Source organism: Janthinobacterium sp. GW823-FHT06H09, from assembly GCF_058794735.1.
Map to the genome: position 1 here is coordinate 56,307 of NZ_JBXAHC010000002.1, position 56,413 is coordinate 112,719.

Annotated in this window: 52 protein-coding genes and 3 tRNA genes (1 of these 55 running past the window's edge); 24 read left to right on the plus strand and 31 right to left on the minus strand. The window is 62.5% G+C overall.

What is annotated here, in order from left to right; genetic code table 11:
- Positions 1 to 185: 185 nt before the first annotated feature.
- The 7 genes from AC1Q6X_RS02835 to tig form a co-directional block, all read right to left on the minus strand.
- Positions 186 to 262, minus strand: a tRNA-Asp gene (locus AC1Q6X_RS02835).
- Positions 263 to 279: 17 nt separating this feature from the next.
- Positions 280 to 356, minus strand: a tRNA-Asp gene (locus tag AC1Q6X_RS02840).
- 125 nt (positions 357 to 481) lie between these two features.
- Entirely contained in the window at positions 482 to 754 is a 273-nt protein-coding gene (locus AC1Q6X_RS02845; protein ID WP_010398442.1) for an HU family DNA-binding protein, read from the minus strand.
- Between the two features lie 204 nt (positions 755 to 958).
- The gene (lon, locus tag AC1Q6X_RS02850; RefSeq protein ID WP_034751007.1) at positions 959 to 3,370 is read right to left on the minus strand and encodes an endopeptidase La; all 2,412 of its coding nucleotides are present in this window, start codon (positions 3,368 to 3,370) and stop codon (positions 959 to 961) included.
- A 276-nt stretch (positions 3,371 to 3,646) separates the two neighbouring features.
- Entirely contained in the window at positions 3,647 to 4,915 is a 1,269-nt protein-coding gene (gene clpX, locus AC1Q6X_RS02855; protein WP_010398446.1) for an ATP-dependent Clp protease ATP-binding subunit ClpX, read from the minus strand.
- Positions 4,916 to 5,114: 199 nt separating this feature from the next.
- Positions 5,115 to 5,732, minus strand: a complete 618-nt coding sequence (gene clpP / locus AC1Q6X_RS02860) for an ATP-dependent Clp endopeptidase proteolytic subunit ClpP (RefSeq protein ID WP_369811567.1) — start codon at positions 5,730 to 5,732, stop codon at positions 5,115 to 5,117.
- 85 nt (positions 5,733 to 5,817) lie between these two features.
- The gene (gene tig, locus AC1Q6X_RS02865; protein WP_046685568.1) at positions 5,818 to 7,158 is read right to left on the minus strand and encodes a trigger factor; all 1,341 of its coding nucleotides are present in this window, start codon (positions 7,156 to 7,158) and stop codon (positions 5,818 to 5,820) included.
- A 599-nt stretch (positions 7,159 to 7,757) separates the two neighbouring features.
- Between tig and AC1Q6X_RS02870 the strand changes: the two genes are divergently transcribed.
- Positions 7,758 to 7,940, plus strand: coding sequence for a hypothetical protein (locus AC1Q6X_RS02870; RefSeq protein WP_070288232.1), 183 nt, complete (start codon positions 7,758 to 7,760; stop codon positions 7,938 to 7,940).
- A complete protein-coding gene (locus tag AC1Q6X_RS02875; RefSeq protein ID WP_492494971.1) occupies positions 7,903 to 9,474 on the plus strand; it encodes a hypothetical protein in 1,572 nt (523 codons plus the stop codon). The genes AC1Q6X_RS02870 and AC1Q6X_RS02875 overlap by 38 nt, the downstream gene beginning before the upstream one ends.
- Positions 9,475 to 9,534: 60 nt before the next feature.
- Here the strand turns inward: AC1Q6X_RS02875 and AC1Q6X_RS02880 are convergent.
- The 3 genes from AC1Q6X_RS02880 to AC1Q6X_RS02890 form a co-directional block, all read right to left on the minus strand.
- Positions 9,535 to 9,617: transfer RNA gene (locus tag AC1Q6X_RS02880), tRNA-Leu, on the minus strand.
- A gap of 297 nt (positions 9,618 to 9,914) precedes the next feature.
- The gene (locus AC1Q6X_RS02885; protein WP_492494973.1) at positions 9,915 to 13,025 is read right to left on the minus strand and encodes an efflux RND transporter permease subunit; all 3,111 of its coding nucleotides are present in this window, start codon (positions 13,023 to 13,025) and stop codon (positions 9,915 to 9,917) included.
- A complete protein-coding gene (locus AC1Q6X_RS02890) occupies positions 13,022 to 14,185 on the minus strand; it encodes an efflux RND transporter periplasmic adaptor subunit (protein ID WP_083287531.1) in 1,164 nt (387 codons plus the stop codon). Before AC1Q6X_RS02890 ends, AC1Q6X_RS02885 begins: the two co-directional genes overlap by 4 nt.
- Positions 14,186 to 14,476: 291 nt before the next feature.
- Here AC1Q6X_RS02890 and hpnC point away from each other — a divergent pair, with 291 nt between their 5' ends.
- The 6 genes from hpnC to AC1Q6X_RS02920 all read left to right on the plus strand — a co-directional run bounded on the left by hpnC (position 14,477) and on the right by AC1Q6X_RS02920 (position 19,527).
- Complete coding sequence (hpnC, locus tag AC1Q6X_RS02895; RefSeq protein WP_492494975.1) at positions 14,477 to 15,358, plus strand: squalene synthase HpnC; 882 nt, start codon at positions 14,477 to 14,479, stop codon at positions 15,356 to 15,358.
- A 46-nt stretch (positions 15,359 to 15,404) separates the two neighbouring features.
- On the plus strand, positions 15,405 to 16,238 hold the full coding sequence (gene hpnD / locus AC1Q6X_RS02900) for a presqualene diphosphate synthase HpnD (RefSeq protein ID WP_070288226.1): 834 nt from the start codon (positions 15,405 to 15,407) through the stop codon (positions 16,236 to 16,238).
- 7 nt (positions 16,239 to 16,245) lie between these two features.
- Positions 16,246 to 17,616 (plus strand): hydroxysqualene dehydroxylase HpnE, encoded by a 1,371-nt coding sequence (hpnE, locus tag AC1Q6X_RS02905; protein WP_492494977.1) that lies wholly within the window; start codon positions 16,246 to 16,248, stop codon positions 17,614 to 17,616.
- 124 nt (positions 17,617 to 17,740) lie between these two features.
- Positions 17,741 to 17,896, plus strand: a complete 156-nt coding sequence (locus AC1Q6X_RS02910; RefSeq protein ID WP_175445145.1) for a hypothetical protein — start codon at positions 17,741 to 17,743, stop codon at positions 17,894 to 17,896.
- A 28-nt stretch (positions 17,897 to 17,924) separates the two neighbouring features.
- Complete coding sequence (locus tag AC1Q6X_RS02915; RefSeq protein WP_492494979.1) at positions 17,925 to 18,710, plus strand: DUF1700 domain-containing protein; 786 nt, start codon at positions 17,925 to 17,927, stop codon at positions 18,708 to 18,710.
- 10 nt (positions 18,711 to 18,720) lie between these two features.
- Positions 18,721 to 19,527: a head GIN domain-containing protein gene (locus AC1Q6X_RS02920; RefSeq protein WP_070218664.1), complete on the plus strand. Its 807-nt coding sequence runs from the start codon at positions 18,721 to 18,723 to the stop codon at positions 19,525 to 19,527.
- A gap of 160 nt (positions 19,528 to 19,687) precedes the next feature.
- Here AC1Q6X_RS02920 and AC1Q6X_RS02925 read toward each other — a convergent pair whose 3' ends face one another.
- A complete protein-coding gene (locus AC1Q6X_RS02925; protein ID WP_492494981.1) occupies positions 19,688 to 20,929 on the minus strand; it encodes a TIGR03862 family flavoprotein in 1,242 nt (413 codons plus the stop codon).
- 154 nt (positions 20,930 to 21,083) lie between these two features.
- On the opposite strand from AC1Q6X_RS02925, the gene AC1Q6X_RS02930 reads away from it, so the two are divergent.
- A complete protein-coding gene (locus AC1Q6X_RS02930) occupies positions 21,084 to 21,317 on the plus strand; it encodes a hypothetical protein (RefSeq protein WP_070218662.1) in 234 nt (77 codons plus the stop codon).
- Positions 21,318 to 21,364: 47 nt separating this feature from the next.
- On the opposite strand, the gene AC1Q6X_RS02935 is transcribed toward AC1Q6X_RS02930, so the two are convergent.
- Genes AC1Q6X_RS02935 through thrC form a run of 3 tightly spaced genes read right to left on the minus strand, consistent with a single transcriptional unit; the run spans position 21,365 to position 24,337 of the window.
- Positions 21,365 to 21,619 carry a MoaD/ThiS family protein gene (locus AC1Q6X_RS02935; protein ID WP_230505981.1) on the minus strand — a complete coding sequence of 85 codons (255 nt, stop codon included), beginning with the start codon at positions 21,617 to 21,619 and terminating at the stop codon, positions 21,365 to 21,367.
- Positions 21,620 to 21,629: 10 nt separating this feature from the next.
- The gene (locus AC1Q6X_RS02940; protein ID WP_492494984.1) at positions 21,630 to 22,856 is read right to left on the minus strand and encodes a molybdopterin molybdotransferase MoeA; all 1,227 of its coding nucleotides are present in this window, start codon (positions 22,854 to 22,856) and stop codon (positions 21,630 to 21,632) included.
- Positions 22,856 to 24,337, minus strand: coding sequence for a threonine synthase (thrC, locus tag AC1Q6X_RS02945; RefSeq protein WP_492416932.1), 1,482 nt, complete (start codon positions 24,335 to 24,337; stop codon positions 22,856 to 22,858). The genes AC1Q6X_RS02940 and thrC overlap by 1 nt, the downstream gene beginning before the upstream one ends.
- Positions 24,338 to 24,606: 269 nt before the next feature.
- Between thrC and AC1Q6X_RS02950 the strand changes: the two genes are divergently transcribed.
- Positions 24,607 to 25,347 carry an AAA family ATPase gene (locus AC1Q6X_RS02950; RefSeq protein WP_492416934.1) on the plus strand — a complete coding sequence of 247 codons (741 nt, stop codon included), beginning with the start codon at positions 24,607 to 24,609 and terminating at the stop codon, positions 25,345 to 25,347.
- Positions 25,348 to 25,514: 167 nt separating this feature from the next.
- Here the strand turns inward: AC1Q6X_RS02950 and AC1Q6X_RS02955 are convergent, their stop codons facing one another.
- Genes AC1Q6X_RS02955 through kbl form a run of 3 tightly spaced genes read right to left on the minus strand, consistent with a single transcriptional unit; the run spans position 25,515 to position 29,176 of the window.
- The gene (locus tag AC1Q6X_RS02955; RefSeq protein WP_409026421.1) at positions 25,515 to 26,915 is read right to left on the minus strand and encodes an L-serine ammonia-lyase; all 1,401 of its coding nucleotides are present in this window, start codon (positions 26,913 to 26,915) and stop codon (positions 25,515 to 25,517) included.
- 48 nt (positions 26,916 to 26,963) lie between these two features.
- Complete coding sequence (locus AC1Q6X_RS02960) at positions 26,964 to 27,929, minus strand: NAD-dependent epimerase/dehydratase family protein (protein WP_326456187.1); 966 nt, start codon at positions 27,927 to 27,929, stop codon at positions 26,964 to 26,966.
- 20 nt (positions 27,930 to 27,949) lie between these two features.
- Positions 27,950 to 29,176: a glycine C-acetyltransferase gene (gene kbl, locus AC1Q6X_RS02965; RefSeq protein WP_230505985.1), complete on the minus strand. Its 1,227-nt coding sequence runs from the start codon at positions 29,174 to 29,176 to the stop codon at positions 27,950 to 27,952.
- A gap of 221 nt (positions 29,177 to 29,397) precedes the next feature.
- Here kbl and AC1Q6X_RS02970 point away from each other — a divergent pair, with 221 nt between their 5' ends.
- The 6 genes from AC1Q6X_RS02970 (at position 29,398) to AC1Q6X_RS02995 (ending at position 35,278) form a co-directional block, all read left to right on the plus strand.
- The gene (locus AC1Q6X_RS02970; RefSeq protein ID WP_070218654.1) at positions 29,398 to 29,973 is read left to right on the plus strand and encodes a helix-turn-helix domain-containing protein; all 576 of its coding nucleotides are present in this window, start codon (positions 29,398 to 29,400) and stop codon (positions 29,971 to 29,973) included.
- Positions 29,974 to 30,142: 169 nt separating this feature from the next.
- The gene (locus AC1Q6X_RS02975; protein ID WP_492494988.1) at positions 30,143 to 31,069 is read left to right on the plus strand and encodes an STM4015 family protein; all 927 of its coding nucleotides are present in this window, start codon (positions 30,143 to 30,145) and stop codon (positions 31,067 to 31,069) included.
- A 19-nt stretch (positions 31,070 to 31,088) separates the two neighbouring features.
- Complete coding sequence (locus AC1Q6X_RS02980; protein WP_492494990.1) at positions 31,089 to 32,171, plus strand: STM4014 family protein; 1,083 nt, start codon at positions 31,089 to 31,091, stop codon at positions 32,169 to 32,171.
- On the plus strand, positions 32,164 to 33,021 hold the full coding sequence (locus AC1Q6X_RS02985) for an STM4013/SEN3800 family hydrolase (protein ID WP_492494991.1): 858 nt from the start codon (positions 32,164 to 32,166) through the stop codon (positions 33,019 to 33,021). The genes AC1Q6X_RS02980 and AC1Q6X_RS02985 overlap by 8 nt, the downstream gene beginning before the upstream one ends.
- Complete coding sequence (locus AC1Q6X_RS02990; protein WP_492494993.1) at positions 33,018 to 34,397, plus strand: STM4012 family radical SAM protein; 1,380 nt, start codon at positions 33,018 to 33,020, stop codon at positions 34,395 to 34,397. Before AC1Q6X_RS02985 ends, AC1Q6X_RS02990 begins: the two co-directional genes overlap by 4 nt.
- A complete protein-coding gene (locus AC1Q6X_RS02995; protein ID WP_492494995.1) occupies positions 34,391 to 35,278 on the plus strand; it encodes an STM4011 family radical SAM protein in 888 nt (295 codons plus the stop codon). The genes AC1Q6X_RS02990 and AC1Q6X_RS02995 overlap by 7 nt, the downstream gene beginning before the upstream one ends.
- 93 nt (positions 35,279 to 35,371) lie before the next feature.
- Here the strand turns inward: AC1Q6X_RS02995 and AC1Q6X_RS03000 are convergent, their stop codons facing one another.
- The gene (locus AC1Q6X_RS03000) at positions 35,372 to 37,567 is read right to left on the minus strand and encodes a prolyl oligopeptidase family serine peptidase (RefSeq protein WP_492494997.1); all 2,196 of its coding nucleotides are present in this window, start codon (positions 37,565 to 37,567) and stop codon (positions 35,372 to 35,374) included.
- Between the two features lie 410 nt (positions 37,568 to 37,977).
- Between AC1Q6X_RS03000 and AC1Q6X_RS03005 the strand changes: the two genes are divergently transcribed.
- The gene (locus AC1Q6X_RS03005; protein ID WP_121669317.1) at positions 37,978 to 39,765 is read left to right on the plus strand and encodes a GGDEF domain-containing protein; all 1,788 of its coding nucleotides are present in this window, start codon (positions 37,978 to 37,980) and stop codon (positions 39,763 to 39,765) included.
- An 18-nt stretch (positions 39,766 to 39,783) separates the two neighbouring features.
- Here the strand turns inward: AC1Q6X_RS03005 and AC1Q6X_RS03010 are convergent, their stop codons facing one another.
- From AC1Q6X_RS03010 to AC1Q6X_RS03030, 5 genes are all read right to left on the minus strand, one after another.
- Complete coding sequence (locus AC1Q6X_RS03010; protein ID WP_492494999.1) at positions 39,784 to 40,227, minus strand: DUF6386 family protein; 444 nt, start codon at positions 40,225 to 40,227, stop codon at positions 39,784 to 39,786.
- Complete coding sequence (locus tag AC1Q6X_RS03015) at positions 40,224 to 40,700, minus strand: DUF4262 domain-containing protein (protein WP_492495001.1); 477 nt, start codon at positions 40,698 to 40,700, stop codon at positions 40,224 to 40,226. The genes AC1Q6X_RS03010 and AC1Q6X_RS03015 overlap by 4 nt, the downstream gene beginning before the upstream one ends.
- A gap of 101 nt (positions 40,701 to 40,801) precedes the next feature.
- Positions 40,802 to 42,190 (minus strand): tetratricopeptide repeat protein, encoded by a 1,389-nt coding sequence (locus AC1Q6X_RS03020; protein ID WP_492495003.1) that lies wholly within the window; start codon positions 42,188 to 42,190, stop codon positions 40,802 to 40,804.
- 176 nt (positions 42,191 to 42,366) lie between these two features.
- On the minus strand, positions 42,367 to 42,996 hold the full coding sequence (locus AC1Q6X_RS03025; protein WP_492495005.1) for a 3'-5' exonuclease: 630 nt from the start codon (positions 42,994 to 42,996) through the stop codon (positions 42,367 to 42,369).
- Positions 42,997 to 43,115: 119 nt separating this feature from the next.
- Positions 43,116 to 44,366: an Hsp70 family protein gene (locus AC1Q6X_RS03030; protein ID WP_070218648.1), complete on the minus strand. Its 1,251-nt coding sequence runs from the start codon at positions 44,364 to 44,366 to the stop codon at positions 43,116 to 43,118.
- Between the two features lie 445 nt (positions 44,367 to 44,811).
- On the opposite strand from AC1Q6X_RS03030, the gene AC1Q6X_RS03035 reads away from it, so the two are divergent.
- Positions 44,812 to 45,837 (plus strand): LacI family DNA-binding transcriptional regulator, encoded by a 1,026-nt coding sequence (locus AC1Q6X_RS03035; protein ID WP_230505994.1) that lies wholly within the window; start codon positions 44,812 to 44,814, stop codon positions 45,835 to 45,837.
- Positions 45,838 to 46,002: 165 nt separating this feature from the next.
- On the opposite strand, the gene AC1Q6X_RS03040 is transcribed toward AC1Q6X_RS03035, so the two are convergent.
- On the minus strand, positions 46,003 to 46,467 hold the full coding sequence (locus tag AC1Q6X_RS03040; protein ID WP_306798511.1) for a YidB family protein: 465 nt from the start codon (positions 46,465 to 46,467) through the stop codon (positions 46,003 to 46,005).
- Positions 46,468 to 46,684: 217 nt separating this feature from the next.
- Here AC1Q6X_RS03040 and AC1Q6X_RS03045 point away from each other — a divergent pair, with 217 nt between their 5' ends.
- The 3 genes from AC1Q6X_RS03045 to AC1Q6X_RS03055 all read left to right on the plus strand — a co-directional run bounded on the left by AC1Q6X_RS03045 (position 46,685) and on the right by AC1Q6X_RS03055 (position 48,255).
- Complete coding sequence (locus AC1Q6X_RS03045; RefSeq protein WP_034751103.1) at positions 46,685 to 46,897, plus strand: hypothetical protein; 213 nt, start codon at positions 46,685 to 46,687, stop codon at positions 46,895 to 46,897.
- Positions 46,898 to 47,000: 103 nt separating this feature from the next.
- On the plus strand, positions 47,001 to 47,708 hold the full coding sequence (locus tag AC1Q6X_RS03050; protein ID WP_492495008.1) for a hypothetical protein: 708 nt from the start codon (positions 47,001 to 47,003) through the stop codon (positions 47,706 to 47,708).
- A 73-nt stretch (positions 47,709 to 47,781) separates the two neighbouring features.
- The gene (locus AC1Q6X_RS03055; protein WP_492495010.1) at positions 47,782 to 48,255 is read left to right on the plus strand and encodes a DUF6328 family protein; all 474 of its coding nucleotides are present in this window, start codon (positions 47,782 to 47,784) and stop codon (positions 48,253 to 48,255) included.
- Positions 48,256 to 48,274: 19 nt separating this feature from the next.
- On the opposite strand, the gene AC1Q6X_RS03060 is transcribed toward AC1Q6X_RS03055, so the two are convergent.
- Together AC1Q6X_RS03060 and AC1Q6X_RS03065 are read right to left on the minus strand one after the other, a co-directional pair.
- Positions 48,275 to 48,733 carry a DUF421 domain-containing protein gene (locus AC1Q6X_RS03060; RefSeq protein WP_070218644.1) on the minus strand — a complete coding sequence of 153 codons (459 nt, stop codon included), beginning with the start codon at positions 48,731 to 48,733 and terminating at the stop codon, positions 48,275 to 48,277.
- Positions 48,734 to 48,763: 30 nt separating this feature from the next.
- Complete coding sequence (locus tag AC1Q6X_RS03065; RefSeq protein ID WP_070288207.1) at positions 48,764 to 49,687, minus strand: LysR family transcriptional regulator; 924 nt, start codon at positions 49,685 to 49,687, stop codon at positions 48,764 to 48,766.
- A gap of 103 nt (positions 49,688 to 49,790) precedes the next feature.
- Between AC1Q6X_RS03065 and AC1Q6X_RS03070 the strand changes: the two genes are divergently transcribed.
- The 3 genes from AC1Q6X_RS03070 to AC1Q6X_RS03080 all read left to right on the plus strand — a co-directional run bounded on the left by AC1Q6X_RS03070 (position 49,791) and on the right by AC1Q6X_RS03080 (position 52,755).
- Positions 49,791 to 50,807, plus strand: coding sequence for an aldo/keto reductase (locus tag AC1Q6X_RS03070; RefSeq protein WP_492495013.1), 1,017 nt, complete (start codon positions 49,791 to 49,793; stop codon positions 50,805 to 50,807).
- A 19-nt stretch (positions 50,808 to 50,826) separates the two neighbouring features.
- Entirely contained in the window at positions 50,827 to 51,243 is a 417-nt protein-coding gene (locus AC1Q6X_RS03075) for an SRPBCC family protein (RefSeq protein ID WP_492495015.1), read from the plus strand.
- A gap of 294 nt (positions 51,244 to 51,537) precedes the next feature.
- Positions 51,538 to 52,755: an MFS transporter gene (locus AC1Q6X_RS03080; RefSeq protein ID WP_492495017.1), complete on the plus strand. Its 1,218-nt coding sequence runs from the start codon at positions 51,538 to 51,540 to the stop codon at positions 52,753 to 52,755.
- 51 nt (positions 52,756 to 52,806) lie between these two features.
- Here the strand turns inward: AC1Q6X_RS03080 and AC1Q6X_RS03085 are convergent, their stop codons facing one another.
- From AC1Q6X_RS03085 to AC1Q6X_RS03105, 5 genes are all read right to left on the minus strand, one after another.
- The gene (locus tag AC1Q6X_RS03085; protein ID WP_492495019.1) at positions 52,807 to 53,505 is read right to left on the minus strand and encodes an aspartate/glutamate racemase family protein; all 699 of its coding nucleotides are present in this window, start codon (positions 53,503 to 53,505) and stop codon (positions 52,807 to 52,809) included.
- 199 nt (positions 53,506 to 53,704) lie between these two features.
- Positions 53,705 to 53,929, minus strand: coding sequence for a hypothetical protein (locus AC1Q6X_RS03090; RefSeq protein ID WP_409026433.1), 225 nt, complete (start codon positions 53,927 to 53,929; stop codon positions 53,705 to 53,707).
- 68 nt (positions 53,930 to 53,997) lie between these two features.
- Positions 53,998 to 54,519, minus strand: a complete 522-nt coding sequence (locus AC1Q6X_RS03095) for a hypothetical protein (protein WP_492495021.1) — start codon at positions 54,517 to 54,519, stop codon at positions 53,998 to 54,000.
- Between the two features lie 72 nt (positions 54,520 to 54,591).
- Positions 54,592 to 55,545 (minus strand): hypothetical protein, encoded by a 954-nt coding sequence (locus AC1Q6X_RS03100; RefSeq protein WP_492495023.1) that lies wholly within the window; start codon positions 55,543 to 55,545, stop codon positions 54,592 to 54,594.
- A gap of 7 nt (positions 55,546 to 55,552) precedes the next feature.
- Positions 55,553 to 56,413: the 3' portion of a hybrid sensor histidine kinase/response regulator gene (locus AC1Q6X_RS03105; RefSeq protein ID WP_492495025.1), read on the minus strand. It continues 675 nt past the right edge of the window; the window shows 861 of its 1,536 coding nt (coding positions 676-1,536); the start codon falls outside the window, past its right edge; it ends in the stop codon at positions 55,553 to 55,555.

Here is a 56,413-nt window from a genome sequence, read left to right on the forward strand (position 1 = left end):
CGCCGCCTGAACGGCAAGGCGCCAGGGCAGGCATTAAACCGGGCGCAGCTTAAAGCGGATTTAAATCGAGGTGCGTTTTATTCAAAACGGCAGGACGGGATTCTAAAAGACGGCGCACCGAGATAATCTGGCGCTGAAAAAGAAAAACCCGCGCTACTTATTCAGCAGCGCGGGCTTCTATATTCTGGCGGAGCGGACGGGACTCGAACCCGCGACCCCCGACGTGACAGGCCGGTATTCTAACCAACTGAACTACCACTCCTTAAGAGCGTATTTTTTTGGCGGAGCGGACGGGACTCGAACCCGCGACCTCCGACGTGACAGGCCGGCATTCTAACCAACTGAACTACCACTCCGAAAAATACACAGTACTGCTTGCATTTGCATTCAAGGCTGCAATTCGCAGAACGTCAACCTTGAAATCGCGGCACCCGAAGGCGCCGCCAAATGTTTCCGGTGATTGTCACCTCACCGAAGTCCGTTAGTTTACAGCATCCTTCAAAGCTTTACCAGCTTTAAATTTTGGAACTTTTGCTGCTTCGATCGTGATCGCTTCTTTGGTACGCGGATTGCGGCCGGTACGTTCAGCGCGTTCGCTGACCGAGAAAGTGCCAAAACCAACCAGCGTTACGCTGTCGTTGTTTTTCAAAGTTTCCGTCACGCCGCCGATAACAGCGTCGAGTGCGCGCGCAGCGGCGGCTTTGGAAATGTCAGCTTTTTCAGCAATGTGGTCGATCAATTCAGTCTTGTTCACTAGCATCCCCAATTACAAAGGTATAAAACGTTTACCGTATCGTTGCGGCACTTTTGGCACCACAGCTGTCCGGCGAAAAAAATGTGCAGGCGTATTAAACAAGCCACACTGTATATGTGTCAAGCGCTTTGGGGGCGCAATTCACGTTTCAATATAAAACAAGCGCTCTAAAAGCGCTTGTTTGGGGAAAACAGGGGTAAAACGTTAGTGTTTTACTACCTCGCCGGCCGCGTCAGGCTTGGCCGCGGCGGCCGTGACAGCCTCCACCGCAGCGACGTCCGCCAACGCTTCAGGCATGCGTTCGAGGGCGATTTCCAGCACTTTGTCGATCCAGCGCACCGGTACGATCTCCAGCTTGTTCTTGACGTTGTCCGGAATGTCGGCCAGGTCTTTCACGTTTTGCTCTGGAATCAGGACCGTCTTGATGCCGCCGCGATGCGCTGCCAGCAGCTTTTCTTTCAGGCCGCCGATCGGCAACACTTCGCCGCGCAAGGTGATCTCGCCCGTCATCGCCACGTCGGCGCGCACGGGGATGCCCGTGAAGACCGACACCATCGCCACCGTCATGGCCGCGCCAGCCGAAGGACCGTCCTTCGGTGTCGCGCCTTCCGGCACGTGGATGTGGATGTCGCTCTTCTCGAACACGTCCGCCTTGATGCCCAGGCGCTGTGCCCGGCTGCGCACCACCGTGCGGGCTGCCTCGATCGACTCTTTCATGACGTCGCCCAGGGTACCCGTGCGGATGATGCCGCCCTTGCCCGGCATCGACACGGCTTCGATGGTCAGCAGATCGCCGCCCACTTCCGTCCATGCCAGACCGACCACCTGGCCCACCTGGTTTTCTTTCTCTGCGACACCGAAATCGTAGCGGCGCACGCCGAGGAACTTGTCCAGGTTCTTCGAGTTGACGATGACTTTCTTGTCGGATTTCTTCAGCAGCAGCATCTTGACCACCTTGCGGCAGATCTTCGACACTTCACGCTCGAGCGAACGCACACCGGCTTCCCGCGTGTAGTAGCGGATGATGTCGCGCAAGGCCGACTCGGCCACCGAGATTTCCTCTTCCTTCAAGCCATTGTTCTTGATCTGCTTCGGCAGCAGGTAACGCTGCGCGATGCTGGTCTTTTCATCTTCCGTGTAACCGGACAGACGGATCACTTCCATGCGGTCAAGCAAGGCTGGCGGAATGTTGTACGAGTTCGACGTGGCCACGAACATCACGTCGGAGAGGTCGAAATCGACTTCGATGTAATGGTCGGAGAACGTGTGGTTCTGTTCCGGGTCCAACACTTCCAGCAGGGCCGACGAAGGATCGCCGCGGAAATCGGCGCCCATCTTGTCGACTTCATCGAGCAGGAACAAAGGATTGCGCACGCCGACTTTCGACAGCGATTGCAAGATCTTGCCCGGCATCGAGCCGATATAAGTGCGGCGGTGGCCGCGGATCTCGGCTTCGTCGCGCACGCCGCCCAGGGCCATGCGCACGAACTTGCGGTTCGTCGCGCGGGCGATGGACTGGCCCAGCGAGGTCTTGCCGACGCCCGGAGGACCGACGAAGCACAGGATAGGCGCTTTGAGCTTGTCGACGCGCTGTTGCACCGCGAGGTATTCCAGGATGCGTTCCTTGACCTTGTCGAGGCCGTAGTGGTCGCCTTCGAGCACTTTTTCCGCATTCGACAGGTCGTTATTGACCTTGGATTTCTTTTTCCAAGGCAAGTTGACGAGGGTGTCGATGTAGTTGCGCACAACGGTGGCTTCGGCCGACATCGGCGACATCAGCTTGAGTTTTTTCAACTCGTTGGTGGCCTTGTCGAGCGCTTCCTTCGGCATCTTGGCCGAAGCGACTTTTTTCTCCAGCTCGTCGAGGTCGGCACCATCTTCGCCCTCGCCCAGTTCTTTCTGGATCGCCTTGACTTGCTCGTTCAGGTAGTACTCGCGCTGCGACTTTTCCATCTGGCGCTTGACTCTGCCGCGGATGCGCTTTTCCACCTGCAGGATGTCGAGCTCGCCTTCGAGCTGGCCCAGCAGGTGCTCGAGGCGCTTGGCCACGCTGAAAATTTCCAGGATGACTTGTTTTTGCTCCAGTTTCAGGGGCAGATGCGCGGCCACCGTGTCGGCCAGGCGGCCGGCATCGTCGATGCCCGACAAGGATGCCAGGATTTCGGGCGGGATCTTTTTGTTCAGTTTGACGTACTGGTCGAACTGCTGCACGATCGCGCGGCGCATGGCTTCGACTTCCGACTCGTCGCCTGGCTCGGACTCGAGCGGCGTCAGGTCGGCGATAAAGTGCGTCGGCGCATCGCTGATGTGGTTGATACGGGCACGCTGCGCGCCTTCGACCAGCACCTTGACGGTGCCATCGGGCAGCTTCAGCATTTGCAGAATATTGGCAACGCAGCCAATTTCATAGATATCCGAAGGAGACGGCTCGTCCTTCGCGGCTGCTTTTTGAGCGGCAAGCATGATGCTCTTGCCCTGCTCCATCGCAGCTTCCAGCGCCTTGATCGACTTTGGACGGCCAACGAACAGCGGTATCACCATATGCGGGAAAACGACGACATCCCGCAACGGCAATAACGGCAGTTGAGTTTGCTCAGTTAATTTGGAAGTTGTCATGGCGTACCTTATAGAAAGCGTGTTTACGATGTTGGCGCTCGCTGCCAAAACACAAGACCGGCGAGAATAAATAATTCTGTGAAACAAACATTTTTCTGTCTATTTCGCAAAACACACCCGCATGACGGTAATAAATGCAGTTTTCACAGTAAAAAAGCCACGCGCAGCTAAGCGCCGCGAGTGGCTTTCCGATTGAAGCCTGCACTCATTGATTTAAATTGTACTGCCATGCATTAAGGAATCAAAATCCTTTTTATGCATTTGTCTCGGCAGTAATCAATTTTCTCCGGAGGCCTTGGCAGTCTCTTGATAAATCAACAAAGGTTTGGCGCCACTGGTGATGGTATTTTCGTCGATGACGACCTTCACCACATTTTGTTCGCTCGGCAGTTCGTACATGACGTCCAGCAAAGCATGCTCCAGGATGGAACGCAGGCCACGGGCGCCGGTCTTGCGCGCCAGCGCCTTCTTGGCGATCGCATGCAGGGCGGCCGGACGAATCTCCAGTTCCGCGCCTTCCATCTCGAGCAGCTTCGAATACTGCTTGATCAGCGCATTCTTCGGCTCGACGAGGATCTGGATCAGCGCCTCTTCCGTCAATTCCGCCAGGGTGGCGATGACGGGCAGACGGCCGACCAGTTCCGGGATCAGGCCGAACTTGACCAGATCTTCCGGCTCCGCTTGCAACATCAGTTCGCTGGCCGAGCTTTGCGACTTGCTGCGCACCGTCGCCGAGAAGCCGATGCCGCTCTTTTCGGAACGGTTGGCGATCACTTTCGACAGGCCGTCGAAGGCGCCGCCGCAGATGAACATGATGTTGGTCGTGTCGATCTGCACGAAATCCTGGTTCGGATGCTTGCGGCCGCCTTGTGGCGGCACGGAAGCCATCGTGCCTTCGATGAGTTTCAACAAGGCTTGCTGCACGCCCTCGCCCGACACGTCGCGCGTGATGGACGGATTGTCGGACTTGCGCGAAATCTTGTCGATTTCATCGATGTAGACGATGCCGCGCTGGGCTTTCTCGACGTCATAGTTGCAGCTTTGCAGCAGCTTCTGGATGATGTTTTCCACGTCCTCACCCACGTAACCGGCTTCGGTCAGGGTGGTGGCGTCGGCGATCACGAACGGCACGTTGAGCATGCGCGCCAGGGTCTGTGCCAGCAGGGTCTTGCCCGAGCCGGTAGGACCGACCAGCAAGATGTTGCTCTTGGCCAGTTCGATGTCGTCTTTCTTGCCCAGGTGCTTGAGGCGCTTGTAATGGTTGTACACCGCCACCGACAGGATGCGCTTGGCAGTCTGCTGGCCGATCACGTACTGATCGAGCAAGGCGGCAATTTCTTGCGGCGTCGGCAGGTCGGATTTGGTACCGGTCACCGTCTCGATGCTCGACGTTTCATCACGGATGATGTCGTTGCACAGGTCGATGCACTCGTCGCAAATGAACACGGACGGGCCGGCGATGAGTTTCTTCACCTCGTGCTGGCTTTTGCCGCAGAACGAGCAATACAGTAATTTTTCGCCGCTAGAGGATTTTTTGTCTGACATAAGGCATTTTGGTTGGAACTGCATTAACAATATTGCAAAATCGCAAGCCGGAGTGCGGTAGTTGCCGGAAAGGCAGCTACCCATGGCGCAAGTCAACAACGTGCACAAGCTCCATGCTACCCGAAATAAAAGCGAAACGCCCGAACGTTTGATCGCCCGGGCGTTTACTTACTTGCTTAGCAATACCGGTAGGGGCTCATCAAGCGCGGCTGGTCAACACTTTGTCGATCAAACCATACTCAACGGCCTCGTCGGCGGACATGAAACGGTCGCGGTCGGTGTCCTTGGCGATCTGTTCGATCGTCTGGCCCGTGCGCTCGGCCATGATGCCGTTCAAGCGGGTGCGCAGGTAAAGGATTTCCTTCGCCTGGATCTCGATGTCGGACGCCATGCCTTGCGAACCACCGGACGGCTGGTGAATCATGATGCGCGAGTTCGGCAGCGAGAAACGCTTGCCCTTGGCGCCAGCGGCCAGCAGGAAAGCGCCCATCGAAGCAGCCATGCCCGTGCACAGGGTCGAGACGTCCGGCTTGATGAACTGCATGGTGTCGTAGATGGCCATGCCGGCCGAGACCGAACCACCTGGCGAGTTGATGTAGAGCGAGATTTCCTTTTCCGGATTTTCGCTTTCCAGGAACAGCAGCTGGGCGACAACCAGGTTGGCCATCTGGTCATTGACCGGGCCGACCATGAAAATCAAGCGTTCCTTCAGCAGGCGCGAGTAAATATCATACGAGCGCTCGCCGCGACCGCTTTGTTCCACCACCATCGGCACCAGGCCGAGCATCTCTGTGTCCAGCGCCGGATTACGGTTCATACCTGTCATTTCATTTCCTTGTGAAGCAGTTAGAGGGCGCCGCCCCGGCCTGACGGCCGGGAGCGGCATCCGGATACCAACTGGTTTACGCTTGTGCGTTGCTTCCCATCAGTTCGTCGAAAGCAACTGCTTTCGTCGTGACTTTCGACAGGCCCAACACGTAAGTGACGACGTTTTCTTCCAATACAAGGGCTTCGATCTCACCCAGACGACGACGGTCGCTGTAGTAGTACTTCAGCACTTCGCGCGGATCTTCGTAGCTTTGGGCGAAGTCTTCGATCTGCGCCTTGACTTGCTCAGGCGTAGCCTGCAGGTTGTTGTCGCCCACCAGTTGCGACAGGATCAGGCCCAGGCGTACGCGACGCTCGGCTTTTTCCGCGAACAGTTCTGCTGGGAAAGGCACGTCCTTGACGTTCATGCCGCGCTGCGCCATGTCCTGGCGGGTCATTTCGGCCAGGCGCTCGGAATCCTGAGCGATCAGGGTTTTTGGCACTTCCAGCTCAGCAACTTTGATCAGCGCGTCCATGACGGCTTCCTTGTTGCGTGCTTTTACGCGGCCAGCGACTTCGCGCTGCAGGTTGACTTTGATGTCTTCGCGCATTTTGGCCAGGTCGCCATCGGCAACGCCCAGCGATTTGGCGAATTCGGCATCGACTTCCGGCAGGTGCGCCCATTCCAGCTTTTGCAGCGTGATGGTGAACGAAGCGGTTTTGCCGGCCACGTCTTTACCATGGTAGTCCTCTGGGAACGACAACGGGAAAGTCTTCGACTCGCCCACTTTCAGGCCCAGGGTCGCTGCTTCGAATTCCGGCAGCATGCGGCCTTCGCCCAGCACGAAAGCGTAGCCTTCAGCTTTGCCGCCTGGGAATTCAACACCGTCGATCGAGCCGACGAAGTCGACGGTCACGCGGTCGCCGTTGGCAGCGATAGCCTCACCGCCGTCGCCGTGTTCGCCAGCTTCGCCCTTGGTGTGGAAGTGCACGCGCTGCTTGCGCAGGATGTCGATGGTCTTGTCGATTTCGGCTTCCGACACGTCGGCTTGCACGGTTTCGATTTCAACGGCCGTCAGGTCGCCGATGGCGACTTCCGGATACACTTCGAACGTGGCGTCGAAAGCCAGCTGGCCTTCGGCGGCTTCTTCTTTCGGCACGATGTTCGGGAAACCGGCCACGCGCAGATTGTTTTCGTTGGCGGCGTCGTTGAACGCGCGGCCGACTTTGTCATTCAGCACTTCGGATTCAATTTGGTAGCCGTATTGTGCTGCGACCATTTTCAACGGCACTTTGCCCGGACGGAAGCCCGGTGCCTTAGCCGTACGGGCTTGCACTTTCAGGCGCTTCTCAACTTCCGTGCGGACGTCCGTCAGCGGGAAGGAGATCGTGATACGACGTTCGAGTTTGCCCAAGGTTTCGACTGCAGTTGCCATGTAAAAAATCGTCCAAAAAATAAACACTGTTGGTGCGAGAAAAGAAGACCCGACCCCTTGCGCCATCACTGGCGCAAGACATGGGTCCAGCTTCACTCGCTCGCATATTCATCTGTAAAAGCACTGAAAACAGGACGATGGACCTGGTCTACCCGGCGGAGGGAAAAACCCGCACCAGGCACCAAACAATCCGCCGCTTCCAGTACTGCGACAGGGCTCCGAGCGTCCAACCCTGCTTCTCAGTAAATGCAGGGCCGGCCATCATTCGGTAAAGCGTGGCATTATAACAAAGGACTTCGGGAAAGTGGCTGGCTTTGCAGCCACGCCACAGAGGATACCGGCGGCGGCGAACGAATCGCTACAGCCTGGATGGCCCTGTCTTTACTCTTGCCCCGGCATTCTTTATTTCGCCAGAGACAGGCTTTCCAGCCTGCTTCGTTCATTAGTATATGCGAACTGGCGGCCCGTCCGAAACAAAGAAATGCGCTCCTGGCGAAGATTTCGGCCAAAAAACCTTTGATTTACCTCAATTTGGCCATTTTTCAGGCAAACCTAAGCCGCGCATCCCCTCTCCAAGTGAATTTAAAGGAGAAAACATCATGAGCGATAGCACACCCGGCAGTTCCAGCAACGCCAAAGCCAAGCTGCAAATGGTCCTCAGCCGCCTGCTCGACGGCGTCACGGACGACGATCTGCAAAAAATCCAGACGGAAGTCGATGAAATGGAATTGCGCATGAAGGGCGATGGCCACCACGACCACGACCATCCTACCGTCGCCTGACCCGGCAGTGGCTGCGCCTACCCTGCGAGCCGCTCCACCGGATGCGGACGTGCTGGCCGCCGTGGAAACGGCGCTGGTGACCCACCGCGCCTTTGGCGACAGCGGCTACATCCGCGACCAGCTGGCCGTCGCCTACCGGCGGCGCCTGCACAAGCTGGGCGGCACCCTGCCCGAGGCCGAACGGCTGGCCGGCGCGCTCGATACGGCGCCGCCCGCGCGCCAACGCCAGTTACTGGGCGACACGGTGCTGCGCTGCGCCGTCCAGCACGCCATGCGCCAGCTGCACTTGGGTGACGAGTACGGACTGCCCCTGCCGCAATGCGCGGCACTGTTCCAGGCGGCCAGCGAGCATCTGGAAGCGGGCCTGCCCGGCGGCCCGCTGGTGGCCCATCTGCCGCCCGTGGCACGCTTGCACGAGGGGCGCACCATGGAAGAAGCGGACACCGAATGTGACACCTACATTTGGCATGCCTGGCAGGAAGGCACGCCGTATGCGCGCGCCTTTCTTGCCGTGATGGACGATAACTACGGCGCACCGCTGGCCACGCCCACGCCGCAGGAACGGGCGCTGCTGCGCCGCGGGCTAGGCTTGCTGGAAACCCTGCTGCCCCGCCTGACGGCCAGCGCGCTTTCTCATGTCCAGTTGATCGCCCTGTTTCCCAAGCTGGGCACGTGGCGCGGCAAGGCGTCCAGCTCGCAATTTCGCGTCAATGGCAGCGTGTTCCTGAACCAAGAATTGATTGGCAACCCCTGGTGGCTGGCCGAGCACTTGCTGCACGAGTCGCTGCACCAGAAACTGTACGACTTCCGCCACGGCCACAGCCTGCTGGCGCCCGACTATGCGCGCGACGACGGCGCCAAGGTCTGCTCACTGTGGAATGCGCCCGATAACGATGGCAATCACTATTGGGATGCCCATCGCACCTTGGCCGCCTTTCATGTATATGTCCACCTGGCGTTGCTGTGCCTGCTGGCCGAGCGCCAGGAAGCGGCGCTGGCGCCACAGTACGGCCCCATCGGCCAGCACATGAGCGGCAGCCGGCGCGCCATCGACCGCGCCCGCTACCTGGGCGAACAATTGCACAGCACCACCTGGCCGGAACTGGGATTGGCCGGGCGCCAGATGACGCATTGGCTGCTGGACGTGCTCGACGCACTCGACACGCAACGGCGGCCCAGCGGCGCCACCTTGCACCTGCTGCTCGACCTGTACGAACGCCAGAGCCGCAAGCTCGACACTTTCCTCGCGCGGCAGCCGCCGCCCCGCAGCGACATGCTGGCCGCCCAGGCGCAGCAAGAGGTGGCGATGACGCGCGAGGCGCTGTACCTGCTGGATCAGGAAGCACCGCAGTCAACCCATGCGCAGGAGTACAACTGGCCGCAGGCACGGCAGCGCGTCTTGCAGGCACTTTGGCCGCTGACTGAAGATGATAAATTAATGGAAAGAAGCGGCTACCCGCAGGCGCAGGCACTGATTGCGCAGATGGTGCAGCAGTCGAGCAGGCAACTGGGCGCACTCGGCGCACTGGGCTGATGAAATTAGTTCAGGGAAAATTTTGATGGTGCTGCACTTCCGGGCTGGAACAACCCGGATTGGTGCGGATGGGGAGACTCGAACTCCCAAGCCGAAGCACTGGCTTCTAAGACCAGCGTGTCTACCAATTCCACCACATCCGCATTTGTACTACTTTGTGCTACTTGCCACAGGCTGCTGCCCCTGATTTTAACAACTCGTGGGCGATCTGGCTACCGTGGACTGATAGAGCAAGCCCTCGGTAAAGCAAAGGCGGCATTCTACTGGATTTCCCAGAGGAATGCCGCCTTTTTTTTGCTGCGCCTCAGAGCGCGCCACCGGCCAGTTGGCCGCATTTTCACCCCAAAGCAAGCACTGGGGTCGCACCCTCAGGGTGCGACCCCGGCATTTTCGCCGTTCGGGTACATGGCGTATGCAGCATGCGGCCACCCGCCAGGGCACTACACAGCCGGCGTACCCGCTTCCCTTGCCGCAGGGTCCGGCTTCTTGACCCGGAACCAGGCCGCATACAGGGCCGGCAGGAACAGCAAGGTCAAGGCCGTTGCCAGGATCAATCCCCCCATGATGGCGACCGCCATCGGCCCCCAGAAGACCGAACGCGACAGCGGGATCATGGCCAGCGCCGCGGCGGCGGCCGTCAGCACGATGGGTCGGCAGCGGCGCACGGCCGAGTCGATGATGGCGTCCCATGGCGTCGAACCGTCATTGATGTCTTGCTCGATCTGGTCGACAAGGATCACCGAGTTGCGGATGATCATGCCGAACAGCGCGATGATGCCCAGGTTGGCCACGAAACCAAGTGGCCGCCCCAGCGCCAGCAAGGCAAACGCGGCACCCGCCACGCCCAGCGGCCCCGTCAGGAAGACCAGCAAGGAACGCGAGAAACTGTGCAGTTGCAGCATCAGCAAGGTGAAGATGATGAAAATGGCCAGCGGCAAGTTCGCCGAGATCGACGCTTCCGCCTCGCCGCTGTCGGCCGCCACGCCTTTCACGACGATGCGGTAACCGGCCGGCATTTTGGCGCGCAAGGCATCGAGCTGCGGCGCCAGTTGCGTCGACACGGTGGCGCCCTGGATGCCGTCGATCACGTCGGACTGCACGGTAATGGCCCATTCGCGCTTGTCACGCCAGACCACACCCGGTTCCCATACAAAATGCGCGCGGGCCAGCTGCGAGATGGGCACGGACTTGCCCGTCGCCGTCGGGATATTCGTGTCATTCAGCACGGAAATCGTCGCCCGTTCGGCCAAAGGCTGGCGTACCTGGATATCGATCAGCTTGTTGTCTTCGCGGAACTGGCCGATGACCGTGCCCGACAGAATCGTATTGGCCGCCTGCATCACCGTTTTCGAGGTAACGCCCAGCGCGCGCATCTTGTCCTGGTCCAGGTCCAGGCGCAGCACTTTCACCGATTCGTTCCAGTTATCGTTCACGCCCAGGGTGTTCGGATTGGCGCGCATGATGTCCTTGACCTGGTCGGCAATGGCGCGCACACCGGCCACCTCCGGCCCCATGACGCGAAATTGCACGGGATACGGCACCGGCGGTCCGTTCGGCAACAGTTTCACCCGGCCCCGTACTTCCGGGAAATCTTTCTTGAAGACGTCGACGATTTGCTGGCGCAAGCGTTCGCGGTCGGCCAGGCTCTTCGGCAAGACCACCACTTGCGACACGTTGGTCTGCGGGAAGATCTGATCGAGCGGCAAGTAGAAACGGGGACTACCGGTTCCCACGTAGCTGGTGACGCTTTCCACGCCGTCGAGCTTGCCAACAAAAGCCTCGAACTTCTTCACCTGTTTCTCGTTAGCAGCAAACGTCGTGCCTTCGGGCGACCACAGTTCCACCATCAGTTCCGGACGGCTGGAATCGGGGAAGAATTGCTTTTCGATAAAGTTAAAGCCGTAAATACCCAGTGCAAAGATGGCCAGGGTGGCGGCGATCGTCGTCTTGCGCCACTCCACGCACCAGGTGACGGCGCGGCGGAAACGGCGGAAGTTCGGCGTATCGAACAATTCATGGTCGTCATGCGCGTGCGGTTTCACCTTCAGCAAGACGTAGCCGATATAGGGAGTGAAGACGACGGCCACCACCCACGAGATAATCAGGGCCAGCGCATTGACGGAGAACAAGGAGAACGTGTATTCGCCGGCGGCCGACTTGGCCAGGCCGATGGGCAGGAAGCCCGCCACCGTGATCAGGGTGCCCGTCAGCATGGGCATGGCCGTCGACGTGTAGGCGAACGTGGCCGCATCGAAGCGGGACATGCCCTCTTCCATCTTGCGCACCATCATCTCGACGGCGATGATGGCGTCGTCGACCAGCAAGCCCAGCGCGATGATCAGCGCGCCCAGCGAGATCTTGTGCAAGTCGATGTCGAGCAGGCGCATGAACAGGAAAGTGACGGCCAGCACCAGCGGAATGGTCAGCGCCACCACCAGGCCCGGGCGCACGTCGATGCGCAGCGGCTTCGTGTGCAAGCCCAGCGCGACAAAGCTGACGGCCAGCACGATCAGAATGGCTTCGATCAGGGTATGCACGAACTCGCCCACGGAAGCGGACACGGCTTCCGGCTGGTTCGACACGCGCTGCAATTCTATGCCAACCGGCAATTCGCTCTTCATGCGCGTGACGGTTGCCTGCAAGGCCTTGCCCATGTCGATGATGTTGCCGCCCTTTTCCATCGATACGCCCAGGCCGATCACTTCCTTGCCGTTGAAGCGCATCTTGTCCTTGGGCGGATCGACGAATTCACGTTTCACCGTGGCAAAGTCGCCGAGGCGGAAGGTGGTGCCGTTGGCGCGCAATTCCAGATTTTCCAGGTCCTTGACGGTCAGCATGGCGCCCGTCACGCGCACTTGCAGGTTATCCGTCGGCGTCACCAGCACGCCCGTGGCGTTGATGCTGTTTTGCTCGGACAATTGCTGCACGATGGCATCGAAAGGAATGCCCAGCTGGGCAAATTTCTTGTGCGAAAAGATAATATTAATCTTTTCATCCTGCACGCCGAACAGTTCTACTTTCGACACCTGCCCCACGGCCAGCAGTTCCTGGCGCACCTTGTCCGCGTAATCCTTCATTTCCGCGTACGTAAAACCGTCGCCGGACAGGGCGAAGATGGAGCCGTAGGTGTCGCCGAACTCGTCGTTGAAGAACGGGCCCACGACGCCGGCCGGCAAGGTGCCCTTGATGTCGCCGATCTTTTTGCGCACCTGGTACCAGGCGGCCGCCGTTTCCTTGGGCGGCGCCGATTCGCGCAGCTCCAGCAGGATCAAGGTTTCGCCCGGCTTCGAATAGCTGGTGATCTCGTCGATGTATGGCGTTTCCTGCAGTTTCTTTTCCAGCTTGTCCGTCACCTGCTCGGCCATCTGCAGCGCCGTGGCGCCGGGCCAGTACGCTTGCAGGACCATGGCGCGGAAGGTGAACGGCGGATCCTCATCCTGACCCAGGTTGGCGTAGCTGAGCATGCCGCCGATCAGCAGCACGGCCATCAGGTAGCGCGTCAGCGGGATGTGTTCGAGGGCCCAGCGCGACAGATTGAAGCCGCCCTTCATTTGGCCGCACCCACGCTGACGGCGGCAGCGGCGACATCCGGCTTGCTGGCCAGTTCGGCACCGAGGATGGTCACTTTCTGGCCAGGCTTGAGCAGGTTGACGCCGGCCGTGACCACCGTCTGCCCCGCTTTCACGCCCGAGGCCAGCAGCAACTCATTGCCCGCCACGCCGCCCACCGTCACCGGCACGAGCTTCACGGCGCCGTTTTCCACCACCCAGACGGAGCTTTGCGACTTTTCATTGAACAGGGCCGTCAGCGGCACCTTGATCTGCGGCGTGGCCGTCTGGGAAGCGAACTGCACCACGGCCGTCATGCCCAGGCGCACTTGCGGCGCGTCCGGGATGCTGACCTTGGCAGTATAGGTGCGCGTGGCCGCATCGGCCACGGGCGACACTTCGCGGATCTTGCCCGGCAGCGCCTGCTTCGGGTCGGCCCACAGACGCACGACCACATCCTTGACACTGCGCAAGGTTTCTACTTTGTCTTCAGGAATGCCGATCACCACTTCCTTCTCGCCGCTCTTGGCCACCACCACGACGGGCGCACCGGGCGCCACCACCTGCCCTACTTCCGCATCGATGCGCGTGACGACGCCGTCCGCATCGGCCAGCAGGCTGGCATAGCCGGACTGGTTCGCCTGGCCCCGGTACAGGGCTTGCGCCGCTTCCACGTTTGCCTGCGCCGCCTTGTAGGTGGCGTCCTTGCCATCGAGCACGGCCTGGCTGACGAAATTTTTCTCGCGCAAGTCCTGGTAGCGCTTCAATTCCGCGCGCGCCAGGTCGCGGTTCGTTTCCGCGCTCACCAGCGAAGCCTTGGCCTGCGCCTGCGACAGCTGCAAGTCGACAGGATCGAGTTGCATCAGCACTTGCCCCTTCTTGACGCTGGCGCCCACGTCGACCTTGCGCGCGACGATCTTGCCGCCCACGCGGAAACCCAGCTGCGATACGACGCGGGGCACGACTTCGCCCGACAGCTCGGCACTCACGTCAACATTACTACTAGACAACACGATGGCACGGACGGGACGCACGTCTTCCACTTTGACGGCAGGCTTGGAACAGGCCGCCAAGGTAGTCGCAAGGGCCGCGGCGGCAATCAGCCGCAAGGCAGGAAGTGCGGATGCGCCGGTCTCGCGGCGCAGGGTTTTCAGGGCAAACAAGGTATTTTCCTTTACTATGCGGGCTGCAATATTTTTATGCGGAGAAACTTTTTGCCTGTCCTTTGGACCAAGCCAAACTTTTTCGCACGCGATATCCTTAAATTTGTGACAATATCAGTTTGGTCGTAGCGGAGGACGATTTTCCGCTAATGACTTTCTGGTTATTAATTATAATCGTGCGTAAAAGTTTTTAGTGACTTTTGCGTCATTAATCTTGAGACGTACAACGTCCGGCCACATTCCAGCGTTTGCGGGAGTGCCGGACAAACGCAAGACTAGAGAAGTGTGTTCATGCCTGTAGACCATTACGAAAATTTTCCTGTTGCATCATTTTTACTGCCGCGCCGCCTGGTGCCCGCCGTCGAAGCCATCTATGCCTTCGCCCGCAGCGCCGACGACCTGGCCGACGAAGGCGACGCCACACCGGCCGAACGCCTGGCCTTTCTACACGCCTACGAAGAGGCGCTGGGCCGCATCGCCCGCCAGGAAGGCCATGCCGGCGAGAACGCCGCCATGTTCGAACGTCTGGCCGCCGTCATCGCCAAGTTCCAGCTGCCGCTCAAGCCGTTCTACGATTTATTGTCCGCCTTCAAGCAGGATGTGGAAACAACGCGCTACGCCAGCTACGATGACGTGCTCGATTACTGCGCCCGCTCCGCCAACCCCGTGGGGCTGCTGATGCTGCACCTGTACGGTGCGGCCGATGAACAGAATGTACGCGATTCCGATGCCATATGTTCAGCTTTACAACTAATTAATTTCTTGCAAGACGTCGCCATCGACCAGCAAAAAGAGCGCATCTACCTGCCGATGGAAGACTTGAGCCGCTTTGCCGTCTCCGCCGCCGCCTTCGAGCGGCCCGAGGCGCACGGCAAGTGGAGTGCCCTGATGCGCTTCGAAGTGGCCCGCGCGCACGCGCTGATGCTGTCCGGCGCGCCGCTGGCCCTGCGCTTGCGCGGACGCATCGGCTGGGAACTGCGCCTGGTGGTGCAAGGGGGCTTGCGCATTCTCGAATGCATCGAAGCCGTCAATTACGACGTGTTCCGACGCCGTCCCAAGCTGGAGAAACGCGACTGGCTGATCATTTTCTGGCGCGCCCTGCGCATGTCGCGCAAAAGCCTGCATCAAGAGACACAAGTAAAAACGGCTTTTCCCCCGTCGCCCACTCTGTAAGACGATAGAATAGCGGCTTCGATCTGCAACCCTTGCTCTTTTGACTATGTCTCCCGACGAATACTGCCAACAAAAGGCCGCCCAGAGCGGCTCCAGCTTCTACTACAGCTTCCTGTTCCTGCCGGCCGAGCGCCGCAAGGCCATCACGGCCCTGTACGCCTTCTGCCGCGAAGTCGACGATACGGTCGATGAATGCACGGACGAAGCCGTGGCACGCACCAAGCTGGTGTGGTGGCGCAAGGAAGTCAAGGCCATGTACGAGGGCAACCCCACACATCCCGTGATGCGCGCGCTGCAGCCGCACCTGGCCGTGTATAAGCTGGAAGAAAAGCATTTGCAGGCCATCATCGACGGCATGGAAATGGACTTGAACCAGACCCGCTACCTCGATTACCAGGCCATGAGCCGCTATTGCTGGCACGTGGCCAGCGTGGTCGGTATCTTGTCGGCAAGCATCTTCGGCGCGACGCGCCCGGAAACCCTGCTGTACGCGGAAAAGCTGGGCCATGCCTTCCAGCTGACCAACATCATCCGCGACGTGGGCGAGGATGCGCGCAAGGGTCGCATCTACCTGCCGATCAGCGAATTGCAGCAATTCAATGTAACGGCGGCCGATTTGCTGAACGCGCGCCACAGCGAAAACTTTGAAAACCTCATGCGCTTCCAGGTGGCGCGCGCGCAAAAAGCCTACGACGAAGCGTTCGCCCTGCTGCCGGCGGAGGACCGCCGCGCCCAGCGCCCGGGCCTGATCATGGCCGCCATCTACCGCACCCTGCTCAACGAAGTCGAGCGCGACGGCTATCACGTGCTGAACCAGCGCATCTCGCTCACGCCGATCCGCAAACTGTGGCTGGCCTGGAAGACCTGGGTTCGTGGCTGACAGTAGCGTGAAGCAACGCTACGCCGTCATCGGCGCCGGCTGGGCCGGCTGCGCGGCAGCCATGGAACTGGCGCGCGCCGGCCATGCCGTGACCGTCTACGAGGCGGCGCGCACCTTGGGCGGGCGTGCGCGCCGGGTCGAACGGGAAAAGACGGTGCTCGACAACGGCCAGCACATCCTGCTGGGCGCGTACACGGAAACCTTGCGCCTGATCAAGCTCGCAGGGCAAGACCCTGCCGAGCTGATCCTCACCCTGCCCCTGCAGATGTGCTATCCACCCGGCACCAAAGGCATGGATTTTCTCGCGCCGCGCCTGCCTGCGCCGCTGCACCTGGCATGGGCCTTGCTGCGCGCCAAGGGGCTGCAGCGCGCCGACAAGCTGTCCCTGATGCGTTTTTCCACGGCCATGCGGTGGATGGGCTGGCAGTTGTACAACGATTGCACGGTAACCGAATTGCTGCAGCGCTTCGACCAGACGGACACCTTGAACCGCCTGATGTGGCATCCGCTGTGCCTGGCGGCCTTGAATACGCCGCCCGAGCGCGCGTCGGCCCGCGTCTTCATCAACGTGCTGCGCGACAGCCTGGGCGCATCGCGCCGCCGCGCCTCCGACATGCTGATCCCGAAGGCGGACCTGAGCAGCCTGTTACCGGACGCGGCCGCCCGCTATCTGGAACAGCATGGCGGCGCAGTGCGCACGGGCGCCAAGGTGGCAGCCTTGCACGCCTTGCCCGATGGCCGCTGGCGACTCGATGATGGCGTCGATGATGGCGAACACTATGACGGCGTCATCGTCGCCACCTCATCCGTGCAAGCGGCCGGCCTGCTGCAAAGCGTGCACGACCCGCGCCTCAATGACGTTATTACCAAAATGCAGGCCTTCACGCCGGAAGCCATCAGCACCTGCTACCTGCAGTACGACGCCAGCGTGCGTCTGGACTTGCCGTTTTACGCGCTTGTCGATGCGCCAGAGCAACAGCACTGGGGGCAGTTCGTCTTCGACCGGGGCCAGCTCGACGCAAATCAGGCCGGCTTGCTGGCCGTCGTCATCAGCGCGTCCGGCCCTGCCGCCGAGCAAGGCCATGGTCCGCTGGCGCAGGCGATCGCTGCGCAGCTGGCGCAGGTGCTGCAGCGCCCGGAACTGGCGCAACCGGCCTGGAGCCAGCTGATCACGGAAAAGCGCGCCACCTTTGCCTGCACGCCGGACCTGGCGCGCCCCGGCAATGCCAGCGGCATGCCGGGCCTGCTGCTGGCCGGCGACTACACGGCCAATGACGACCGGACGCAGGACTATCCGGCCACCATCGAAGCGGCCGTGCGCAGCGGCGTGGCGGCGGCCAGGGTGGCGAACACGGGCAAGGTGGCAAAACAGACTTGACGGTGCATCCCGCCCTGGCGCCGCTCGCCCCCGCGAAATTGCATTCTGTCGCACCGTGCTGGTGCGCTCGCGTGCGCTTGGGTACAGTCTGATCATCGACAACGGCCATGCCACGGAAAATACCATGCACCCCACCTTGCACTTGAAAAACAGCTTGAAAGCCATGGCGCTGCTCGCTTGTGTGCTGCTCGCCACCGTCATCGTCATTCACGGACAGCAAGTGCCACAAACGCCATTGCTGCTGAGCCAGGCAAGCATGCTGCTGCCGGCGGTGGGCTGAGGCGGCGAAGCGGAGTAACAGGAAGAATATGATGAACAAGCAAGACTATCTCGAGGCACTGCGGCGCGCGCTGGCAGGCTTGCCGCCGGACCTGGTGGCCAAGACCCTCGATTATTACGAACAGACCTTCATCGAAGGCGCGGCGGCCGGCCGCAGCGAGCACGAAATCGCCGACGACCTGGGCGACCCGAAAAAGATCGCCCTCACCTTGCGCAGCAGCACCCACCGCCAGGCGTTCGAGCAAAAGAAAACCCCCGTCAACCTGCTGCGCCTGCTCGTCTCGCTGGTGGGCCTGGCCATCTTCAACCTGTTCATGGTCGTGCCCGCCGCCGTGTACGCGGCGCTGCTGTCCACCCTGTATGCGGTCGGCCTGAGCTTTTACCTGGCCGGCATCGCCATCACGGCCAGCGGCTTGTCCGGCGCCAACGAACTGGTGCTCGAGGGGCCGCTGCGCCACGTCTTCATTCATGACGGCGGCGAAGGCGACGAGCAGCGCGAAACGCGCATCACCATCGGCGACAAGGGCATCGAAATCGACCATGTGCCCGGCCCCTTGCAGCGTGAACCGGCTGAAGCGGAGGCGCCCGGCGCTTCGTCGCGCATGATGGAGCGGGCCGAAGCGCTGGCCGGCGGCGGCATCCGCATCTCCACCGACATGGACCGCGATGCGCGCACCACACAAACCGTCTTCGGCGTCGGCATGCTGCTCGGCGGCATCGCCATATTCCTGCTCAGTCTGGTGGTCACGCGCTATACCTTGATCGGTATCAAGCGCTATATCGCCATGAATGTCTCCCTGCTCAAAGGTCACTAGAAAGGCTGCCATGAAACGCTTGCTCAAAGTCGGCCTGTCCATGCTCTTGCTGGCCATGGTCCTGATCGCCATGTCGTATGCGGCGCTGCGCGCCAAGGGGATCAGCAATCCCAGCAGCGCTGCCGGCCGCGCCGTGCGCAGCGACACGCGCCCGATTTCCGCCAATATCAACAGCATCGATCTGGCCGGTCCCATCGACCTGGTGCTGCGCCGCGGCGCCACGCCATCGCTGAAAGTGAGCGGCGAACAACGCCTGCTGTCGAACGTCGACACGACGGCCGACGGCACGACCCTGCATATCGGCCCGAAAGGCATGCTGTTCCACCATCGCCAGCCGCTGCAGGTGGAACTGGTGCTGCCAACCCTCGTGCGACTGGAAGTGCACGGCAATGGCGACAGCAGGATCACGGGATTTTCCGGCGACAGTTTCATCCTGGAACTTATGGGTTCAGGCGACGTCAGCTTCACGGGCCGCTACAAGCAGGTGCAAGCGACCGTCAACGGCAGTGGCGATCTCGATATCAATGCCGGCAACAGCGACAGCGTCGTGCTGGAAATGGTCGGTTCCGGGCGCATCGCCGCCAGCGGCAACACGAAATTCCTGCGTGCCGACCTGAGCGGCTCAGGCGACATCGATGCCGAACACCTGGCGGCCGACAAGGCCAGCGTCAGTCTGCAAGGCTCGGGCCAGAGCACCGTCTTCGTGCGCGACGCCGCCAACCTGACCCTGCGCGGCAGCGGCGACATCCACGTGCACGGCAACCCGCGCCAGCGCGAGACCCAGAAAAGCGGGTCGGGCGACATCATCTGGCATTGATGATGACGCAGCTGACAATCTACTGCGCGGCGCGATTTGCGGCCGGCGATGCTCGCTGCCTCGGCGGCCCCGTACCAGAGTACAGCTGCGCTTCTCAGCCACAACTCGGGGCCGCTCGCTACGATTGTGAGCTGCGTCGTGGCGTTGAAGCATTTCTCTTTCAGCAATTCTTTTCCAGCCAGGCCACGGCCTGCTCGCCGGCCGCCTTGCCTTGCGCCAGGCAGGCCGTCAGCAGGTAGCCGCCCGTCGGCGCTTCCCAGTCCAGCATTTCCCCCGCCACGAAGACGCCTGGCATGGCGCGCAGCATGCTGCCGTCAATGCCGTCGAAGTCCACGCCGCCGGCGCTGCTGATCGCTTCATCGATGGGGCGCGCACGCTTGAGCGTGACAGGCAGCAGCTTGATGGCGGCCGCCAGCCTGGCCTCGTCGGCAAAGTCGGCCGCGCTCAGGCATTCGCGCAGCAGGCCCGATTTCACCCCTTTGATGCCCAGCCGGCTTTGCAAATGGCTGGACATGGAGCGGGCGCCGCGCGGGCGCGTCACTTCCTCGAACACGCGTTCATGCGTGTGGTCGGGCGCCAGGTCGAGCCAGATGGTGGCGTGGCCGTCGCGTGCGATCTGCTCGCGCAGCGCGGCCGACAGCGCATAAATCAGGCTGCCTTCGACGCCGCCCGCCGTGATGACGAACTGCCCCTGGCGCTTGATGAGCAAGCCGTCGATGTCATGCGCCGTGATGGCCACGGTCGCCAGCGGTTCGCCCGCATGGCGGCTGCTGAAATGTTCGCTCCAGTCCACGTCGAAGCCGCAATTGGCCGGCGCCAGCGCTTCCACGGCCACGCCCTGCCCTTGCAGCAGCGGCACCCAGGCGCCGTCCGAACCAAGCCGCGCCCAGCTGCCGCCGCCCAGGGCCAGGATCACGGCGTCGAAGGCGCACAGGCGTTCGCCGTCCGGCGTGGCAAAGGCCAGCTGGCCGTCGCGCCAGCCCGTCCAGCGGTGGCGCATGTGAAATTGCACGCCCGCTTCGCGCAGGCGGTGCAGCCAGGCGCGCAGCAGGGGCGCCGCCTTCATGTCCGTGGGGAAGACGCGATTCGACGAGCCGACAAAGGTGTCGACGCCCAGGCCGTGCACCCAGTCGCGCACCTTTTGCGGGCCGAACTGGTCCAGCGCCGGTTTCACGCGGTGCGCCTGCCGGGCGTAGCGCGAGACGAAGGCCTGGTAGCCTTCCGCGTGCGTGATGTTCATGCCGCCGCGCCCCGCCAGCAGGAATTTGCGGCCGACGGACGGCATGGCGTCGAACAACTCCACCCTGGCCCCCTGGTCGCTGGCCGCCTGGGCGGCCATCAGGCCGGCGGGGCCGCCGCCGATGACGGCGATGTGAAAGGAAGGAAGGCTGGAATCGGTCATGGCAGGCTGAAAGACGGTGAAAACCCCGGCATTTTAGTCGAGATAAGGCCCGGAGATGGCAAGAATGCCGAAAAATGATGCATACTGCGCGCAGAGGCCGCAGCGACCGGCGGCTTGACTTCACGCGACAACGCGACGACAAGAGGAGAAACACATGGGTGCAGGATTCTGGATTTCCCGTTATTTGCTGGCCAGCTCGATCTTATTCATCATCCTGACGGTGGTCGAGTACAGCAAGGGCACGACCAGCCAGACCGACATCCTCAGCGCGCTGGCCTGGTCGCTGGTGGCGTCGGCCATCTTCATCGGCTCGAAATACTGGCGCTACAGGAAGGCCGTCGCCTGCGCCACGTGCAGCGGGGACAAACCGAAAACCAGATCGTCATGAAAAAACGGCCACTTCGATGAAGTGGCCGTCTTGTTTGAGAAACGGGATCAGCCGCCCGTTACGGGCGGGAAGAACGCCACCTCGTCGCCTTCGCCGATCACGGTATCGGCATCGCACATCACCTGCTTGTGCGCCGTGCGCAGCGCGCGGCCCTGGGCCAGCGCGTACTCCCAGTTGCCGCTGCGGGCGATCAGCAGGTTTCTCACCTCGCCCACCGTCAGCGGCCCGGCCACTTCCAGCACTTCGTGACCCGTGCCCACCAGTTCGCGCACGCTGGCAAAAAATCGCAGATTGATCTTCATCGATACTTCCTTAGTACAGCAATTCGTTAAACGGGATAAAACGCAGCATGTCGCCGCGCGCAATCGACAGCCCCGGCGGGCAATCGATCAAGCCGTCGCCCCACACGGTGGAGGTCAGCACGCCCGAACTCTGGTTGGCGAACAATTCCAGCTCGCCCTCATCATTCACTTTGGCGCGCAGGAACTCGTTGCGCTTGTCCGCCTTCAGGCGCTCGAACGCGGCCGGCAGCTTGTAGCTGCGCGGCGCCAGGCTGCCCGCCACGCCCTGCAGGCGCAGGATGAACGGGCGCACGAACAGCAAAAATGTGACGAAGCTGGAGACGGGATTGCCAGGCAAGCCGATAAAGAATGCCTCCCGCACTTCGCCAAACGCCAGCGGCTTGCCCGGCTTGACGGCGATCTGCCACATGTTCAGCCGCCCTTCCGCCTCCACGGCCGGCTTGATGTGGTCTTCCTCGCCCACGGACACGCCGCCCGAGGTGATGATCAAATCATTGCCCTGCGCCGCCTGGCGCAGCACGGCGCGCGTCGCTTCCAGGCTGTCGGGCACGATGCCCAGGTCCGTGATCTCGCAGCCGAGGTTTTCCAGCAGGCCGCGCAAGGTAAAACGGTTCGAGTTGTAGACGGCGCCCGGCACCAAAGGCTCACCCGGCATGGCCAGTTCGTCACCCGTGAAGAACACGGCCACGCGCAGCTTGCGCAGCACCGGCAGCTGCGCCAGGCCCACGGAGGCGGCCAGGCCCATTTCCTGGCTGCGCAGGCGCCGGCCCGCGCCGAGGATTTCGCCGCCGGCGCGGATATCCTCGCCCTGGCGGCGCACCCATTCCCCGGCTTTCGGCACGTGGTTGACCGTCACCATGCCGTCCGCCGCCGTGCACTGCTCCTGCATCACGACGCAGTCGGCGCCTTCGGGGATCAGGGCGCCCGTGAAGATGCGCGCCGCCGTCCCCGGCTGCAAGGGCTGGCCCACGTGACCGGCCGCGATGCCCTGCGACACGGGCAGGCTGGCCGCACCGCTGGCGCAATCGCTGGCGCGCACGGCATAGCCATCCATCTGCGTGTTGTCGCGCTCGGGCACGTTCAGGGTCGACGTTTGCGCCGTGGCCAGCACGCGGCCGTTGGCGCGCATGGTGTCGACCAGCTCCACCTCGGTCACCGGGCGCGCCGCGCCCAGCATAAAGGCTTGCGCTTCGGCCACCGACAGCATGGGTTTACGTTGTGCAGTCGGATCGCTCATCACAAGCCCGTATTGGCGGCGATGTACGCCTTCATTTTTTCCACGTCCGTGCCCATCACAACGAACTTTTGCGGCAAGTCCTCGATGTTTTCGAAGCCGGCCGGGCGTTCCGCGTCCACGCCCAGCGCTTCGAGGATGGTTTCGTTGAACTTGGCCGCCAGCGCCGTTTCCAGCACGATCATCGGCACGTTCGGCTCCAGGTGCTCGCGCGCCACCTTGATGCCGTCGGCCGTGTGCGTGTCGATGGTGATGCCGTAGTCGTCGGCCACGTCGCGGATGGTATCGAGGCGATCCTGGTGCGTGGACTTGCCCGACTTGAAGCCGTATTTGGCCACCAGCTTGAATTCATCGCCATCGCTGCCAGGTTTGCCGGAGAGGTCAAAGCCGCCATGCGTTTCCACTTTCGTGAACAGGGCGCGTACGCGCTCGCTGTCGCGGCCCACGAGGTCGTAGACGAAGCGCTCGAAGTTCGACGCTTTCGAGATATCCATCGACGGGCTGCTCGTGTGGTACGTTTCGGCCGACTTGCGCACGCGGTAGACGCCCGTGCGGAAGAATTCGTCGAGCACGTCGTTTTCATTCGTGGCCGCCACCAGTTTCGAGATCGGCAGCCCCATCATGCGGGCGATATGGCCGGCGCAGATATTGCCAAAATTACCAGATGGCACCGTGAACGACACTTTCTGCTCGTTGCTGGTGGTGGCCGCCAGGTAGCCGCGGAAGTAATACACGACTTGCGCCACAACGCGCGCCCAGTTGATGGAATTGACGGTGCCGATCTTCTGTTGGGCCTTGAACGGCAGGTCGTTCGACACGGCTTTCACCATATCCTGGCAGTCGTCGAACACGCCTTCGACGGCGATATTGTAGATGTTCGGGTCTTGCAGGCTGAACATCTGCGCCGTCTGGAAGGCGCTCATTTTCTTGTGCGGCGACAGCATGAAGACGCGGATGCCCTTCTTGCCGCGCATCGCGTATTCGGCCGCGCTGCCCGTGTCGCCCGAGGTGGCGCCGAAGATATTGAGTTCGGCGTCATGCTTGGCCAAGGTGTATTCGAACAGGTTGCCCAGCAGCTGCATGGCCATGTCCTTGAAGGCCAGGGTCGGGCCGTTCGACAGCGCCTGCAGCATCAGCGTGGTCGATCCGCCCTTGACGACGTTTTCTTCGAGCACGCGCAGCGGCGTGATGTCGGCCGCGTTTTCGCCGGCGCGGGCGTTCTTGTAGACTGCCTTGGTATAGGTTTTCGCCGTCAGTGCCTTCAGGTCCGCGGCCGGGATATCGGTGGCGAACTTCTTCAGGATTTCGCAGGCCAGGTCGGCATACGACAATGTGCGCCAGGCATTGAGCTCGGCACCAGTGACTTGCGGGTAGTGTTCAGGGAGATACAGTCCGCCATCGGGGGCCAGGCCGCCCAGGAGGATGTCGGAGAATTGCTGCGGATTCGATGGCGCTTTGTCAGCGCGGGTAGACACGTAATGCATAGATTTGAAGAGTCCAGTTGAGCTGAGTGCGGTTGATCATGAATGGCAGCGGATATTATAGTGCCAGCGGCCGTCCAAGGCGAATCGCGTGGCGCCAGCCTGATCAAGATGTGACAATTGGAGAGCCTGCTTATTATCAAACAAGCCATAATTGTATGAGATCAAGCCAGGCGAGCATGACCCGCGTACGCACTGGCGCGCGCCGACGATTTAGGCCACACTGAGCTTTCTGCCCTGCAAAGTGCCAATAATGGAGTCGAAAACCGGCCATGTCGCTGAGTAAAAAACCATATCTGCAAAGCGCCGCGCTGCGCTCCGACGCTGTCGTCGACCTCGATCACTATCCGTTCACCATCCCCGCCATCCGCGACTTCGTGCACATGGATTTCCACCCCGACGTGACGTTTTTCGTGGGCGAGAACGGCAGCGGCAAGTCGACCATGCTCGAAGCGCTGGCCGTGAGGCTGGGCTTCGGCAAGGATGGCGGCACGCGCAACGTGCGCATCGCCCTGCCGTCGGACGAGGAATCGGGCTTGCATGCACACTTGCGCCTGAGCAAGAGCTATAAAAAACCCGAGGACAGCTATTTCCTGCGCGCCGAAAGCTTTTTCAACGTCGCCACCTACATGGACGCCATGCCGGAATACCTGGGCAGCTACGGCGGCAAGTCGCTGCACGCGCAATCGCACGGCGAAGCATTCATGGCGACCCTGATCAACAAGCTGCGCGGCAAAGGCTTGTATTTGCTGGACGAACCGGAGGCGGCCCTGTCGCCCAGCCGCCAGATGGCGGCTTTATCGGTGATCCACCAGCTGGTGCAGGACGACTCGCAGCTGATCATCGCCACCCACTCGCCGATACTGCTCGCCTACCCGAACGCGAAAATCCTGATGTTTACGGGCGGCGGCATCCATGAGGTGGCGTATGAAGACACGGAACACTATGCCGTGACGCGTGATTTTTTAAATAACTACCCGCGGAGGCTGGAGCAGTTGTTTGAGGAGGAGTGAGGTGGTGGTTTGCTGCTTTGGTGATGTCGGCTTACTTATTCGGTGATGTCGGCTTACGCCCTGCGGGCTAAGCCGACCTACGCCGACATGCGCCAACCTGCGTTGCTTGCGTCATGGCGTAGGTCGGATTAGCGCTGCGCGCGTAATCCGACGCCACCACCAGCGCATCAGCAAGCGGCGTGGTTGACTGTAATCACGTGGATGGCCAGGCCGCCCAAGGACGTTTCCTTGTACTTGTCCTGCATGTCCGCGCCCGTCTGGCGCATGGTTTCGATGACTTCGTCGAGGCTGACGAAGTGCGTGCCGTCGCCCTTCAACGCCAGCGAGGCGGCCGTAATCGCTTTCACGGCGCCCATGCCATTGCGCTCGATGCACGGGATCTGCACCAGGCCGCCGATGGGGTCGCACGTCATGCCCAAGTGGTGTTCGATGCCGATTTCGGCCGCGTTTTCGATCTGCTCGTTCGTGCCGCCCAAGGCCGCCACCAGGCCGGCTGCCGCCATGGCGCAGGCCACGCCCACTTCGCCCTGGCAGCCCACTTCGGCGCCCGAGATCGAAGCATTGCGTTTGCACAACATGCCGATGGCCGCGGCCGTCAGCATGAAGCGGCGCACGCCGCCGACCGGATCGCTGGGGCGGCAATCCTGCGCGTAGTAGCGCAGCACGGCCGGGATGATGCCGGCGGCGCCATTGGTCGGCGCCGTGACCACTCGGCCGCCCGCCGCGTTTTCCTCATTGACAGCCATCGCGTACAGGCTGACCAGGTGGACGGCGTCGTGCGGCAAGTCGTTGGCGCGGTTGTCCGACGCCTTCGCTTCCTGCGCCAATCGCCACAGTTTGGCGGCGCGGCGCTTGACGTTCAAGCCGCCCGGCAGGTTGCCCGTCGTTTCCAGGCCGTGCGCGATGCAGTCGCGCATGACGTGCCAGATGCGGTCCAGGCCCGCGTTCAATTCCTCGTCGCTGCGCTTGACGCACTCGTTCGCGCGCAGCATTTCCGGGATCGACAGGCCGCTTTCCACGCCATGCGCCAGCAATTGCTCCATGGTGTCGAAGGGGAAGACGACGCGGGCGGACGCGGCCGACTCCACGGCCGCTTCGGCTTGCGCCTCGCCCGCCTCGCGGATAAAACCGCCGCCGATCGAGTAATACACCTTGTCGACGCGGCTGCCATCAAGCAGTTTCAATGTAAAGCGCATGCCGTTCGGGTGCTCGGGCAAGGATTCGCTCTTGTGCCAGATCAAGCCCGTGGCCGCCGTAAACGGCACCACGTGCGTGCCCAGCAGCGCGATCTCGCCGGCCGCCTCGATGGCGGCCAGCTTGCTGTCGACTTCGTCGGGTGCCACGTCCTGCGGCGTTTCGCCCATCAGGCCAAGAATGACGGCCTTGTCCGTGGCATGGCCCACGCCCGTCAGCGCCAGCGAGCCATACAGGGCCGCCTCGACGCCCACTACCTGGTCCAGCGGACCGTATTCGACCAGAAAACGCCGCGCCGCCACCATCGGTCCCACGGTGTGGGAACTCGACGGCCCGATGCCGATTTTAAATAGGTCAAATACGCTCATATCCATGTAGTGTCTCTTTATATTAGTATGTTTTTATGAATGCCGGTATAGGACTCAGGCCGCCTTGGCCGCCTGCCCCGCATCGACATTGGCCAGCATGTCCGTGACCATCTGCTCGACGCCGATCTGCGCCTTCCAGCCCCAGTCGGCGCTGGCCTTGCTGTCGTCCAGGCTTTGCGGCCAGCTGTCGGCGATGGCCTGGCGGCTGTCCGGCTTGTAGCTGATCTTGAAGTCCGGCACCATGCGCACGATGGCTTTCGCCAGCTGCTCGGGGTTGAACGACACGCCGGCCACATTGTAGGACGAGCGGATCTTGATCGATGCCGCCGGCGCGTCCATCAGTTCGATGGTGGCGCGGATCGCGTCGGGCATGTAGATCATCGGCAGCGTCGTATTCGCATCGAGGAAGCAGTCATAGCGCTCGCCGCGCAAGGCCGCATGGAAGATGGCGATGGCGTAATCGGTGGTGCCGCCGCCCGGAGGCGATTTGTAGCTGATGATGCCCGGGTAGCGGATGCTGCGCACGTCCACGCCATACTTGTTGAAGTAGTATTCGCACAGGCGCTCGCCGGCCAGCTTGCTGATGCCGTACATCGAGGTCGGGTCCATCACCGTCATTTGCGGCGTGTTCACTTGCGGCGTGTTCGGGCCGAAGGCGGCGATCGACGACGGCCAGAAGATGCGCAGCGGCTTGCCCGCCTCGCCCCGCTCGCGCGCCAGTTCCAGGATATTGAGCAAGCCATCCATGTTCAGGCTCCACGCCTTCAGCGGCGCCGCTTCGCCCGTGGCCGACAGCATGGCCGCCAGCTGGTACACCTGGGTGATGTTCTCGTCGGCGATGATCTTCGCCAGGCCGTCCTTGTCCAGCACGTTCAGCTGCGCGTAGCGCTTGGCCTGGTACAGATTGTTCGTGCCGATGTCGCTGGCGATGACGTTGTCCGCGCCGTGCTGCTGCGCCAGCGCGCCCACCAGTTCACTACCGATTTGGCCGTTTGCGCCAATGACTAAGATGCGTTCCATGCTATTTTCCTGAATTCTTGTTAATTGGTCGTGGTCGTGGTGGTCAGCAGACCCAGTTCCTTGCCGGCCTGCTCGAAGGCGGCCAGCACCTGCACCAGCTGCTCGCGGGTATGCGCGGCGGACAGCTGCACACGGACACGGGCCTGGCCCATCGGCACGACCGGGTAGAAGAAGCCCGTCACCAGCACGCCCAGTTCATACAGGCGGGCGGCGAATTTCTGTGCCACGGGCGCGTCGAACAGCATCACGGGAACGACCGGATGGGTGCCCGGCTTGATGGTAAAGCCGATGCGCTCGATCTCGCTGCGGAAGAACGCCGTGTTGTCATGCAGGCGGTCGCGCAGTTCCGTCGACTTGGCCAGGCGCTCCAGCACAGACAGCGAGGCGCCGGCGATCGATGGCGCCAGCGTGTTCGAGAACAGATACGGGCGCGATTTCTGGCGCAGGGTGTCGATGACTTCCTTGCGCGCCGAGGTAAAACCGCCCATGGCGCCGCCCAGGGCCTTGCCCAGGGTGCCCGTGATGATGTCGATGCGGCCCATCACATTGTGGTGCTCGTGCGTGCCGCGGCCCGTCGCGCCCATGAAGCCGGAAGCGTGGCATTCGTCGATCATCACCAGCGCGCCGTACTTGTCGGCCAGGTCGCAGATCTTGTCGAGTTGCGCAATCGTGCCGTCCATCGAGAACACGCCGTCCGTGACGATGACTTTATGGCGCTTGCCGGCGGCAACCGCCGCCTGCAGCTGCACTTCCAGGTCGGCCATGTCGTTGTGCGCATAGCGGTAGCGGCCGGCCTTGCACAGGCGGATGCCGTCGATGATGGAAGCGTGGTTCAGCGCGTCCGAGATGATGGCGTCGTTTTCATCGAACAGCGGTTCGAACACGCCGCCGTTGGCGTCGAAGGCGGCCGCGTACAGAATCGTGTCTTCGGTGCCCAGGAAGGCGGAAATCGCCTGTTCCAGTTCTTTATGCACGGTTTGCGTGCCGCAGATAAAACGCACGGACGACAGGCCGTAGCCGTATTTTTGCGTGGCGGCAATAGATGCTTCCTGCGTCTGCAGGTCGCCGGACAGGCCTAGGTAGTTGTTTGCACACATATTGATCAGGGTACGGCCATCGTCGCACACCACTTCAGCGCCCTGGCGCGAGGCGATCACGCGCTCGGGCTTGTACAAGCCCTGCTGGCGCAGTTGATCGAGATTCTGTTGCAGACCGCTGAAAAAGGTGTTCTTCGCTTGCTCGCTCATGATATTCCTTGTGTCCCTGATGTATGCGTGTGGTGTGCGTGTGGTTTCAGCCGCCATAGGGAAAAGCAGCCGCTTGACCGGTGCGCGCACAATGCTGTACCGTGAAGCGCTGTTTGAAGTCTACACGTTTCCGTGATTTCCTTCAAAATCCACTATTTCGAACTGAAATTCAATATAGTGGATATTACCCAAGCCTTTTGAACTTTGCAAGCCACCTGCCGATGAAAACCAGCGTTTCGACCAATTCTCCCCCTGAAGTGGGTGCCACCCTGCAACGGCTGCGCCTGGCGCGCGGCCTGACACTCGAGGATTTGTCGCGCATCGCGGGCGTGTCGAAGTCCATGCTGTCGCAGATCGAGCGCGAAAAAGCCAATCCCACCATCGCCATTACGTGGCGCCTGGCCAACGCCCTGGGCGTGCAGATCGGCGAATTGCTGTCGAGCGCGGAAAAAGCAGTGGAAACCATCCGCATCACGGACGCCCACGAAACCCCCACCCTGCCCGGCGACCACGCGGGCTACGTGCTGCGCATCCTGGGGCCGATGGAACTGGCCGGCAAATACGAGTGGTATGAAGTGACCCTGGCGCCCGGTGGCGAACTGGCGTCGCAGCCGCACGACCCGGGAACCACCGAGCATTTGACGGTCATCCACGGCAACCTGGAACTGGAAGTGGGCGCGGCGAAGAAAAAGGTCAAGAATGGCGGCACGGCACGCTATCCGGCGGACCAGCCGCATACGATACGCAACCTGGGCAAGACCGAGGGCAAGGCTTTGCTGGTGGTGATCCATCGATAAGGCACGCCAGCAGTGCGCAATATGTCCATATGGCTATGCTAAGATTTTAGTATAGACAAGATTTCCAGGCCTGGATGTCTTCGCAGAGCGTCGCGGCACATCCCGGCTCGTCCCTCCGCCACACTGCGCGCGGCATCCAGGCCTCCACCGCTTACACGGAGCCACCGCGATGACCATTTCCGACAGCACCACCACCTTCCACGACAAGACAGTCGTCCAGTACGACCCCGACCTGCCGTTCGACGCCTCGCCGGGCATCGTCTACCGTTTGTCGCTCGAATACGACGACGAGCGCAAGATGGATGAACTGATCGCGGGCTTCCTCGACAAGGCCGACAGGGGCGCGCTCGAAGCGCTGATCATCGGCATGTGGGGCGACCCGTACGAATCGGGCGCCGACGAAGTGATGGCCGCGCTGATCGCCCACGCGCCGCAGCTGCCGAAGCTGCGCGCCCTGTTCATCGGCGACATGACGTACGAGGAATGCGAAATCTCGTGGATCGTGCAAGGCAGCTACAAGCCCCTGCTGGACGCCTTCCCGCTGCTGGAAGAATTGCGCATCCGCGGCGGCAATGAACTCGTCATCGAACCGTTCGCGCACCAGCACCTGCGCCGCTTCACCATCGAAGCGGGCGGCCTCGATCAAAAGATCGCCGAAGCGCTGGCCCAATCGAGCATGCCGCAGCTGGAACACCTGGAGCTGTGGCTGGGCACGGACGACTATGGCTTCTCGGGCGACGTGGACCTGTACCGCAAGGTGCTGGCGCAGCTGACCGTGCCGACCCTGAAATACCTCGGCTTGCGCGACGCGGAAATCGCCGACGACCTGGCCGTCTGGCTGGCCGAGGAACCGCTGGTGGCGCAGCTCGACACGCTGGACCTGTCGCTGGGCACCATCGGCGACCTGGGCGCCGTGGCCGTGCTCAATCACACGCAGCTGGGGAACCTGAAGCGCCTGGACCTGTCGCACCATTACATTTCCGAGGAAAACCAGGCGAAACTCAAGGCGCTGCCTTTCGAGGTGGTGCTGGACGACCCGCAGGAAGCGGACGAGGACGACGGCGAAAGCTACCGCTACGTGGCCGTCGGAGAATAAGCGGATTCCCCCTTTGCACATGCACCTCACCCTGCTGGCGACACAGGGCAGCAAGCGCGTGCGCCTGATGCAGGCGGCGCGCGCGCAACTGCGCCTGCCGCCCGCGCAAGTGCTGGAATGGCGCGACTGGCTGGCCCAGCCGTCGCTGCTCGAGGAAGCCTTGCGCCAGCCCGGCCTTATGAAAATCGAGCCGCCCGGCGACGATCCCGCCGCCCACCGGCTGTTGCTGCAGGCAGGCTGCAGGCTGCTGGAGCGTCCGCCGGTCGCCGCGCCCGAACACGGCGAACTGCTGGCCATGGATGCGTGGTTTGCCGGTTTTACTTCCGCCATGACTGCCCTGGCGGCGCAATTGCTTGAGCTGCCGCACACGCGCGTCTTCAATGCGCCGTCCGACATCAGCCGCATGACGGACAAGCTGGCATGCCAGCGCCACCTGGCCGCGCACGGCGTGCCGATACCTGACTTGCTGGGACCCGTGCACGGCTACGAGCATCTGCAGGCGCTGCTGCACCAGCATGACCTGGACCGCGTCTACCTGAAACCGCGCTACGGCTCGTCCGCATCGGGCGTCGTCGCCTACCGGCGCAACCGGGCCGAGCGCCAGCAAGCCACCACCTCGGCCGCCTTGCAGCATGGGGCCGGCGCGGTGCGCCTGTTCAACGTCAAGCGCATGGCGCGCTACGAGACGACCGCCGACATCGCCGCCCTCGTCGACGCGCTGGCCGCGCAGGAGCTGTACGCGGAAGGGTGGCTGAACAAGCCCCGCTGCGGCGACAGCCATTACGACCTGAGAGTCGTGACCGTGGCGGGCCAGCCAGCGCACCGCGTGGCGCGCATCGGACAGCAGATGATGACGAATCTGCACCTCGACAACCGGCGCGGCGACGCGTCCGGCCTCTTGAACGCAGCCGATCTGGCCGCGCTGGAAGACACCGCCGCCCTGGCCGCGCGCGCCTTCCCCGCCAGCCACGTGACGGGCTACGACCTGGTCGTGCGCCACGGCCAGGCCCATGTGCTGGAAGCGAACGCCTTCGGCGACCTGCTGCCCGGCCTGCTCTGGCAAGGCATCGATACTTACACGGCACAACTGGCCCATGCTTAAAGAAACACCGATCATCCCCGACATGCACGCCGTCGTCGGCAGCCACGACATCGTCTTCCTCACGCTCGACACCCTGCGTTACGACGTGGCGCAAGCCCTGTACGAGGCGGGCGAATTGCCCGTGCTGGGGCGTTTTTTAGCACCGGGCGGCTGGGAACGGCGCCACTCGCCCGCCACGTTTACCTATGCGGCGCACCAGGCCTTCTTCGCGGGCTTTCTGCCCACGCCGGCCGCGCCGGGCCGCCACCCGCGCCTGTTCGCTTCCGCCTTCGCGGGCAGCGAAACGACGTCGCCGCATACCTTTGCGTTTGAAGAGGCCGACCTTCCCGCCGCGCTGGCAGCGCGCGGCTACCGCACCATCTGCATCGGCGGCGTGGGTTTCTTTAACAAACAGACGGCGCTGGGCTCCGTGCTGCCGTCGCTGTTCCAGGAAAGCCACTGGAGCGCCGGCATGGGCGTGGCCAGCCGCCATTCGACGCAAAAGCAGGTGGCGCTGGCGACCCAGCTGCTGGCGCAAAACGATCAACGCACTTTTTTATTCGTCAACGTGGCCGCGCTGCATACGCCCAACCGCGCCTACCTGCCCGGCTGCCGCGCCGACTGCCTGGACAGCCACGCTGCTGCCCTGCGCTATGTAGACGGGGCGCTGGCGCCGCTGTTCGCCGCCTGCGCCGCGCGCGCGCCCACGTTCGCCATCGTCTGCTCGGACCACGGCAGCGCGTATGGCGAAGATGGCTACCGGGGCCACCGGGTCGCCCACGACAGCGTGTGGAACGTGCCGTATGCGCACTTTTTTATTCAACCAGATACGGCCGCCTCAACGCCGCCCCCCCAGGAGTCCCCACCGTGAACCCATCCGAACAGCCGGGCACCCTGGCGCAGCGCATGCGCCACACGCCCTACCAGGCATATTCCTATTCCTATCCACACAAGGCCGCCTACCGCGCCTTGCCGCAGGCGACGCCCCTGGCGCCCCTGTGGGCGCAGCAGGACCGTTCCGCCCTCTTCGCCTACATCCATATCCCGTTCTGCGAGATGCGCTGCGGCTTTTGCAATCTGTTCGCGATGGCCCGCCCCAGCGCCGACATGGTCGAGCGCTACGTGCAGCAAGTGCTGGTGCAGATGCGCGCCCTGGCAGGCGCGCTGGGCGAACGGCGCTTCGCCCGCTTCGCGCTGGGCGGCGGCACGCCCACCTATCTGTCCCCCGCGCAGCTGGGCACCCTGCTGTGCGGCGCGCGCGACATCCTCGGCATCGACCTGCAGCACACGCCGGCCGGCATCGAAGCGTCGCCCGAAACCATAACGTTTGAGCGGCTTGCCGTGTGCCGCGCGCACGGCATCGACCGGGTCAGCCTGGGCATCCAGAGCTTTGCCGCAGGCGAAATGCGCGCGCTGGCCCGTCCGCAGCAAAACGCCACCGTCCATCACGCCATCGGTCTGATACGCGCGGCCGGTTTTCCCACCCTGAACCTGGACCTGATCTACGGCATCGCGGGGCAAACCGTCGCCAGCCTGCTGGCCTCCATCGACAGCGCGCTGGCCTTCCGGCCCGAGGAGCTCTATCTGTATCCGCTGTATGTGCGCGAACAGACGGGTCTCGGCAAGGTAGCGCGCCGCCAGGGCGCGGAGTCGCTCAACCCCATCATGCTGGCCCGCGATGGCGACAGCCGTCTGGCCCTGTACGCGGCCGCGCGCGACCATTTGCGCGCGCAGGGCTATGAGCAGGTCTCGATGCGCATGTTCCGCGCCCCCCATGCGCCGGAACAGAACGGTCCCTCGTACTGCTGCCAGAACGACGGCATGGTGGGCCTGGGCGCGGGCGCCCGCTCGTACACGTCGCGCCTGCATTATTCGAGCGAATACGCGGTGGCGCGGCTTGACACCATCAACATCATCGACAACTACCTGGCGCTCGACGAGGCGCGCTTCGCGCAGGCCGAACACGGTTACCAGCTCGATGACGAAGAACAGCGCCGGCGCTATGTGATCCAGTCGCTGCTGACGGAACCGGGCCTGGACCGCGACGCCTACGCGGCGCGCTTCGGCTCCCGCTGCGAAGCAGACTTGCCGCAGCTGGCCGAGCTGCACGCGCTGGAATTAGTGGAAGAAAATGGCCCGCTGCTGCGCCTGAATGACCGGGGCTACAGCTATGCCGACACCATCGGCCCCTGGCTGGCATCCGAGACGGTGCGCGCGCTGATGGCCGAAGGCGGCCAGACGTGCTGACAACGCAGCCTGGCGCTTTGTCCCTGCTGTACCGGGGCACGCTGGCCAGCTGCAATTACGCCTGCGGCTACTGCCCGTTCGCCAAGAAGCGCGACAGCCGCGCCGCGCTGGCCCGCGACGCGCGCGAAGTGGCGCGTTTTACCGGCTGGGTGGCGCAGCAGACGCGCCCCATCGGCGTGCTGTTCACGCCCTGGGGCGAGGCGCTGGTGCGGCGCCACTACCGGAGCGCGATGCAAACCCTGGCCAGCCTGCCGCACGTACGGCAAGTGGCGCTGCAGACGAATCTGTCCGGCCCCCTGGACTGGCTGGAGAACATGGACGGGCTGGAAAAGGTCGGCCTGTGGTGCACCTTCCACCCGGACCAGACGACCTTGTCCCGCTTTCTCGCCCGCTGCGCGAAGCTCGATGCCATGGGCGTGCGCTACTCCGTCGGCGTCGTCGCCATGAACGAGCACCTGGACGCCATCCGCGCCCTGCGCGCAGCGCTGCCCGCCCACGTCTACCTGTGGCTGAACGCCTACGACCGCCGCGGCCCCGGCTACTACAGCGAACAAGACCTGGCCGAACTGGACGCCGTTGACCCGTGGTTCGCGCAAAACCGCCGCCCGTCTCCCTCGCGCAATAAACCGTGCCTGGCGGGCGAAGCGTCGCTGTCCGTCGATGGCGAGGGCGAACTGGCGCGCTGCCACTTCGTGCCCGAGCGGCTGGGGAATTTATATGAGGATGACCTGGCCGACATGCTGCAGGAACGCAGCTGTCCGCGTTTCAAGTGCGATTGCTACATCGGCTATGCGCAGCGCAAGGATTTGCCGTTTCAGGCGGTGTTTGGGGAGGGGGTGCTGGCGAGGATTACGGAAGCAGGCCAGCGTAGGTCGGATTAGCGGCGGCACGCCGCGTAATCCGACATCGTGCTGACATGACAGGTGGTGTCGGATTACGCACGGCGATGCCGCGCTAATCCGACCTACCCGGTTTTACTGCGCCGCCACCTTGGCCGGCTCCGCCACTACCGGCGTCATCTTCAGCGAACGGCTGAGGAAGCCCCAGCGGTCCGCCACTTCTTCGATCTGCTTGGTCGTCGGCTTGCCGGCGCCGTGGCCCGCCTTGCTGTCGATGCGGATCAGCACGGGTGCCGGGCCGCCTTGCGCTGCCTGGGCCGCGGCGGCGAACTTGAAGCTGTGGGCAGGCACGACGCGGTCGTCGTGGTCGGCCGTGGTGATCATGGTAGCCGGATAGCAGCCGCCCGCCTTCAGGTTGTGCAGCGGCGAGTATTTCACGAGCGCCTTGAACTGTTCGGCGTCGTCCGACGAACCGTAGTCAGGCACCCAGCCCCAGCCCACCGTGAACTTGTGGAAACGCAGCATGTCGAGCACGCCCACCTGCGGAATCGCAGCGGCGAACAGGTCGGGACGCTGCGTCATGGCCGCGCCCACCAGCAGGCCGCCATTGCTGCCGCCGCCGATCGCCAGCTTCGATGGCGAGGTGACCTTGTTGTCCACCAGCCATTGCGCCGCGCCAATAAAGTCGTCGAACACGTTTTGCTTGTTCAGCTTGGTGCCAGCCTGGTGCCACGCTTCGCCGTATTCGCCGCCGCCGCGCAGGTTGGCCATCACGTAGACACCGCCCATTTCTACCCAGGCAAGATTCGCCACGGAGAAGCTCGGCGTCAGTGAAATATTGAAGCCGCCATAACCGTACAGGTAGGTCGGATTCGTGCCATCGAGCTTCATGCCTTTTTTCGAGACGATGAACATCGGCACCTTGGTACCGTCGCGGCTGGTGAAGAATTGCTGGCGCGTTTCAAAGGCGTTCGGGTCGAAATCGACTTTCGGCTGGCGGTACACCGTGCTCTTGCCCGATTTCATGTCGTAGCGGTAGATCGTCGCCGGCGTCGTGAAGCTGGTGAACGAATAAAACGTTTCCGTGTCGCCACGCTTGCCCGCAAAACCACCGGCCGAACCGATGCCCGGCAAGGCCACTTCACGCACCAGTTTGCCTTTCAGATCGACGATCTTGATTTGCGTTTGCGCATCTTTCAAGTAGTCGAGCACCAGCTGGTTGTTGATCAGGTTGACGGCGACCAGGGTTTCCGCGCTTTGCGGCACGATCTCTTTCCAGTCGGCAGGCGCAGGTTTGCGCGTATCGATGGCGATCACGCGCGATTTCGGCGCCTTGTTGTCCGTCTTGAAAAAGAATACGGGGCCGTCATTGTCGATGAACGAGTAGGAAGCGTCGAATTCTTCCAGCAAGCCCACGACCTTGGCATTCTTCTGGCGCAAGTCCTTGTAAAAGACGCGGTTCTTGCGTTCCGTGCCCTGTGTGGCCGTGATGATCAGGTAATTGCCGTCATCGCTGACGGTGCTGCCGCCAAACGCCCATTCCTTCTGGTCGGGACGGTCGAAGACGAGCACGTCGTCGCTTTGCGGCGTGCCGATCTTGTGGAAATACAGTTTCTGGAAATAATTGATATCGGCCAGCTTGGTCGCTTCGTTCGGCGCGTCGTAGCGGCTGTAGAAGAAACCGGTGTTGTCCTTGGTCCACGAAGCGCCCGAGAACTTGGCCCACTTGATGTGGTCCGTCAAATCCTTGCCCGATTCGATGTCGCGCACTTTCCACTCGTTCCAGTCGGAACCGGACGCGGACGTGGCGTAGGCCAGGTACTTGCCGTTCGGGCTGATCGAGGTGCCGGCCAGCGCCACCGTGCCATCGGTGGACAGGGTGTTCGGGTCCAGCAGCAGGCGTGGCTCGTCCGTCAGCTTTTTCACCGTGTACAGCACGGCCTGGTTCTGCAAGCCGTCGTTGCGGCTGTAGAAGTAACGGCCGCCCTGCTTCGTTGGCGTAGAGAAACGCTCATAATTCCACAGCTTGGTCAGGCGCTGCTTGATCGCGGCGCGCTCGGGGATGGTGCCCAGGTACGACTGCGTCAGCTTGTTTTGCGCCATGACCCACTCGCCCGTTTCCGCGCTGTTGGCGTCTTCCAGCCAGCGGTACGGATCAGCGATGGTGGTGCCGAAATAGCTGTCTTGCTGATCGACCTTTTTGCTGACCGGATACGTCACGGGAGCGCCGTCGCCGGCTGGGCACGATGGCATCGCGGTGTTTTGCGCCAGGGCATTGCCACCGAAAGCGGCGAGCAAGCTGCATATGAGGGTTGCACTACGTAATTGCATGGGTTGTTGTCTCATTGTTGGATGTCGAGGAAAGCAAGCCGCACACACACTGCGGCTGCCCATGTTGACTTTCGCCAAGAGAAATCATAGCGCGGATTGCCACTTTTAAAGCACAGTTATCCGATGGATTTGCCGTCTTTTGTTTGGCAAATTCACATGGATTTCCATGATAAATCTCGCTTTCGGCAGAATCGGCAAACTGACGTTCATACAAGAAACATTATCAAAAGCAAAGTCGTTTCATCAAGCTGTCATAAATCTTCTTTACTATCGGCAACATGTTCATGGCCCGTCCAGAGGCCGTGCCGCCACGTCCGCCTATGTACACTCTCGCCCTCCCCTCCGCCACCGCCGCGCCGGCCCCCGCGACGCCATCGAACGTGGCTTACCTGAAGCCCCCATCGGCCAGCATGAGCATCGAAGGGACGGATGCCTTGCACGACATCCTGGCGGGCCGCAAGCTCAGCGCGCTGTTCCAGCCCATCATCCACATGCACAGCGGCGACATCATCGGCTACGAAGGCTTGATACGGGGTCCGTCCGACAGCCCGCTGCACGCGCCGATGAATCTGTTCAAGGTGGCGCGCGCGCACGACCTGACCCTCGAAGTGGAACACCTGTGCCGGCAAGTGGTGCTCGAACGCTTCGCCGAACTGCAGTTGCCAGGAAAACTGTTTCTCAATGTCAGTCCTGAATGCCTGCTGCTGCGCAATGCCCGCCATGGCGAAACCCTCGAATACATCGAGCACATCGGCATCAACCCGGACCGTGTCATCATCGAACTGACGGAAAACCAGCCCACGTATGACTACGAGCTGATGCGCGAAGCGGTGCTGCACTACCGCAACATGGGTTTCCAGATCGCCATCGACGACCTGGGCGAAGGCTTTTCCAGCCTGCGCCTGTGGTCGGAACTGCGGCCCGAATACGTGAAGATCGACATGCATTTCATCCAGGGCATCAACAACGACCCCGTGAAACTGCAATTCGTGCGCTCGATCCAGGAAATCGCGGAAAAATCTGGCACCCTGGTGATCGCCGAAGGCATCGAGGCGCAGACGGAATTGCTGGTCTTGCGCGACTTGGGCGTGGCGTTCGGGCAAGGCTACCACCTGGGCCGGCCCAACGCGGTGCCGGCGCGCGCGCTGCCCGCCGAAGTGGTGCAGGCGCTGGGGCGCAATGGCGTGGCCGTGTATCCGCAACGCAGCAGCCTGGAAAAGAACGGCGCCAGTATCCGCAAGCTGCTGAACAAGGTGGCGGCCGTCTCGCCGCAGTTCAATAATAACGAGGTCTACGACATTTTCCTGAAAGAACCAAAGTTGATGATCATCCCCGTCGTCGACGACGGCGTGCCGCTGGGCCTGATCAGCCGCTTCGAAATGATCGACCACTTCGCCCGCCCCTACCAGCGCGAACTGTACGGCAAGAAATCATGCAGCCTGTTCATGGATGCCACGCCCCTGATCGCCGACCACGAGACGAGCTTGCAGGAACTCAGCTACACCATGGTGCAGTCTGATGCTCACCACCTGTTCAACGGCTTCATCATTACCGAACACGGCCGCTACCTGGGCATGGGCACGGGGCACGACCTGATGCGCGAAATCACGCAGATGCAGATCAATGCGGCCCGGTACGCCAACCCGCTGACGCAACTGCCCGGCAACGTGCCCATCAACGAACATATCGACCGCTTATTGCACAGCGGCAGCCGCTTCTGGGTCTGCTATTGCGACCTCGACCACTTCAAGCCCTTCAACGATGTGTACGGCTACCGCAAGGGCGACGACGTGATCCAGCTGACGGGAGAAATTCTCAGCAGCCATTGCGACCCGAACCGCGACTTCATCGGCCACATCGGCGGCGACGATTTCATGATTTTGTTCCAGAGCGAAGACTGGGAAACGCGCTGCCAGGCCATGCTGGACGACTTCGCGGCCGCCATCCCCGCCTACTACAGCACCAGCGACTGCGAACGGGGCGGCTACATCAGCGAAGACCGGCAAGGCAAAAAAGTGTTTTATTCCTTGATCAGCCTGTCGCTGGGCGCGATCAAGGTCGAGGCGCACCAGTATTACACGCACCATCAGATCGCCACCCAGGCGGCGGAAGCGAAAAAACAGGCGAAGAAAATCCACGGCAACAGCCTGTTCCTGGACCGGCGGCAAGGCGCGGCCGTGGCCCGCATGGACGCCTAGCAAAGGTGCAACGGCGCATCAAATACGCACGAGGTCGGCAAACGCATTGCTGCTGCGCGCATCGGGCACGAATGCCAGGCTGATGCGCGCGCCATCGCGGCGTGCCTGCACGCGGTAGCTGCCCACGGGCACGTCCACGAACAGGCCGCCGTATGCCGTGTCCGGTTCCAGGCCGCCGCCCGTGACGTCTTCCCCGGCGCCGATGAAGACGCGGCCCGAGACGATGGCCAGGTGCACGCTCGCATGCGGCTCGGCAAGTTCCCCGTGCAAAACCACGTCATACGCGCCGTCGCCGCCCACGTTGAAAAACACCGCCTGCCCCGCATTCACGGCCGCCAGTTCCGCGCTGGGGAGGCTCCACCAGTCGCAGTCATCGTCGAGCTTGTGGCGCAGGACGGCCGGGTCGAACACGCACAAGGTCGCCGTGCCGGTCAGAATGCGGACGGAGGCGCCTGCCGTCATGCAGCCAGCGGCGCCGGCCCCAGCAGGGGCTGGCTCTCCAAGTACTGCGCGCTCGCTTGCGCCTGCCACGGAAAATGGCCATCACGCGACGGCCAGACGATCTGGTACAAGGTAAAATCATCGCCTTGGTAATACCAGCGCGCATAGCCGACGTAGTTGCGGTATTGCTCGACGGGCACGCGCACGAAGGCGCAGGGATGGCCTTCGAGCAAGGCGTCCGTGGTGGCCGTGAAATCCGTGATGGCGCCGCTGCGCACGGCATCGAGCGCCACGTCGAGTATCTGGTGGGCCATGGCGCGCGGCAAGCCCATGATCAGCAATTCAGGCTGGCCGAAGCTGTGGCCGGCGCCTATCGTGAACGCATAGCCGGGCCCCTCTTCATCGGGACCGATATGGACGCCATGCCAGCCATGCGTGGCGATGTCGTCGATAACTTTTTGCTCGGATGCATCCTCACCTGCCTGCCTTACCATGCTCCACCTTTCACTGTGCCGAAAACCGCGCCGCCTTCGCGGCATGCTCTTGGGCAATTATCGCATGCAGCGCGCATCGCTGCGCGCACGGCGCCGGCGCGTCATTCGACCGGCGGCAACGGCGGCGAGCGCACCTGATGCCATTGCCGCACGCGCTGCTGCGCCTCCTGCAGCTGCGCCGGCGCCAGCCTGGTGGCAGCCGCTTCCCTGGCCCTGACCGCCCCGCTATCGCCCCCCTCGGCCGCCAGCGCCAGCCACATATAGCCGCAGACGCGATCCTTCTCCACGCCGCGCCCGCCGTTGTACATGCCGCCCAGGTTGTACTGCGCCAGCGCATGGCCCTGGCCCGCCGCGCGCGCATACCAATGCACGGCCAGGCCATCGTCTTGCGGCACGCCATGACCATTCGCATACATGACGCCCAGGTTATTTTGCGCGCTAGCGTCGCCCTGCTCGGCAGCCGTGCGGTACCAGCGCACGGCGCACACCTCGTCACGCTCCACGCCCTGGCCGTTGGCATACATCACGCCCAAGTTGAATTGCGCATTCGACGCGCCTTGGGCCGCCGCCTTCGCATACCAGTCCAGTGCCTGGCGCAAGTCGCGGACAACGCCGCGCCCGCCCGCAAACATGCCGCCCAGATTGTATTGCGCCATGCAATGGCCTTGCAGGGCGGCACGCCGGTACCAGACGACGGCGCGCGCCTCGTCCTTGTCCACGCCCTGGCCACGCGCCAGCATCAGGCCCAGGTTGAACTGGGCGTCGGCGTCATCCTGCTCGGCCGCCCGCTGCAGCCAGGCGTAGGCGCGCAGCTGGTCGGGCGCCACGCCCAACCCTTCCGCATATGCCACGCCGAGTTGCCGCTGCGCCACGGCCAGGCCCTGGGCGGCGGCCTGGCGGAACCAGGCCAGCGCCTGGGCATCGCTTTGCACCACGCCCTGCCCGCGTTTGTAGACGAGCCCCAGGTTCAGCTGCGCCTGGGCATCGCCCTGCAAGGCCGCCTTGCGGAACCAGGCCAGGGCCAGCGCATCGTTTTTTTTCGCTCCCAGGCCTTGCGCATACGCTTCGCCCAGCAAGGATTGCGCACTGGCCACGCCCTGCTCGGAAGCGCGGTAGAACCACGCCAGGGCCAGCTCGTCGCTCTGCAGCACGCCGCGCCCCTTGCGGTACATCTGCCCCAGGTTTTGCTGGGCCGAGGCATCGCCCTGGGCAGCCGCGCGGCGAAACCACAGCACGGCGTCTGCATCGCTCTGCGCCACGCCGCGGCCGTGGTAATACAGGGCGCCCAGATGGTTCTGCGCGAAAGCCAGCCCTTGCAGCGCGGCCAGGCGCAGCCAGACAAAGGCGCGCGCATCGTCCTGCGCCACGCCTTCGCCCTTCTTGTACATCAATCCCAGATTGAACTGGGCGTACGCATTGCCCTGCTCGGCAGCCGTGCGGAACCAGATATATGCTTCGTGGCTATCTCTGGCAGTATGGTGCTTGTCCATGTGCGCCCCCATCCACATTGCGCTTGCCGGCAGCACGCGCAAAACGGCGGCCCAGGGCGGCGAAATCGTGTGTTGCTTAAATTTTAAATTCGATGCGGGGGAAGGACTTGAGCAGGCTCAAAGGAAATAACAAAATTATATCGTTTTGATGAGCCTGCTTAGACAGGCTAAGGCGCTCAGCGGCGCGATGGATGCTTTTGCAGGAATTGCGGCACCTTGGCGGCGGCCAGCTTGTTCAGCGACACCAGCAGGTCGGCATCGACATCGGCGATACCGTAGCTGCTGCGCAAGTGGCGGCCGATATGGATCAGCACTTGCGCCGCCACTTCCGCATCGGACTCGGCCCTATGGGCGGCGCTCTTGAAGGCGATACCCAGCTGGCTCGACAGCAAGCCCAGCTTGTAGCTGGCCATGCCGGGAAACATGCGGCGCGACAGTTTCAAGGAACACAAGAGCGACTGGTGCGCGGGCGTCAGGTTCAGCCTGGCGCTTTCGGCGCGCAGGAATTTTTCATCGAAGCTGGCATTGTGCGCCGACAAGGCGTCGCTGCCGATAAAATCCAGCAATTGCGGCACCACCTCGGCCACGGGCGGCGCCTTGTCCACCATGGCCTGCGTGATGCCCGTCAAGCCCGTAATGAACGCGGGAATGCGCGCATTGCAATTGATTAAGGTCACATAGCGGTCCGTGATCCGCCCGCCCTCGATGCGCAAGGCCGCCACTTCCGTGATGCGGTCGCCCATGTCGGGCGACAAGCCGGTCGTCTCGAAGTCGATCATGACGATCGGTTTGTCAAACACATGCATGGGGCGCTCTTTCGTGGGTGCAACAGTGGGTGTATCGATAAAATGCGCAGGGCAAGGCGCCGCGTCGCAGACAGTACACTAGTACGGCAAGACGCGGCAACGCCGCCATGCACATTTTATCAACCAAATTTACGTACCGCGTCCAGCGCGAGGCCCGCACCGATGCTGCCGAACAGATCGCCCTCGACCTTGCGCGCGGCCGGCACCAGGGCGGCGATCTTTTCGCGCAACAAGCGCACGCCGCTCGAGCCGCCCGTGAAGAACACGGTGTCGACGGCGTCCGGCGCCACGCCCGCGTCGCGCAGCAGCCGCAGCACGGTTTCTTCCACGGAGCCGCACAGGTGACCGATGGCGTCGTCGAATTGCGCACGTTTGAGCAACAGGCTTTGCGCGGGCGACAAACGGTCCAGCTCCAGCTGCACTTCGGCCGCGTCGGACAGGGCGATCTTGCCCTCTTCCACTTTCATGGCCAGCCAGTGGCCGGCGCGCTCGTCAATCAGCGTTTGCAGCCGTTTCACTTTGTCTTGCTCGCGTGCATCGCGGCACACGTCGGCCAGCTGTACCCAGATCTTCTTGGTGTAGGCCAGGTTGATCGTGTGCCAGGTTGCCAGGTTGAAATAATAGCTGGACGGCACTTCGCTATTGTTGTGCAGGCGGCTGCCATAGCCGAGCAAGGGCATGACGGAGGACAGGCTCAGGTATTTATCGAAGTCCGTGCCGCCGATGTGCACGCCGCCCGTGGCGAGGATATCGTCGCGCCGTTCCATCTTTTTCGCCCGTTCCGGCGACAGGCGCACGAGCGAAAAGTCGGAAGTGCCGCCGCCGATGTCGGCGATCAGCACCAGCTCTTCCTTGTCGATTTGCGACTCGTAGTCGAAGGCGGCGGCAATCGGCTCGAACTGGAAGGCGACGTCCTTGAAACCGACGGAGCGGGCCACTTCGGCCAGGGTATCCTGCGCCAGCTGGTCGGCCTGCGCATTATCGTCGATAAAGAAGACGGGACGGCCGAACACGGCGGACGTGAATTCGCGGCCGGCGGACTGCTCGGCACGGCGTTTCACTTCGCCGATGAATTGCGCCAGCAACATGCGGAACGGCAAGGCGCGGCCACCCACTTCCGTCTGGCCATCGATGAGGCTCGTGCCCAGCAAGCTTTTCAGCGAGCGCATCAGACGCCCCTCGTAACCGGCCAGATAGCCGGCCAGCGCCGCGCGGCCAAAACTGACTTCCTCGTCTTCCGCATTGAAGAAGACAACGGACGGTAAGGTCGTCTTGCCATCTTCCAGGCCAAGCATGGTGCTCTGCCCGGGACGCGCCCAGCCTACCGTGGAATTTGACGTGCCGAAATCGACGCCGCAAGCATTGGCCATGTCGACCCTTCCCTGAATAAAGGGGCGTTATGTTATCAGAAGGCAGGCCATTGCACCAGAAAAACCCGTTCAGCCCGGTGAACATCCCAAGCTTGCTTTGCATTCGGTACGGGCCCCACGCAAAAGCTCCTGTTGGAAAATTGATGCCGGGACCCGACGGGACGCCTCCGCCCCTATGGCAGCGGCCCCTGCGACCATGACCATGGAAGGGCATGCATACCACTTGCCATTCAATCAAATTATTTGCAACATGGATAAGAAAACAGTCTTGCCACATGGAAATATTTTCGCTATGCTCATTTTTCCCGCCCAGGCCGCCACAAGCGGCCGGGCCTGCAGGAATACTTTGAGACAGGTTGCTTGCCAGACCAATATGCGAAAAAAGAATACTGTCGCCCGGACACCCGGCACCACTGCCCGCGCCATATCCGGCGCCGGACGGCGCGTGACCTCGTATGACGTGGCCCTGCTGGCCGGCGTGTCGCAATCGGCCGTGTCGCGCTGCTTCAAGCCGGGCGCCAGCGTCTCGCCCGCCACGCATGCCAAGGTCATGCAGGCGGCCATCAGCCTCGACTACATTCCCAACGCGGCCGCGCGCAGCCTGATCACGCGGCGCTCGAATCTGGTGGCCGTCATCATTTCCAACCTGGCCAATCTGTACTATCCGCAAGTGTTGTCCGACCTGAGCCAGCAAATCGCCCGCCAGGGCAAGCGTTTATTGCTGTTTACCCTGGAGCGCGAAGCGGACATCGGCAAGGTCTTGAGCGACGTGTGGCAATACCAGGTCGATGGCGCCGTCGTGGCCGCCTGCCTGTCGGACGAGCAGATGGCCGAATTCGGCCGGCGCGACGTGCCGCTGGTGCTGTTCAACCGCAGCCCGCGCGAACACGCCGTGCACGCGGTGCTGTGCGACCAGGGCGAAGCGGCGCGCCTGCTCGTCTCGCGCCTGGCCGAGGCGGGCCACCGCCAGTTCGCCGTCATCGACGGCCCCGGCGACTCGGCCGTCGCGCAGGAGCGCAAGACCGGCGTGCTGGACCGGCTGTTCACACTGGGCTTGCCCGCGCCCATCGTCGTCAGCGGCAACTACGATTACGCCAGCGGCGGTCATGGCTTGCGCAAAGTCATCGACCGCCTGGGACGCGTGCCGGACGCCGTCATTTGCGGCAACGACATCATGGCCATCGGCTGCCTGGACACGGCACGCCACCAGATGGGCATCCAGGTGCCGCTGCAAATGTCAGTGGCCGGCTTCGACGCGCTGGAAGCATCGGGCTGGCTCAGCTACGACATCACCACCCTGCGCCAGCCCGTGCAAAAGATGGCCGCCGACGCCGTCGCCATGCTGGGCGAGCTGATGGAACGGCGCGGCGGCATCGCCGAGCGGCGCCGCTATTGTTCGTATCTGGTGGAAGGGAGTACGGCCAGGCTGACCGGCGCGCCTCCCCACTTCGGCATGATGGCCGCCGCCTGAAAAACGCCCATGGCGTTGTTGCCTGCCCCTCGCCGTACTCGCGTACTGTCTTCGGGGCGGCGCCTAGCCCTGGGCGTTTTTCAGACGTTCATAGTTCGCACACAAAACCTTGCACATAAAAAAACCTCGCATCGCTGCGAGGTTTTTTGTTGTGGCATCGGCTGCTCAACCGAAGATCTTGCCCTTGAGCATATTCAAGCCCTGGCTGACCAGGTCATTGCCTTCAGGTACTTGACCGTTCGGCGTCAGCTTGTCGATCAGCTGGGGCAGCAAGGCGGCCAGGCCGCCCGAGGCCGCGTCCGGGGCGACGCCCGCTTTTGCAGCGATCTCGGTGATCGTGTCGGCGCCCAGCGCATCCTTGATCTGATCGCCGGAGACGGGCGCATTGGCGCCGGTGCCGATCCAGCTGGCCACTTGGTCGCCCAGGCCGCTTTCCTGGAATTTCTGCAGCAGGCCGGGCAAGCCGCCATGCTGGTTGACCAGGTCCATCACGCTGGCCATCAGTCCCGACGAGGCTTCGCCGTCCGCACCCTTGTTGCCCAAAGCGCTCATCGCCTGTCCTGCAAGTTGATCTAGCAAACTCATCGTATTCTCCTGAACGCTGTCAATTGGTGCCGCATACAGCGGCATCCGGTAAGGCCGGCGCATAGTCGCCGACACACGCAACAATTATACTATACATAATTCAAATGCTATAATTACAATTTAACAGGCGGAACAAAACCAGGCTCGGCCGCAGCCTCACCCACCTCCATCATATTTAGTTCGGCACAACATGCAAGCGTAAATTGACGAGTTACAAAACCGTGTAGAATTAATTTTCCTACTTACTGAGGAGTATCAACACATGAACATCAATAAAGCGGTAGACAAAGCCTACGAAAAAAAGACGTTCAAGGAAATTGCCGATGCCCCCGTCGATGCGCTGCAAGGCGTGAGCGAGAAGGATGCGGAACTGCTCAAGCAGGCGTTCAATATCAAGACCGTGCGCGATCTGGCGAACTTGAAATACTCGAAGTGGGCGCGCGCCATCGTCACCCTGGCCGATACGGAAGAATAAACCGGGCCATGCCGCAGGCATTCCCGTCAGCACGGCCCGCCCCAGCCGGCGGGCTTTTTTACGCCATGGCGGCTGGCAAGCCGGTCGCCGCGCGGAGGCGCGCTTGCCCACGCCGCTGACCCTGCCCGGCATCTGCTGGCCCCTGCAAGCGAGCACGGGCCATCTCGCCGTCACCACGCAGCACATCACCGGGCACTTTCGCGCCGGCGCGGGCTGCGATGCCATCGTGCTGTGCGACCTGCTGTCGGCTGGAAAATTTCGCAATGGCGCGGCGCGCCACTGGTGCCGCACGCACCAGTGCTACTGGGGCGCCAAGGCCGACCTGGCCGACTGGCAGGCGACGCGGCAGATGCGCTGCCGCCAGCACGCCAGCCCCATGGGCTATGTGCTGTATCCGGAACTGTTCGACCCCGGCCGCTTTCACGCCACCACCTTGCGCCTAGCCCCCGATGGCTTGCTGCAACTGCGCGCGCTGGCCAATGACGGCGGCAGCCTGCTGGCGCGCGACGCGGCCGCGCTGGCCATCGATTGCCGCGCCCTGCCTGGCCTGTTCCCGCCCGACATCGTCCAGCTGAACCTCACGCCGCCCGCCGCGCAAGCCTACACCGCCGCCTTGCAGGCAGGCACGCCGCTGGACTGCAGCGACTGCGCCCGCTGCGGCCATCCGCACCTGGACCTGGGCAGCTTCGCGCGGGCGCCGCACCGCCGCCACAGCTGCGGCCATTGCGGCCATGACGCCTCGCACAGCGCAACGGCCATCGTCTCGACACCGCTGTGGCGCTTGCGCCAACACATCGCGCATTGCTTCTGAAGGTGCGCGCGCCCACAGTCAGCGCGGGCGCCTGCGCGTAGACTGGTCCCATCACTACCTCAAGGACCACCCCATGCCACACGCGCGACAGCAGCAAGACGATGACCAGCCAAGCGACGACGGCGACCTGTCCGACCTGCTCAGCGAATTGCGCATCCTCTTGCCGGGCGCGCAGATGCTGACGGCCTTTCTCATCATCCTGCCCTTCAATGGCGGCTTCGCGAAGATCGTGCAGACGGAAAAGGTCGTCTTCCTGCTGACGTTTTTCCTCTCCATGACCAGTCTGGTACTGCTCAGCGCCCCGGCCATCCAGCACCGCGTGATGCGCCCCCTGCAAGACCGCGAACGCTTCAAGCGCGTGGCCGACCGCATCATGATGTGCGGCGCCTTTTCGCTCGCGCTGGCGTTTATTCTGGGCACCAATCTGGTGATGTCGGAAGTCTTTGGCCACATGCCCGGCATCGTCGCCAGCATCCTGATGGGCACGCTGATCGTCTGTATGTGGTGGCTGCTGCCCCTGCACTTAAAACGCAGCAAGAAAATATAGGCGTGGCTGGCCGCCGCAGCTATTTTTGCAGAATGGTGATCTTGCCGTCCGCTTCCAGGAACGCGCATTTCATGTCCGGCAAGGGACAATCGGCCTCGCGCAGCGCTTGCTCGACATCGCCGCCCGCCACCCTGCATTTCTTGACGACATCATCGAAAATCACGCCATCGCGGCCCAGCAGCACGGGCGTGCCATCGACCAGCTCGGCGAGCTTGCGGCTGCGCGAGGTGATCCACGCAATCAGCATGTTGAGGCAGATCAGGGTCAAGGCCAGCACCAGGCCGGCGGGAACGGAATCGTCGCCACCGGACAAGGCATTCGATACGGCTTCGCTCAGTAACATGACCACCAGCAAGTCGAACGGCGTGAATTGCCCCACCGTCCGCTTGCCCGTCATGCGCACCATCAGCAGCAAGGCAAGGTAGACGATGACGGCGCGCACCACCAGTTCCCACACCGGCACCTCCAGATCGAACATGGCAATCCTCCCGACAGATGATTGCCTTATTTATACGTCTTTTTGCCCCGCCATGGCCACACCGCTGGCTTGTTCCAGCAAGGTTGCACGGAAGATCCCCACCAGCGGGCGCAAATTCACCTTGTGCCAGGCCAGCCACAATGGCGTGCGGTAGCTGAACCACGGCAGCTCGCGCACGACGACGCCGGCCGGCGCGTGCTGGCGCAGGCTGTGCTGGATCATGGCCATGCCCAGGCCCGCCGCCACCAGACCCAGCGCCGTCAGCGGCTCCGTTGCTTCCATGCGGATATCGGGCGTAAAGCCGGCGCGCGCGCAGGCGGCGATGAAGTTATCGTGTTTCAGCACGCTTTCCTTGTGCAGCACGGCAATCCACTCCTGGCCCGCCAGGTCGGTCGGGGTCAGCTCGGCCTTGCCTGCCAGTGGATGCGTTTCCGGCATTGCCAGCAGCATGGGGTCGCTCAGCACCTGCGCGCAATCGAGGTCCGGGTCGTTCGGCAACGGCGGTTCGCACAGCAAGGCGATGTCGAGGCTGCGCTGGCGCAAGCCCTCGATCTGCTCGGCCGAATGCAGGTTATACAGGGCGACGTGCACTTGCGGCCGCGTGGCGCGCAAGGTGCGCAAGCCGTCCGGCAAGACGCCCGCATGCATGGCGTTTTCGATGTAGCCGATGCACAAGCCCCCTTCATCCCCGCGCCCCAGGCGCTTGGCCAGCGCTTCCAGCCGGTTCCCGTGGGTAATAAAAGCGCGCGCTTCGGCCAGGAAGGTATGGCCGTCGCGCGTCAGGCGGATGCGCTGGGCGCTGCGCTCGAACAAGGTCAGGCCCAGCTTCTCTTCGAGCTGGGCGATTTGCCGGCTCAGCGGCGATTGGGAAATATGCAGGCGCTCGGCGGCCCGTCCCACATGTTCTTCCTCGGCGACGGCGATGAAATATTGCAATTGGCGTATGTCCAACATGTCAGACCTTTCAGGACTCAAGTTACGCCAATTATGTCTTGGACAAGCTTAACTTGTCCAGCTATTCTGTCCTCACTGACTCACTGATTGAAGGAAAAACACCATGACGATCAAACACTTACTGACAGGCAAACTGGGTTTCGGCACGGCGCCGCTGGGCAATATGTTCCGCAACATTCCCGAAGCAGAAGCGCTGGCCACCGTTGACGCCGCCTGGGAATCGGGCATCCGCTATTTCGATACGGCCCCGTTCTACGGCGCCGGCCTGGCCGAGCTGCGCCTGGGCGCCGCCCTGAAGCAGCGCCGCCGCGACGATTACGTGCTCAGCACCAAGGTCGGGCGCCTCATCCTCGACGAGCTGGAAGACCCGGCGGCCCGCGAACTGGGCGAAAAAGGCGGCTTGTTCGAATTCGGCCGCAAGAACAAAATCGTCGACGACTATTCAGCCGACGCCACCCTGCGCTCGATCGAAGACAGCCTGAAACGCCTGGACACGGACCGCCTCGACATCGTCTGGGTGCATGACATTGCGCAAGACTTCCATGGCGACAACTGGCTGGCGCAATTCGAGATTGCCCGCACGGGCGCCTTCCGCGTGCTGACCCGCTTGCGCGAAGAAGGCGTCATCAAGGCCTGGGGCGTGGGCGTGAACAAGGTGGAACCGCTGGAACTGACCCTCGATTTAAGCGAAGCGCAGCCCGATGCCTTCCTGCTGGCCGGGCGCTACACCCTGCTCGACCATGAACGGGCGCTGCAGCGGCTGATGCCGGCCGCGGCAAGCCAGAACGTCGACATCGTCGTGGGCGGCCCCTACAGCTCGGGCATCCTGGCCGGCGGCGCACATTTTGAGTACCAGAAAGCTTCGCCCGCCATCATCGCCAAAGTGGAACGCATCAAGGCGATTGCCGCGCGCCACGGCGTCAGCGTGAAGGCCGCGGCCCTGCAGTTTTCCTTGGCCAATCCGGCCGTGGCCGCCGTGATCCCCGGCGCCAGCCGTCCCGAACGCCTGGCCGAAGATCAGCAAGCATTGCACAGCGTCATCCCCGCCGCGTTCTGGCACGACATGCGCGCCGAACAGCTGGTAGCCGCCAATGCTCCGCTGCCAACCGGCTCCAACTAATAGATACAAGGAACGCACCATGGCCCACACCACCACCTCCATCGACATCGCCGCCACACCGGAAAAGGTCTGGCAACTGATCGGCGGCTTCGACTCGCTGCCCGACTGGCTGCCCTACATTCCCAACAGCACCTTGAGCGGCGGGGGCCGCATCCGCCACCTGGCCACCCCGGCAGGCGACGTCATCGTCGAGCAGCTGGAAACGTATGACAACACGGCGCGCAGCTACAGCTATTCGATCCTGCAAGCGCCATTTCCCGCCAGCGATTATCTGTCTACCCTGCAAGTCGAACCCCTGGCAGGCGGCGCTGGCGCGCGGGTCACCTGGTCCGGCCGCTTCACGCCCGTGGGCGCGAGCGAGCAGGAAGTAACCGACTTGTTCCACGGCATCTACGTGGCGGGACTGGAAGCGCTGCAGCAATCCTTGGCGAAGTAACAAGCCGGGAAGACCATTTCCGCCACAGCCAGGTTTTCTTCGCCTGCCCTGTGGCGGAATCGCGCCCATTCCGTGTTATCGTTAACAACAAGCGCCATCGCTGTTGTGTGCAGTGCAGCAGATTTTAGCCGCCGCCCAGCAGAGCTTGCCCGAATCTTTTACAATGTTGTCTTTGGGCAGTTCTCATCGCCCGAAAATACCGGCCAGCCGTCGACTCTGGTGGCGCATTGCCACTTCCGGCCGGGCCACCGCGCACCTCTCCACCCTGTCATTCTTTACCCAAACAACAAGAACATGCACGCCTCCGTAGACCCATTGATTCCGCGCGTCACCGCGCCTTTTGGCGCCGGCTATGCCGACCTGGCCCTGGCCATCGGCGGCCTCGCCATCGGCACGGGCGAATTCGCCTCCATGAGCATCCTTCCCGTGGTGGCCGACGACCTGAGCACGACCTTGCCCCAGATGAGTCACATGATCAGCGCCTACGCGCTGGGCGTGGTCATCGGCGCGCCATTAATCACCATCTTCCTGGCGCGCATGCCGCGTCGCCTGATGCTGATCTGTTTGATGCTGATGTTCGCCGGCGGCAACCTGCTCAGCGCCATCGCCCCCAACTACGGCTTGCTGGTCGTCGCCCGCTTCGTCGCCGGCATCCCGCATGGCGCGTATTTCGGCGTGGCAGCCTTGGTGGCGGCCGCGCTGGCCGAACCGGACCGGCGCGGCCAGGCCGTTGCCCGCGTGCTGATGGGCCTCACGGTCGCAAATATCTTCGGCGTGCCGCTGGCCACCTATATCGGCCAGACCCTGGGCTGGCGCTCGGCCTTTTTGCTGGTCGCCGCGCTGGGTTTGCTGACCATGCTGATGGTGCGCATCTTCGTGCCGATGGTCGCCGCCGGCGATTCCAGCCCGCGCCGCGAACTGGGCGTGTTCCGCCGCCTGCAAGTGTGGCTGACCCTGTTGATGGTGGCGATCGGCTTCGGCGGCATGTTCGCCGTCTACACGTTTATTACGCCAACCTTGCTGGAAATCACGAAAGTGTCGCCCCTCGTCATCTCGATCCTGCTGGCCATCATCGGCGTGGGCATGACGGTGGGTAATCTGATCGGCGGCTGGCTGGCCGACCGCTCACGCCTGTGGACGATCTTCGGCGTGCTGCTGTGGAACGTGGCCGCCCTGGCCGCGTTTACTTATACCAGCAGCAATGTCTGGTTGACGGCGATCAACCTGTTCGCCATCGGCGCCGGCATCGCCGTCGCCCCGGCCGTGCAGACGCGCCTGATGGACGTGGCCGGCGACGCGCAAACCGTGGCCGCCGCGCTCAACCATTCCGCCTTCAACATCGCCAACGCCCTGGGTGCCTGGGCCGGCGGCATCGCCATCGCCATGGGCATGGGCCTGCGCTCGACGGGCTGGGTCGGCGCCATGCTGGCCTGCGGCGGCATCGTCGTGCTCGGCATTTCCGTGCTGGTGGAAAATCGCAGCCGGAATGTGGGCGGTGTGCAGCCGGCTTGATGGTGTGAAATGAGCGGCAGCCCCCTGCGGGCGCCGCGCACATGCAAGCGGCTAGTCTTCGACGGCAAACGCCACCGCCGCCTCGCAATGAATGACTGTGGTATTAAATAGCGGCAAGTCGATATCGCCGGGCTGGATCAGCAGCGGAATCTCCGTGCAGCCCAAAATCACGCCCTGCGCGCCTTGCCGCCGCAGTTTCCCGATGATGTCCAGGAAGATGTTCCGGCTGGCGTCGGTAAAGATATTCTGCACCAGTTCCGTATAGATAATGTCGTGCAGGATTTCCTGGTCGGCCGCATCGGGCGTCACCGTCGCGATGCCCTGCGGCTCCAGCGCATCGTGATAAAAGCGGCCCGCCATGGTCTGCTTGACGCCCAGCAAGCCGACCTTGCGCACACCCGACTCCCGCACCCGCTTCGCCGTTTCCTCGACGATGCTGATAAAAGGCAAGCCGATGCGTGGCACGACGGCCGGGGCGAAACGGTGGGCGCCGTTTGCGCACAGCAGGAAGAAATCCGCGCCCATGCCTTGCAGGCGTTGCCCTTCAGCGACGAGAAATTGCTCGATGGCGCGGGAATCGGGCTGCGCCGCGTGCGCGACGAAATCGGCCTGGTCGATGCTGACCAGCATGATGCGCGCGCTGTGCGCGGGGCCGATGCGCGCCACCAGCATTTCATTGAGCAAGCGATAATATTCCAGGGTAGAAGCCCAGCCGATGCCGCCGATGAGTCCTATCGTCTTGTTTTGCATGTACCTTATTCCCCGCAAAATGATTGCGAAAATTATACGGCGGCCATCGCCAGCCATGTTCTGCCCATCAGGCGTCCAGCCACAGGAACAAGGCTTTATCCGGTGTGGCGGATCGATGCCAGTTCGCTTTCAACTCCATCAGGAATCCTGCCAGATCGACGGGATTGACCTCCAGCCCGGCCCATGGCGCGGTCTGCTCCTATGCCACCGCGATATCGGCCAGATCGTCGGCCGCCATCCGCTCAAACGCCTGCGCAATCGCAGCGCTGAACATGTACAGCTCGCGGCCCGGAAAAGGCACATGCCGGATGGCAGGCACCGTCGAGAACGTCAGCAATTGCCCCAGCGACACAAAATCCAGTTCGCCGGGCAAGGTGATGCCGGTGACGGGAAAGAATCGAAAGCATCCTGCCAGCTGGCACATGCGCGCATCTCGGCTTCGGAACAGACAAAAATATCGATTTTTTTCATAGTACAGTCAGATGCCCCTTCTCAAGCACAGCCCACATCATGCCGGTCCGACGTCGCGCGGCTGTATTCGCCCTCAAACGCGGCCAGGCTCTCCGCCTGCGCCCACAGGCTGGCGATGTAGCGGAATTCATCCTCGAACGGCTGCTCAAATTCGGGCACATCCGTCGCATACTCGCAATTGCGGCTCAGCATGACCAGCCAGTCGGGATAGCGAAGCGCCGGGTACAGGCGTGTCAGGATGGCGTCGAGCGACGACACGCTTTCCCTGCCCGCCAGATAAGCGGCGCGCAATTCGACGATGAATTTTCCCGCCAGAAACTGGTCACTAAGACGCTGCACACCCCGGTAGCGCTCGATGATGGCCTCGCCCAGGGGCAGCACCTCATCGCGGCCGCGGGCGCTGGCCAGCAGCACGACCTCGAGGTCGTCGCCTTCCTCATCCAGGCGCAAACGCTCCACGGCCCAGTCGACACAGCGGTCCGCCGGACCAAAACCCATGTGCAGTTGAAAAAAGGCGATTTCCAATTCTGTCAGTTGTTCCATGTTTTTCCATTCAATACCGGTGATTGTCATGCCGACACCGGGTGGAGTTCGCTTGCATCCCGTATCGCGGTTTCACGCATTTGTTCCCCGCTTGCCGCTGCCGAGCAAGGCTGACAGCCAGCGCGGCCACCGCTCCCGCACGCCGCCGTTGTCTGCCGAATCGCGCCAGCAGTCGTCATAGGGCCACAGCTCATCATGGGCCTTCGTGCTGCTGACCAGGCATCGCTGCGTCAGCAGCTCAATTCTTTCCGCCAGGGTCAGCACCGGAAACCGGCCGTCATCTGCCGTATCGGCCCCTTTCGTGGCCAGATCATACTTGCCATCCACATTGTAAAATCGCGTATCGCCGACGACATAGTCGCGGCGGAAAGACGTGCGCCATTGCGAATTAGCACCCCATCCATGCGACAGGTCGTTGACAGGGCGTCCCTTGCGGCGGTCAGCCCAGTACAGCGTCGATGCGTCGGCGATGCCGGGCTTGAAAATTGTCTTGCCAGCGCAGACATCGACGCCGCCACGCGAAAACAGCATGTTGCCGAGCATCACGCACGGCCATCTCCACGCCAAGATCGCGGCGCGCGCATGTGCAGACCCAGCGGGCTGCAGCTCGACTATCTCGTGATAAAAAGGCGAAAATTGCGCTGGGCGCAGCACCGTCATGCCCAGCGCCTCGACGAAAGCCTCATACTGGGCGAGCGACAGCGGTGGTCCGGCCCAGCCTTCGCCATTGCCGCGCCCCTGTTGCAAGGGCAAGACCAGCAGCTGGCCTATGCGGCTGAACGCGTGGAGTACCCACAATTCCTCTTTGCTTGCCGGCGGAACAGGATTTCCTTGCCTTTGCGCAAATGAACGCAGCCAGCCCAGTACCTGCGGATTGTCGCGCAACCAGGGAAGGAGCAGGTCGGCATACACGCCATCGCCTGCATAATCGAGCAAGGCATCGTGCAGCGCGCGGGCGCCATCCAGTAAGTCAAGCAGATGCCATTCTTCCTGGATCACGCTGCGCGATGATTGTTGACACAGCATATGTCCCTCACTGCGCCTGCAGCATCTTTTGCAGCACCGCATCAAGCTCATAAAAATCTACGGGCTTGGTCAGGTGCAGATCGAAGCCCGCGTCGGACGCCATCTGGCGATCCTTGTCCTGGCCCCAGCCCGTGACGGCCACGAGGATGGCATGTTGCCCGCACGGCTGGGAACGCAGCAGGCGCGCCACGTCATAGCCGTTCATGTGCGGCAGGCCGATGTCGAGCAATATCACTTGCGGCATAAAAGTTTGCGCGGCCGCCATGCCGGCCGCGCCATCGTAAGCCGTGCGCACCTCATAACCGAGGATGTCGAGCGCTAGCGCCAGGCTTTCGGCTGCGTCAGCGCTGTCGTCGATGACCAGCACCTTGCCCTCGCGCGTGCCGGCCAGCAAGCGTCGGTTGGGCTCGGGCGGCGCCTGCAGGGGCACGGCGGGCAGCGGCAGGCGCAGTTCGAACGTGCTGCCCTGCCCCACGCCGTCGCTGCGCGCACTGATGCTGCCGCCATGCAATTCGGCCAGGCCCCGCACAAGCGACAAGCCGATGCCCAGGCCGCCCTGCGCGCGCGACAGGGCCGGCTCCAGCTGCGAAAACATGTCGAAGACGGTGTCCAGGTGCTCGGGCGCAATGCCGATGCCCGAATCGCGCACGGTAATGTGCACGTCGCTTTCCGTGCAAGCCACTTCCAGCCCGATGACGCCGTTGGCGGGCGTGTACTTGACGGCGTTGGTCAGCAGGTTGGCGATCATCTGCCCCAGGCGCGTGGCGTCGGCGTCGAGCCAGATCGGCTGCGGCCATTGCTCCACGTGCACCTTGTGGCCCGACTGCGCCGCCAGCTCCGCCACGCTGTGCAGGGCCGCTTCCACCAC

Coding starts and splice junctions, on each gene's coding strand:
- AC1Q6X_RS03065 (WP_070288207.1), bottom strand. CDS start 49,687: ATGTTGGACATACGCCAATTGCAATATTTCATCGCCGTCGCCGAGGAA.
- AC1Q6X_RS02975 (WP_492494988.1), top strand. CDS start 30,143: ATGACCATTTCCGACAGCACCACCACCTTCCACGACAAGACAGTCGTC.
- AC1Q6X_RS02885 (WP_492494973.1), bottom strand. CDS start 13,025: ATGAAGGGCGGCTTCAATCTGTCGCGCTGGGCCCTCGAACACATCCCG.
- AC1Q6X_RS02980 (WP_492494990.1), top strand. CDS start 31,089: ATGCACCTCACCCTGCTGGCGACACAGGGCAGCAAGCGCGTGCGCCTG.
- AC1Q6X_RS02955 (WP_409026421.1), bottom strand. CDS start 26,915: ATGGATATGAGCGTATTTGACCTATTTAAAATCGGCATCGGGCCGTCG.
- AC1Q6X_RS03040 (WP_306798511.1), bottom strand. CDS start 46,467: ATGCCGCTGTATGCGGCACCAATTGACAGCGTTCAGGAGAATACGATG.
- AC1Q6X_RS02935 (WP_230505981.1), bottom strand. CDS start 21,619: ATGAAGATCAATCTGCGATTTTTTGCCAGCGTGCGCGAACTGGTGGGC.
- hpnD (WP_070288226.1), top strand. CDS start 15,405: ATGTCTCCCGACGAATACTGCCAACAAAAGGCCGCCCAGAGCGGCTCC.
- AC1Q6X_RS03000 (WP_492494997.1), bottom strand. CDS start 37,567: ATGCAATTACGTAGTGCAACCCTCATATGCAGCTTGCTCGCCGCTTTC.
- hpnC (WP_492494975.1), top strand. CDS start 14,477: ATGCCTGTAGACCATTACGAAAATTTTCCTGTTGCATCATTTTTACTG.
- AC1Q6X_RS03060 (WP_070218644.1), bottom strand. CDS start 48,733: ATGTTCGATCTGGAGGTGCCGGTGTGGGAACTGGTGGTGCGCGCCGTC.
- AC1Q6X_RS02910 (WP_175445145.1), top strand. CDS start 17,741: ATGCACCCCACCTTGCACTTGAAAAACAGCTTGAAAGCCATGGCGCTG.
- lon (WP_034751007.1), bottom strand. CDS start 3,370: ATGACAACTTCCAAATTAACTGAGCAAACTCAACTGCCGTTATTGCCG.
- AC1Q6X_RS02970 (WP_070218654.1), top strand. CDS start 29,398: ATGAAAACCAGCGTTTCGACCAATTCTCCCCCTGAAGTGGGTGCCACC.
- AC1Q6X_RS03070 (WP_492495013.1), top strand. CDS start 49,791: ATGACGATCAAACACTTACTGACAGGCAAACTGGGTTTCGGCACGGCG.
- tig (WP_046685568.1), bottom strand. CDS start 7,158: ATGGCAACTGCAGTCGAAACCTTGGGCAAACTCGAACGTCGTATCACG.
- AC1Q6X_RS02915 (WP_492494979.1), top strand. CDS start 17,925: ATGATGAACAAGCAAGACTATCTCGAGGCACTGCGGCGCGCGCTGGCA.
- thrC (WP_492416932.1), bottom strand. CDS start 24,337: ATGCATTACGTGTCTACCCGCGCTGACAAAGCGCCATCGAATCCGCAG.
- AC1Q6X_RS03020 (WP_492495003.1), bottom strand. CDS start 42,190: ATGGACAAGCACCATACTGCCAGAGATAGCCACGAAGCATATATCTGG.
- AC1Q6X_RS02960 (WP_326456187.1), bottom strand. CDS start 27,929: ATGGAACGCATCTTAGTCATTGGCGCAAACGGCCAAATCGGTAGTGAA.
- AC1Q6X_RS03100 (WP_492495023.1), bottom strand. CDS start 55,545: ATGCTGTGTCAACAATCATCGCGCAGCGTGATCCAGGAAGAATGGCAT.
- clpP (WP_369811567.1), bottom strand. CDS start 5,732: ATGAACCGTAATCCGGCGCTGGACACAGAGATGCTCGGCCTGGTGCCG.
- AC1Q6X_RS03030 (WP_070218648.1), bottom strand. CDS start 44,366: ATGGCCAATGCTTGCGGCGTCGATTTCGGCACGTCAAATTCCACGGTA.
- AC1Q6X_RS03090 (WP_409026433.1), bottom strand. CDS start 53,929: ATGTGCCAGCTGGCAGGATGCTTTCGATTCTTTCCCGTCACCGGCATC.
- AC1Q6X_RS03075 (WP_492495015.1), top strand. CDS start 50,827: ATGGCCCACACCACCACCTCCATCGACATCGCCGCCACACCGGAAAAG.
- kbl (WP_230505985.1), bottom strand. CDS start 29,176: ATGAGCGAGCAAGCGAAGAACACCTTTTTCAGCGGTCTGCAACAGAAT.
- AC1Q6X_RS03055 (WP_492495010.1), top strand. CDS start 47,782: ATGCCACACGCGCGACAGCAGCAAGACGATGACCAGCCAAGCGACGAC.
- AC1Q6X_RS03085 (WP_492495019.1), bottom strand. CDS start 53,505: ATGCAAAACAAGACGATAGGACTCATCGGCGGCATCGGCTGGGCTTCT.
- AC1Q6X_RS02950 (WP_492416934.1), top strand. CDS start 24,607: ATGTCGCTGAGTAAAAAACCATATCTGCAAAGCGCCGCGCTGCGCTCC.
- AC1Q6X_RS03005 (WP_121669317.1), top strand. CDS start 37,978: ATGAGCATCGAAGGGACGGATGCCTTGCACGACATCCTGGCGGGCCGC.
- AC1Q6X_RS02930 (WP_070218662.1), top strand. CDS start 21,084: ATGGGTGCAGGATTCTGGATTTCCCGTTATTTGCTGGCCAGCTCGATC.
- AC1Q6X_RS02925 (WP_492494981.1), bottom strand. CDS start 20,929: ATGACCGATTCCAGCCTTCCTTCCTTTCACATCGCCGTCATCGGCGGC.
- AC1Q6X_RS02985 (WP_492494991.1), top strand. CDS start 32,164: ATGCTTAAAGAAACACCGATCATCCCCGACATGCACGCCGTCGTCGGC.
- AC1Q6X_RS02870 (WP_070288232.1), top strand. CDS start 7,758: ATGAGCGATAGCACACCCGGCAGTTCCAGCAACGCCAAAGCCAAGCTG.
- AC1Q6X_RS03010 (WP_492494999.1), bottom strand. CDS start 40,227: ATGACGGCAGGCGCCTCCGTCCGCATTCTGACCGGCACGGCGACCTTG.
- AC1Q6X_RS03015 (WP_492495001.1), bottom strand. CDS start 40,700: ATGGTAAGGCAGGCAGGTGAGGATGCATCCGAGCAAAAAGTTATCGAC.
- AC1Q6X_RS02920 (WP_070218664.1), top strand. CDS start 18,721: ATGAAACGCTTGCTCAAAGTCGGCCTGTCCATGCTCTTGCTGGCCATG.
- AC1Q6X_RS03045 (WP_034751103.1), top strand. CDS start 46,685: ATGAACATCAATAAAGCGGTAGACAAAGCCTACGAAAAAAAGACGTTC.
- AC1Q6X_RS03025 (WP_492495005.1), bottom strand. CDS start 42,996: ATGCATGTGTTTGACAAACCGATCGTCATGATCGACTTCGAGACGACC.
- AC1Q6X_RS02875 (WP_492494971.1), top strand. CDS start 7,903: ATGGCCACCACGACCACGACCATCCTACCGTCGCCTGACCCGGCAGTG.
- AC1Q6X_RS02940 (WP_492494984.1), bottom strand. CDS start 22,856: ATGAGCGATCCGACTGCACAACGTAAACCCATGCTGTCGGTGGCCGAA.
- AC1Q6X_RS03095 (WP_492495021.1), bottom strand. CDS start 54,519: ATGGAACAACTGACAGAATTGGAAATCGCCTTTTTTCAACTGCACATG.
- clpX (WP_010398446.1), bottom strand. CDS start 4,915: ATGTCAGACAAAAAATCCTCTAGCGGCGAAAAATTACTGTATTGCTCG.
- AC1Q6X_RS03080 (WP_492495017.1), top strand. CDS start 51,538: ATGCACGCCTCCGTAGACCCATTGATTCCGCGCGTCACCGCGCCTTTT.